Raw genomic sequence first — 57,671 nt, 5'->3', positions numbered from 1 at the left:
CGAAGTGGCAAAAGGTAACTTGTTAGTTAAAGCAGAAGAGTATGGCGACAACGAAATCTCACGCCTAGCGCAAGACGTAAACCAGTCAGTTGAACAGCTGCGTGACACGGTAAGCTCGCTGTCTCGAATCAGTATCGAAGTGGCTTCTGCGTCGACAGAGTTGGCGGCTGTGATGACTCAATCAAGTGCTAACTCAGACCAAGAGAAGCAAGAAGTAGAACAAGTTGCTTCTGCTGTAAACCAATTAGAAAGCACGGCAGCACACGTTAATGAGAACGCAGTACAAGCCGACTCAGCGTCTAAGCAAGCTGACGAAATGGCGACACACAGCATGAGCTTGTTTAATGAAAGCAACAAAGCTAACGAACAGATGGCGATTCAGCTAAGCGAAGCTGCAAATGTTGTGGGCACGCTAAAAGAGCACTCTGAACAGATTGGTAAAGTGATTGAGGTGATTCAAAGTATCTCTGAACAAACTAACCTGCTTGCGCTTAACGCAGCAATCGAAGCCGCTCGTGCAGGTGAAAGCGGTCGTGGTTTTGCAGTGGTTGCTGATGAAGTTCGAATGCTAGCGGCACGTACACAAGATTCAACCAAAGAGATCCAAATCATCATTGAAGGTTTGCAGGTTCAATCCGGTAACGCGAATGAAAGCATGAGTAGCTCACTGACTATGCTGGAACACAACCAAACTCTTGCTGGTGAAGTAAGCGCGGCGCTTTCAGGCATTGCTAACTCGGTAACGGACATGACTGAGATTAACACTCAGGTTGCCTCTGCCGCCGAAGAGCAAAGCCAAGTAACCTCAGACATCAACCGTAATATCTCAAATATCTACAGCCTAGTAAGCCAAAACGTAACCGGCATTACTCAAGCTGCAGCAGCAAGCCACGAGCTATCTAACTTAGCCGAGCAGCAAAAGCAGCAGTTGGATTACTTTAAGGTGTAGAGCTCAAGGTATAAAAACTTAAGATGTAAGTGCTTACTTAGCTGTATAAATTGCAGTAACTATCCTAAATGTTATGAAGCCAACTATTGAGCCATCAGTAGTTGGCCTTTTGTATTCACCAGACTCTATTCACCGAGCTCAGCAGCTCTGATCCTTTCAATCGCTTCTACCCTTCTAAGCTGTTCTGGTAGGAAATGTTCAGTCCGAAGTTGCGCAATCGCCTCTTGTTGCTCGGTTTCTGATAGGAATGAATCTTTCAAAACATCATTTCGTTCTGCGAAGTAGACCTCTAAAGAGTCTTCAAAGGCCGCTCTTTGTTTATCAAGAGCTTCGAGTCTTTGGGTTGCTTCTTCACCAACAAGTTCGCTTCTCTTTAAATATTTATCCTGCTCATCAAGACCTTCAGAGCTAGAGAGCTGTTGAAGTAACACCTGATTCTGGTGACTCGACTGAACATAATCAGGTTGCTCAGATAGATAGGATTCGAGTCTTTGTTGGTATTCTTCATCCTCTAATCCCTCCTGTTTCAGAAGTAACTTTTCTAAGGCAATTGCTCTCATTCTATTGTCGTGCGTAAACAGAATACTTATCTCGCTCTCACTGAAAAACTGAGCTTGAAGGTCAAGGAGCGCTTGATTGAGCAAACGCAAATCTTCTGCTGAGATCGTATCGAATTGAACATCTATAGATGTCAACGCTGATTTGTATTCAAGATATTTGGTAAACAGTGCCTCATCGACAATGACTGTTGGTGATTGTTCGTGGTGCCTTGCGACATTGTCACGAATATCTTCAAGGGTTAATTCTGTATTGCCTGACACGAAATATTCCATCATGTCTTTGGCTGATGCGTTATCGATGTCGGTATCTTGTTGAGAGGCGACCTTTAATGAAGAAGCGCTTCGTTTTTCGTCATTATGTAAATCTGGGTCTTCCTTTTTTAGATATAAAAAGACCGCCGCTGTGCTCATCAGGGCTATCGTGGTTATCGACAAAATGGCGGTCTTTTTCATTATGTGTTCCTTAAGGTCTTAATAAATGGGTAGGCAACCTAAAGGCCAGCCAGCTTCAATCGATTGGCGTGTTGACGATAGAGCGTGACAGGGTCGGTCTCAAAGAGATGGTGAATCCCCAGCAAACCATTAATTTCGTCTAGGTGATTCATTTTATAATCGTCGCCAATCACTTTGCCTAAGTGCGCGCTGCATGCCCCCACTAGTCCGTCATTCGGTTCATTGAAGGCTAAGCCAAGGATTGTCATCGCTCCGTCGGTAGGATCAAGAAGGTTGGTAAAAGTGGATGACCCTGTCCATGAATAGTAATAAACACCGTTATTGGCTTGCCATTCACCATCACCGCACTCAGACGTCGGAACGCCTTCAGGGTAAAACTGATTGAATGCAAGTGAGCCTTCCGTCGTTAAAGCTTCAAGAGATGCGAGACCGTCTTGGTCAAGATCCGTTCCACCAGATAACAGGTTAATGAGCGTAGTTAATCCACCAGCCAACTTAACCGCGATACCTTCTGCGGGAGAACCTTCTGACACGCTTCCACGCACGAGATCGGCAACTTTAGATCCTTTATGGACGCCACCAATACTTGTCACAGAGGCAACCAGATCAGGACGAACTGATGCGACATAACGCGCTGTCGGTCCCCCGTGGCTGTGACCGACAAGGTTCACCTTACTTGCCCCTGTCGCGGCTAACAGTGTCTCAACTTGAGCCAACAACTGCTCGCCACGGACTTCAGAGCTGTTGGTCGCTGATACTTGCGCTACATAGACGCTCGCACCATCTTTGGTTAGAGATTCAGGTACGCCATAGAAGTAATCCACACCCGCTAATGTATCGAAGCCAAACAGACCATGTACCAACATAATGGGATATTTCGTTTCTGTGTATCCACTGGCTTCTAATGCCGATGCGCTTGTGCCTGCGTAGGCTCCAAAACTGGATAGACAGGCGATCGTCCAAATTAATATCTTTTTCAATGCTCTTTCCTTAAACAGATTAGACCTCTGATGAGTAAAAGAACCGTAGTTGATGATTTTATAAAACAGAAAGTAACGACTTGATATTTGTGATGGCGAACTTGAATTAAACAGGTGCGATGAACATCAGACGACCAGAATCGTGATAAAACTAAAACCATAAGCAATTGATTAAATTAATATTTAGTTAATCTTAATGAGATTGCTCATTCAATATCCCGACTCAAATATCAATTCCAAATTCTCAATAAACCAAAGTTTTTTCAACAAATAACCGTTTGGAAACAGGTATTTTTCAACCATAAACTCGTTGAAAACTTGATACTTATGCCATTAACGACACACCATAACCCTGAATGTATTGACGTTAATTATTGATTTTAGATATAGGTCGTACCAGTTATTTACTTATCCAGTTATCAGCAAGAAACAAACAACAACGTTTTTGTTTGGCTCATCTAAATATAAAAGAGAATACAGTGATGAAAAATACGGCTTTAATACTCACGTTAGCCCTGCCTTTTGGCGCTTATGCCGCTGAAGACTCAATACCAACACCAGAATCGATTACATCTGCACAAGTACTCAGTACACAAGGCTCAGAGACCTATTCATATGTAAGATGTTGGTATCGAACCGATGCCTCTCATGACTCCCCAGCCACCGACTGGAAGTGGGCAAAGAAAGAGAATGGTGATTACTACACGATAAACGGATATTGGTGGTCTTCTGTTTCTTTCAAAAACATGTTTTACAGTGATGCGCCTCAATCTGAAATCAAACAGCGTTGCGAACAGACGCTCGACATCCAACATGACGCCGCTGACATCACCTACTTTGCCGCAGATAATCGCTTCTCTTACAATCACTCGATCTGGACCAACGATAACGCTGTTCAAGCCAATGCCATCAATCGCATTGTCACCTTTGGTGATAGCCTCTCTGATACTGGGAACCTATTTAATGGATCTCAATGGGTTTTTCCGAACGCTGATTCGTGGTTTTTAGGGCACTTTTCGAATGGTTTAGTTTGGACGGAGTACTTAGCAAAAGCGAAAGATGTCCCTCTGTATAACTGGGCAGTGGGCGGCGCAGCAGGTACCAACCAATACGTGGCATTGATTGGTGTTTATGATCAAGTCACCTCTTATCTAACCTACATGAAAGTTGCCAAAAACTATCGCCCGGAAAACTCACTATTTACTTTAGAGTTTGGCCTCAATGACTTTATGAATTACGACCGAGAAGTCGCCGATGTCAAAGCCGATTTCAGTAGCGCTCTGATTCGATTAACGGAATCTGGTGCGAATAATATACTGCTGTTCACATTGCCCGATGCGACTAAGGCGCCGCAGTTCAAATACTCCACCGAACAAGAGATCATTAAAGTTCGCGGAAAGATCTTAGAGTTTAACCAGTTCATCAAAGCACAGGCCGAGTATTACCAAGGCTTGGGGAAAAACGTGGTACTTTTTGATGCGAGTGCACTGTTTGCTAGCATTACCGAGAATCCAGAGCAACATGGCTTTAGAAACGCGAGTGACGCCTGTCTTGATATCAATAGAAGCTCAGCTTCAGACTATTTGCGAAGCCACAGCTTGACTAATGATTGCGCGACCTATGGCTCAGACAGTTATGTATTCTGGGGCGTGACACACCCAACTACGGCTACTCACAAATACATCGCAGATCATATCTTGGCGTACTCGTTCTCGACGTTTAATTTCTAGCTAGGAAGAACCCAGCGAGTATCATGAGTTACCGCCTGTAAGTACCGCAAGCTAAGGCTTACACAAAGTACAGATACAAAAAAACCGCCATCCTCGGCGGTTTTTGTTTGCATCAACCTTTCAAAGCTAAGCTTTTAGGTCACGCGAGTTGATTACTCGTCGTCCACTTTTGGTGCGACTTTCTTCTTAGGGATAAACACGGTATCACCCACAGCCACATTTTGGTGGAAGCTCTTATCACGCTTAACTGGTTTCTTCGGCGTTTTCTTAACTTGAGTGTTGGTCTTCTTCTTCGCAGGCCCGCCTTTAGCAAACGTAGGTTTACGAGGCTTAATGCCTTTGAATTTACCTTTCAAGCCTTCAAGCACAGAGAAAGTAAGATCTTGCTGGAGGTAAAGCTCAACACGCTTAAAGCTGTCCCAGTCTTTTGGACCAACCAAAGAGATTGCATCACCTTTGTTACCTGCACGACCAGTACGACCAACGCGGTGCACGTACTCTTCTGTATGCTTAGGCATATCAAAGTTGATAACGTGGCTTACGTTTGGAATATCGATACCACGAGAAGCGACATCGGTTGTTACCAAAATCTTGTAAACCGCACGCTCAAACTGACTCATGATCGCATTACGCTGCGTCTGGTTTAAGTTACCGCTCAGTGCAACGGCTTTAAGCTTCTTCTCATTCAGCTTATCCGTTAGGCGATCAGTATCAGCACGAGTTGCTGTGAAGATCATAACCTGACGGTATTCAGCTTCTTCTAGTACACGGTCTAGAATCGCTTCTTTGTGATCTAGGTGATCACATAGGTAGAATTTCTGAGTGATATCAAGGTGCTGCTCGTTAGAAACACCCACCGAGATGCGCTTAGGTGCGTCTAGCATTTCATTGGCAATACCGTTCACTTCAGCGTGGTCTAGCGTTGCAGAGAACATTAGCGTCTGACGACGACGGTGCTTAGCCGCATTCGCAATGCGACGCAGTTCTGGAGCAAAACCAAGATCAAGCATACGGTCTGCTTCATCAAGGATTAGCGTTTCAACACCATCAAGGAACAATGAGCGGTGCTCTAGGTGGTCAGCAAGACGACCAGGCGTCGCTACGATAAAGCGAGGGTACTTACGCAGTGCTTTAACTTGGTCGTTAAAGTTCTCACCACCTAAGATAAGCGCCGCTTCATAAGACAGACCACCAAGCATACTGCGCAGTTCGCCGTAAACTTGCTTCGCTAGCTCACGAGTAGGAGCCAAAATTACACCACGAGGATCTTTAGCAGAAAACGCTTTTGTTTTTAATGCTTTATGTATCATTGGCAACACAAACGCCAATGTTTTTCCTGATCCCGTTTTTGATGAAGCCAATAGATCCTTACCAGCAATAGCAACAGGGATCGCTTTTGATTGGATCTCTGTCGCCTTCTTGAAGTCGTAATGTTTTAAGTTCTTCAGTAAGCGGTTATCTAAGCCTAAATCTTTAAAGTGCAAAGGACTCTCCAGTCATGATGGTATTGAATAAAATTAATTTAACGTGACATGATACCGCGAAAGTACTTTATAAGGATAGAGATCACAGTAAATTTATCCCTTAATCTATCTTTAGCTAGAACATTGTATGCATTGCTAGCAAAGGGATAGCCCTCCAAAAACACCTTTTAGTCGCCTCTCAATCCTTCATCTCATAAGTGAGACAGAACGTGATGCTTAGCTAATTACCTCAAAAATTTAGCAATTTCTTTAGTTATTGTTTTTGCAGTTAAAAAATTAGTCGCTACAATCATTAATGAAGCGACTATATGATAAAGAATGTATAGCGCATCTTTTGATGATAAATAAGCAAGGAGTTCTTATGAATAAGACGTTAATCGCAGCTGCAGCATCAGTTTTCATTCTAGCCGGTTGTTCTTCAGAGCCAGAAGAAGCTGCAGTGTCAGAAATGGATCAACTAACTAACCAAGTGGCTCAACTTACAAGCGAAGTTGAAGCACTTAAGAGTGACAAAGCAGCCGCAGAAATGAAGGCTCAAGAAGCAGAAGCAGCCGCTATGGCAGCGAAAGAAGAAGCGGATCGTGCTAACGAACGCATCGATAACATCGCTGAGTCTTACACTAAGTAGTTTGAGATCTAATCGCGATTAAGCTGTAAATTAAATAAGTCGCAAAAAGCAGTATATAGACAGCACCACTTCTTATCGGATGTGGTGCTTTTTTTTGGGCGATACCAATTCGAGTAGAAGGTATTGATTCGAGTAGAGAAAAGATAAAACGCCCCTTGTTACAGAAGAGGCAGTCGAATTAAAACTCAATCACAGGTGGTGCTATCTCTACAGGTACGCCGTTTTGAGCAAAGATAACCGCTTTCGCCTTTGAATTTGGCAGTTCTGCGTCTTCAAGCCACCATTTTAGTTCCACAGGGATCTGTAATGATTTCTTTGAACCATCACTTCGAGTTAATGGCTCGTGCGCTTCAACAAACACACTTCTATCAGGCTCTAATGACACCTTAATCGGCTCATTGATAATGGTGACCTGTTCACCACGGTTCACTTGCTCAAATAGCCACTCAATATCTTTAGGTTCCATTCGGATACAACCAGAGCTAACTCGTAAACCTATTCCGAAGTCTTTGTTAGTACCATGGATCAAATAGTCGCCAGCGCCATAAGCAAGTCTCAAAGCATACTCACCCAATGGGTTTTCTGGCCCGGCGGGAACTACTCTCGGTAATTCAATGCCCTTTTCAAGATACTCTTTGCGGATTGAATTGGGTGGAGTCCATGTTGGATTCGGTCTTTTTTGACTTATCTTGGTGATCATCTCGGGGGTATCGCGCCCCACTCGACCGATACCTACAGGGAATACATGCACCCGATTTTTATCGGGCTCAAAGTAGTACAATCTCAACTCAGCAAGGTTGATGACAATCCCCTTTCTTGGGGTATCAGGCAGAATCAGACGACTTGGAATGCTCAACACATAACCTTCCGCGGGAAGAAAAGGATCCACTCCTTTGTTGGCTGCCATTAAAGAGAGGAAACCAATATCGTATTGCTTGGCAATGATGGCCAAGGTTTCGCCCGCCACCACTTCATGCTGCTGTATTCTGCCAACAATACGGCTTTCTGTTGGTGGCAATTCAAAGGTTGCAGCAGACACCCACGATGAAGCTATTCCACTGGCAAGCAAAGTAGTTCTTACAACAAGCGATGCTGCCCTGTGTAGTCGGGTTTTCATTGACTGCAAAGGCGTCGAGTTAGCGCAATACGACATACAAATCCTTGGTTTGTCTTTTATCAAAGTTTAGATTATCGCTGATCAAACGTCTCTACAACGTATTGTTGTCTCGAAACTGATAGGCAACAAGTTTATATGTGGGCCTTTTCCTCTCATTGGCTTGCAATTTACCCATACAAAATCGATTGCCTTTACGCTTTCAACATATTTGGTTATCAATATTAATAAAACTATAATGACAGACCTATTTTGTGACTAAAGTCTCATGGAGCCACGTTCTAACTCGCTAATATTGCCTCAACAAAACGAATTCAATTCAACAGAATCGGTAATTGATTAAATCCTGTTCCTATAATTACCGTTTAAACTTTGGAGAACGACCATGGCTACACCTCATATTAATGCTCAAGCTGGTGATTTCGCAGAAACAGTACTTATGCCGGGCGACCCGCTTCGCGCAAAATACATTGCAGAAACATTCCTTGATGACGTGAAGCAAGTTTGTGACGTTCGCAACATGTTTGGCTACACAGGCACTTACAAAGGTAAGAAAGTTTCTGTAATGGGCCACGGTATGGGTATCCCATCATGCTGCATCTACGTACACGAGCTAATCGCTGAGTTCGGCGTGAAAAACGTTATTCGTGTAGGTAGCTGTGGCGCAGTACGTGACGACGTTAAACTAATGGACGTTGTTATCGGTATGGGCGCATCTACTGACTCAAAAGTAAACCGTATTCGTTTCAACAACCACGACTTCGCTGCTATCGCTGATTTCGGTCTTCTAGAAGAAGCAGTAAACCAAGCTCGTGCACAAGAAGTTCCAGTTAAAGTTGGTAACGTATTCTCTGCAGACCTTTTCTACACTCCAGAAGCTGACCTTTTCGAAAAAATGGAAAAGCTAGGCATCCTAGGTGTTGATATGGAAGCGGCTGGTATCTACGGCGTTGCTGCAGACCTTGGTGCTAAAGCACTAACTATCCTAACAGTATCTGACCACATCATCCGTGGTGAAAAACTAAGTTCTGAAGAGCGTCAAAAATCTTTCAACGACATGATGAAAGTTGCTCTAGAGACAGCAATCAACATCTAACGATTTGATCAAAGATACATTGAAAAGCGTTACCCCGCAGCCAGGCTCGCTTGGCTGCTCAAATAATCCCGAGGGGGAGATCGTGTCTAACGACAAGCTGCCAAAAGATGCGGATGGTTTGCAACTCAACTTTTGTAAAACATTGGCGTGTGACAACTTTGGCTTGAGCGATGCAAAACGGTATGTTTTGCAACACGCGAACCCTAAGCGTCCAGCGATGGTTTGTCGTGAATGTGGAGCTTTCCCCCCCTTACTTAACAACCGTGAAGTGTTAAGCGAACTTCATCGCCTAAGACAACTTCACAGCGATGGGCTCCCTGCTTGTCGTAATGATGATTGCGATAATTTCGGCTTATCGGTTCATACCCATAAACATCTTTATCATGCCTTCGGCTACAGTGGTGACAGGCAGCGTTATCGATGCAAAGACTGCCAATCAACCTTCGTTGATAAATGGTCTGGATCCAACAAAAAACTCCAATTTCAAGAGAACCTCATGGGCTTACTGTTCATGGGCTATTCCGTACGTGAAATCTGCCGAAAATTAGAGATCAACCCAAAGACTTTCTATGATCATGTTGACCATATCGCGAGCCGTTGTCGTCGTAAATTAGCGATGATCGATGCACGATGGGTTAACCATGCGAAAGATTACGAATTCGCCTCTCACTACCAGCGTCTGCAACCACAAAGTAACAACGGTGTGGTGTGGATAGCGACGGGCGAGGCGCATTCTGGCTATATCCTTTGCCAACACGTTAACTACTCTCAAAATGAAGAACCATCGGGGAACGTCGACCACAACCCTTATGATGATGTTGCGCGCTTTGTATCCAAGGAGCACTCTTCAGAAGCGAACCTCGAACTGCCTCAGCCCTCTAACAAACTAAAAGAGCGCATTGAACAGCAGTACCAAGTGATTCTTGCGAGAGGTAACGTTGAGGACCCTATGGGTAACCTCACCACATTTAGCTACCCTTCAAAGGGTGCACTCATTCGACCGCCTTATACCTCTTATGCTCACTTCTTACATGTGTTGGATATGTGCAACGAAGATAAGCATGTCGCCATCTATATGCCACAAGATCCATTACTAAGATCTGCCGCTTTAAGCGTATGTCTGCCGCGCATTCAGAGTCAAAATATTGACCTTATGTATGTAGAGGAAGATTCAGGCTGGCAAGACGATCAAAGTTTTGAAAAGATCGACATCGTTCATATGAGTTGGTGGCGAGATCGCTGGGCTATTGCGAATCAAGGTGAAAACCAGAAAGGTATCTGCTACCTAACCGGTAACAATCCAGAACCAAAACAGTGGTTTAACACGGCCTCAATTCAACAAACTAAGTTCTATCAACAACGCTTTCAGCTGTTATTTGATAGCTTTATTAATGAGCCCAGACGTAAGCTTCGTCCTGGGGGCATTCTTCCATTGCTCGACATATTTAGAGCTTGGCACAATCTGTGCTACCAAGATAAACAAGGGCTCACGGCAGCACAACGCTTAGGCGTAGCAGAGCTGCCATTAACTCTAAAGCAACTACTTTCATAGCAACAAAGCCTATAGGTAATTATTCGGGAACTCATTGATTTTAAAGCGACAACATGAGGTAACACCCATAATTAGAAAAGATCGATGTTCCTTTGACGCTCTACGAAAGATAATTGGTGCTTATCTCAAATTACACTCTTATAATGATTGTGTTATCAATATGTTCGATAATCATGGATGTAAGTCTTGGACAAAAATCAGTACCTTCTTGAAACAGAATTAGAAAAACTCAAAACTCGTGTCGACTCTGAGCCATCGGTGATCCTAGAGATTGCCCAACAGTGCCTAGTCCGATCAGAGCAAGTTCTGTTTGAAGAGGGTGCCATCCAGTCATTAATGTTAATGGCAAGATGTAGCTGGAACCTGATGGATTACCAAAAAGGTTTAAAATACATCAAGGAAGCCTACAAGCGCCAAAGCCGATTAGATACCGACCTTTTTCTCCCTGAAATCCTCCATTTACATGCGCTCCAGTTCTGGGGACAAGCCAAGTATTACTCCGCCCAACAGTTTTGGATCAATGCCTTAGAGCAGTCCGCATTGGTTGATGAAGTCGAAATTCAAATTGAATGCCTCATTGGCCTTGGCAATATTTGGCGAATGACCCACGAATATAAACTTGCACGTTCTACCCACCAGCTTGCCGTTAAAGTGGCTAACAACAGCCGCATTGGTTGGTTAGAGGGTAAAGCCAGAATACTGCTTGCGTGGGATTACTACCTGCTCAACAACTATGTTGAAATGCTGTCGGTATTGGACGGTGCAGAAGAAGCATTAAAAGACCATAAAGATAACACTTGGCATGCAGAGGTGTGGGACTTTCGAGGCCTTGCCCTACTTGGTCTTGAACGCTTAGATGACGCGGAGCGCGCCACGGCCAAAGCGCACAATCTGGCAGTTGAACACAACCTAGTTTGGATGAAGGCGCACTCATACATCAGCCGAGCTAGATTGGAGCTCCTGAGAAAAAGACCAGAACAAGCGGCGGAATTACTGAGGCTCGCAGAACAATCCGCAAACGAGTTCGATAATGGCGAGTTGCTGAGCCAAATCTGTTACCAACAATCCTTGGTGGCGGAAGAAAACCAAGACTTCCAAGCCGCGCTCGTCGCCTTTAAAAAGTACCGTCAATATTCTATCGGCATGCTCAAAGAGCAAACGACACGTGTTGGGTTAGATAAAGCACGCAGTTCAAAACGCCAGCTAGAGCAGAGAGCGCGAAAACTGATTAACCGTATTCGCGGTCAGCACGAGTACGATCCTGAAAAGCACCTCTCTTACGTTGTCTCTGAAACCTTTTGGTGGGAAAAGTTAGTTCTGTTCAAGACAGAGCTTAAACGTTCAAACCACAGCATCATTATGTTCCATCATGTCGATACTGATTACTTAGATGTCTGTACCGAGATTGCTCATGCTTTATGTAACCAGAATGACTTCATCGCAAGGCTAAGTTCTGAACGTGTGGCTCTTATGCTTTCCGAGAAAGGAGAAGCCGCAGAACAAACCTTCCAAACTCTCAGCACCATGCTCGATATCTATCCATGGCATAGAAAAGGATTAAAAGGTTCGAAACCAAGCGTCAGCCTCAATGATATTTTGACGTTCCCGTTCACGCTTGAACAACTCGAAGAAGACGATGCTGAGGTAATAGAATAATGGAAACTCTATTAAGCAAGATCACAGACGCCGGTTTAGACCCTTCATCAGTGTCAGGTGAAGAAGCGATCATCTTCTGGAACCACATTCGTCAGCACGTTTCGACAACGCAAACAGAGCAAGCGCACTGCTATATCATTAGCTCTGAATACCGTGCCGAGTTACAACAAAATCAAACCAGTATCGAAGAGTTGAGACGAGCACTCGATCTGCTCCACCTTCCTGCCGATATCGAAGATCTTCTGACAGTCAAAACTAGCTTAAGTGACCGCTTAGTTGAAATTGGTGATTACACCTCAGCACTCAATGAATTCGTCAGTTCATCGACAATCGCGGTTGAACACGGCCATATCGATGAATATGTACTAGCAATTTTAGGCATGGGCAACCTGTGCGATTCCTATGGCGATCACAACAGAGCTCTGCGTTACTACCAAAAAATCAGCAGCATAGACCATGCGATAAGCAGTCGCTCACTTCGCCTCAAATTCAAGCTGCATATGGTAGCAAGCCTACTTCTACTCAATCGCATTACAGCAGCCAGCGATTTACTGAATGAGTGCGAAGAACTGAGTATTTTGGTGAGTGACAAGTTGCTCACAGCTCAAATATTGCTTTACCAAGCAAAGGTGCTGCGCGCTAAGAAAAAATACCATGAAGCGCTACGCTGCCTGTCTAAGGTTCAATACCCAGCCAACAGCACTCAAGCAAGCTGGCTTGCGACCATGACTCGTCTAGAGCTAGCACATTGCCTAAGCGCAACCCGCAAGCAAGACTACGCGAGCATGATTTTGTCGAGCACAGACAAACGCGTGAAAGCCTACTCGTCCCCAGTACTTGCAAAGCGATTCTACGATTCGCTAAGTGATGTGTGTATGAATCAAGGGCGTTTTCAAGAAGCGCTAAGCTATGAGAAAAAAGGCTACCGAATTGAAACCGATCTGATGAAGCAGATCCCGATCAGTGAACTCGGTGCAAGCCAGCTACGCAGACTGTCTCGTTTTGAGTTACAACTCAAACTCATTCTCTCTGAACAAGAGAACAAAGAGCTCAAAGAGACAACTGAGCAACACAAGAATGCGGTGGCTCAGCTTCAACAAGACGTGTTCACCGATCCATTAACAGGTTTACACAACCGTCGTTGGCTAGACGTAAAACTCAAAGACCTGCTCCTACACGAGACACCTTTCGCATTGATGGTTGTCGATATTGACCACTTTAAATCAATCAATGACGAACTCAGTCACTTAGTGGGTGATAAAGCGATTGTTAGCGTTTCTCAAGAGCTGCGTTCTTACTTTAAATTTAGAGGAGCTTCATGTGTTAGGTTTGGTGGAGAAGAATTCTTAGTTATCCTTGAAAACACTAACCTTGATAAAGCGGAAATGCACTCTGAAAATTATCGAGAGCGCATTTTCCAATTCGGTTGGCATGAGATACTTGGGGAGCGAGGTTTGACCGTGAGTATTGGTATTACTTTGCATCGTGACGGAGAGAATACTCAACGTACCTTCTACCGTGCCGATAAAGCGCTATACCGAGCTAAAGCCAACGGCCGTAATCAAGTGTGTACAGAGTAATGGCATGACACTCTGTAGCTCAGGCCAGCAGCTTATTGATAAAAGAACAGAGAAATACCAGCAAGGGCGGCAAGTGTGCCTATGATACTTTGCTTTGACACCTTCTCCCCTTTCAGCGCATAAATCACCAAAATAAAGACCGGGCTGGTCGCTATCAACGTTTGTGCAATCGCAGGGTTAGCATTCTTCAACGCCACTTGTTGAAGCCATAGAGCGAGAAACGTCCCGACAAAGATTGCTCCTAATAACCACAGTTTATCGAGCTTGGTCATTTCCCATAAATCTCTTTTTATCGATGAATACGGCTTCTTTTCAACAAAAGGGATAATCAGCATCACGGCAAATACGCCAATCGTCAGGCGAATCAGTGCACCTAACAGTGGTGGAATGTCACCCGCCACTAGAGCGTAGTGAGAGATAACCACACCAGATGCCTGACAGACACTCGCCACAAGCCCATAACCAATGCCACCCCACTGCGCTTTGTCATTCGATTCACCGCTCGCAGATTTTGATGGCTGGAAGACAACGAAGGTCACCGCCAGTGTTGTAATCACGACACCGAGCCAACTTTGCACTGTCAATACAGCGCCAAGGAACATTAATGCCAGCACACCAGAAAGAGGCGGTGCTAAAGACTCCAGTAACAGCGTCTTATTGGCACCGATTCTTTTCAACGCCGCAAAATAGGCGCTATCTCCAATCGCAATGCCAATCACACCTGAAATTGCCAATATCAGAAAATGGTTGGTACTCAGTTCAAACTCCGGCATCGGGATAAGAGGCATCACCAGCAACATCATCCCTGACGCCACCACACCCTTAACAATGTTCAATTGCATCGCAGAGAAGCGATGTCCAAATTGCCCATAGATCCATGTCGCACATGCCCACACAATTGCAGCGCCAATGGCCGCCAATTCACCTATATACACCCGTATTTGTCCTTTATTTTTTGTTGTTATGGTTATGGCTATGCCCGTCATTTAGAATCTTAACTGTCATCATTTCAGCTTAAATACCAACCAGAAAGCCGAAATAGCCTCTTCAAACGCGATGAGATTTTATAAGATTCATCAATGCTTTTATTCGCATTAGAAGCGACAACACATTATTTTCAACTCGGTAAATCATTTTTATAACAATTACTTGGATGATAGCGTAGTATATTTATAACTAATATCTAACATTACAAGGATCTGTTATGTTTTTAGACTACTTTGCACTCGGTCTACTGATTTTCGTAGCATTGGTTATCTTTTACGGCATCATCGTTATTCACGATATTCCCTATGAAATTGCGAAAGAACGCAACCACCCTCATCAAGATGCTATTCATGTCTCAGGCTGGGTTAGCCTATTCACCTTACACGCTATTTGGCCCTTCCTTTGGATCTGGGCAACGCTGTGGCGTAAAGATCGTGGTTGGGGCTTCGCTAAATTAGAAGAAGAACAGCACGATATTCATCATCGCGTCGATATTCTCATCGATCAAGTGAGTACCCTTCAGGAAGAAATCGTACAGCTCAAGCAAGCTAGTGCTGAACAAAACACTCCAGAGAAAGAGACAAACAACGTTCAAGATCAGGAGGCTAAGTAATGGATTTACTGCTGATAATGACCTATGCGGCACTTTGTATCACCATCTTCAAAGTATTTAATATCCCGCTCAATAAATGGACAGTACCTACCGCCGTTCTTGGTGGTGTCGTCATCATAGGTACTTTGATCCTACTGATGAACTATAACCACCCTTTCACACAAATTGGTAATCAAGTTTACTCAACAACGCCAGTCGTTTCAGGCGTTAGGGGTAAAGTTATCGAAGTGCCTGTAGAGGCAAACAAACCTCTGAAGAAAGGGGATATTCTTTTCAAAATAGACCCAGTTCCATTCGAAGCTGAAGTGGCAAGATTAGAAGCGAAGGTAAAGGAAGCAAGCCAAGGTGCGCTTGGAATGGAATCTGAAGTGGCTGAAGCTGAGGCTGCAAAAATCAAAGCCATCGCAGAGAGAGATAAAGCCCAACGTGAATTCTCTCGTTACAAGCGCGGCTATGACAGCGGAGCCTTTACTGAGCAACAATTAGATACTCGCAGACAAGCTTACAAGGCATCAGAAGCCGCCGTGAAAGTGGCAGATGCTAATCTAGAACAAGCACAAATTGCCCTAGAGTCTGAAATTGGTGGCGAGAATACAGCCGTTTTAAGCTTATTGGCCGAATTGCGTAAAGCTCAGTTTGATTTAGAACAAACCGTGGTTCGAGCTCCCACTGACGGATACGTTACGCAACTAGCATTGCGCCCAGGCGTTATGGCAGTACCGCTTCCTTTAGCTCCTGTGATGACCTTTGTTCACACAGAAGAACAATTCTATACCGCTGCGTTCAGACAAAACTCCTTACAACGCCTGCAACCGGGTTACGAAGCTGAGTTCTTGTTTAGAGCATTGCCAGGGAAGATATTCAAAGGACGTATTGATGAAGTGATTCCAGCTATTGGTGAGAGCCAATTCCAAGCTAGAGGCGCGCTTCTAGGTACTGATGCGTTGCGTACCAGTGGTCGTGTGTTCGTTAAATTGAGCATCACTGATGATCTGTCTGACTACCATTTACCGATGGGTACTGCGGTTGAAGTTGCCGTTTATTCTGACAGTTTCACTCACGTGTCTATCATGCGTAAGGTCCTTATTCGCATGAAGAGTTGGCAAAACTATCTATACCTAGACCACTAAACGGTCGTAGATATGTGACGAACCCGCTTAACACATTGTTAAGGCGAATGAAAAAGCCAGACCCGCTCTGGCTTTTTTGTTGCTTGATTAACCGTAAAATTGCGTTTTTTACACGATATTTAGGTGTTCAGATGGAATTTTAGACATCTAGACACTTACCTTCCCTTATGGAAGGGTTCTACTGTATAATGCGCGCCTTATTTTTTATATTTGCCCAAAAAACGTTCTCATTGAGACGCATATTAATAATGGCGAATATTCGTTCTTTATTAAGCTTTATCTTTCAGTATTCGAGGTTATCTATGAACTTTTCAGCTAAAACAGTAGTCGTTATTGCCATTGGTGCGGCACTGTACGGCATTGGTGGTTTACCTATGTTTGGTGTCCCAGTGTTTGCGAACACGACATTGAAACCAGCGATGGCAGTTCTAGCACTGTTTTCTGTTTTGTTCGGCCCTATCGTTGGCTTCTTGGTTGGCTTTATTGGTCACTGGGTAACGGATTTATTTGCTGGTTGGGGCGTATGGTTAACTTGGGTATTAGGCTCAGGCATCGTAGGCATGGTTATCGGCTTGTTCCCGATGATGACTAAGAACCGTCTTCAACAAGGCGAACTGCCAATGAAAGATTTTGTATTGTTCGTGGTACTTGCCCTTGCAGGTAACGTTGTAGGCTACGGCTGTTCCGCGTTCCTAGACACTATCCTATACGCAGAACCGTTTACTAAAGTCTTAACTCAACTGTCTATCATCGCAGCGGGTAACACCGTTCTGATCGCTGTTGTGGGCTTCCTGATCCTAAAATCAGTCGCTAAACGCAACAAACAAAGCCGCAACCTGACTGAGGCATAAGCGCCAATGACTATAGCATTTTCGAACTTCTCTTTTAGATATGAGTCGCTGGATAAACCGACGCTAAAAAATATCAATCTAAGGATAGAGAAAGGAGAGAAAATCGTCATTATTGGACCAAGCGGAAGCGGTAAATCTACCCTAGGTCAATGCCTCAATGGCCTAATACCTCATGCAATTAAAGGTGAGGTAACTGGCTCTTTAGAGATCAACGGCAAGAATATCTCTGAATTTTCGATGCACGACTATACCGAGCAGGTAGGCACAGTATTGCAAGATACTGACAGCCAATTTGTGGGTTTAAGCATCGGCGAAGATATCGCTTTCGCACTCGAAAACCAGTTGATGTCGAACATTGACATGTACCCGTTAGTTAAGTCGACGGCAAAAATGGTCGACCTAGCGGACATGCTTGAGCGTTCACCTCATGACCTTTCTGGTGGTCAAAAACAGCGAGTATCGTTAGCGGGCATCTTAGTTGATGACGTTGATATCTTGCTATTTGATGAGCCTCTAGCAAGCCTTGACCCGAAAACGGGTAAAGCAACGATTGAGATCATCGATCAGCTGCATAAAGAAACCAACAAGACCATCGTGATTATCGAGCACCGCCTCGAGGATGTCCTACATCGCGATATCGACCGCGTGATCTTAATGGAACGTGGTGAAATCGTTGCTGATACGACACCCGATGAAATCTTGGCTTCTGAATTACTTGATACACACGGTATTCGTGAACCGCTTTACTTGTCGGCGCTTAAGGCGGCGAAAGCCCCACTAAGCAGCGAAGACAAGCTGTCAAACCTCAAGGCTTTAGACTACAAAAGGTTCCGCCCTGCTGTTCAAGCATGGTTTGCTGAGCGCCCTGCCCCGATAGCAGAGAAGCAGTACCCACCTTTACTTGAAGTTCATGGTCTAACTTATTCTTACGACGGCGAGAAGAACGCACTCGAAGATGTCAGCTTCAAGATTGGCAAAGGTGAGTTTGTTTCGATTCTAGGCAAAAACGGTTCAGGCAAATCTACCATCACTAAACTCATCATGGGTGTGATCGATGCCGATTCAGGCTCTTCCTATCTAAATGGTGAAGACCTATCTGAGCTTTCTATCTTTGAAAGAAGCCAGAAAGTCGGCGTCGTGATGCAGAACCCAAATCATATGATCTCACATCATATGATTTTTGACGAGATTGCTTTTGGTCTTCGTAACCGCAACATTGCAGAAGAGCTGATCACAGAAAAAGTAGAGCATGTTCTTGAGCTATGTGGGCTGAGCAAGTTCCGCCACTGGCCGATCGAAGCCCTGAGCTACGGCCAGAAAAAACGTGTAACCATTGCATCTATCTTGGTACTGGAGCCTGAGCTTCTTATCTTGGATGAACCAACCGCAGGTCAAGACTACCGTAACTACACATCCATGCTGGCATTCATCCAAAAGCTTAATCGTGATTTGGGTATTACCGTTGTGATCATCTCACACGACATGCACCTCGTTCTCGAGTACACCACACGTTCAATCGTAATCGCAGACAGCAAGTTGATTGCCAATGCCGCGATGACGGAAGTATTTAGCCAACCATCACTTCTAGAACGTGCAAATCTTTGTACCACCAGCATTTATGAACTCGCGACTATGATGAAAATCGACGACACCAATGCGTTTATGCAGTACTTCATCGACTACGAGAGAAGCGCTCAATGAACGCATCAAAAGTAAAATTCGGCATCAATTACATTGATACAAAATCACCGCTTCATGCTCTCAACGGCATCACCAAATTTGCGATCTTCTTAGCTTGGGTGACCGTAGTATTGACTACGTTCGACCTAAGATTGATTGCACTGCTTATTGTGACTGGTTTATACCTGCTAAAGCTGACCAATGTGCCTGTACGCGTGTACAAGCCTTTGTTATTAGGAACGGCGAGTGTATTAAGCCTAAATGCTCTGTTCATGTATCTACTGGCTCCACAGCAAGGTACTGAGCTCATCGGCAGCGAAACCTTATTGCTGACATTGCCGGGTAACTACTCGTTGAGCCAAGAGGCGCTGTTTTACTTAGTCACTGTCACGCTCAAATACATGAGCATGTTCCCGATAGCGTTGATTTTTGTCTTCACAACGCATCCGACTGAGTTTGCCGCGAGCCTCAACCGTATCGGTGTTCCCTACAAGATCGCCTATGCGGTCAGCTTAACACTGCGTTACTTGCCAGAAGTTAAGAAAGACTTCATCAATATCATGCATGCTCAACAGGCTCGTGGTGTAGAGCTCTCAAAGAAAGCGCCTCTAATTACTCGAATCAAAAATGTAGCTAAGGTTCTAGGCCCGCTCATTTTCTCGAGTTTGGACCGCGCAGACGAGATCTCTAACGCAATGACATTAAGAGGTTTTGGTCGACACAAAGCACGCACTTGGTATAGCTATGCACCTTTGAAACGTATCGATTTTGTTTGTTTAGGTGTCATCGCTTTTATCGTGGTGTTAGCCATTGCGAAACGCATTCTAGAGCCGCAGTTATTTTGGTATCCATTCTAGCTGTCTGAATTAGCATAGATAAACAAAGGCTTTAAATAACACACCGCTCAATAGGGCGGTGTTTTTGTTTATGCCAAAATCTGATTGATAATTGAACCAATGACACAATACTGACCATATTTAACGATAAATTGACCAGTTATTTACCCTTGGAGTTTGAGATTTAATTCAGAAGCTCTTAATATACTCGCTTACAGAATGTTACACTCAATAGAGATTTGTAATGGCTCGAATTACTCAAGTACAGAAACTAGAAAATCAAAAAAACTACGATGAGATCGTACTAAACCTTTTTCTGGCTGAAGGACATGAAGCACTAACTTATGCAAGGATTGCTCAAGAGATTGGCATTAGTTTAACGACGCTTCAGGGCTATTATCCGTCGACCCGCGCTATTCGTTCAGTACTTCACGAACATATGCTATCGATCGTTATAGACAGTCTAGACTTTTCATCGGAAGCGCTTTTTATCCAATCTTGGCAAACCGCTCTAGATAATGAGCAGTTTCGATACGTGATTAAATTGATGTTTTTCCATGCTTCGCAAATCAAGAATCCTGAGCAATTTAACCTCAGCTCGAACGGCGAATTTCGTGAAAAGATGTTGGATAGTTTCGGCAACGACTCAGTTCGAATCCTTGAAATGGTAGTCGGACGCTCAATGTTCTATCTCACCAATTTCAAGTAACACTCACCAGCTTACTGAAATAGAAAAAGGGAACCCTAGGGTTCCCTTTTTAGACTTTCAGAAAAGTGAGCAGCGATGGCTTGCTCAACTTATAGACCTAATTTAGCTTGTAAAAAACGGTCGATAACGGCGGTAAGCGTAGCTCAATCGAAGTGTCTAATCCTTCGCTTTCTACTGATTCAATCTCAGCTGTCTGCTTCACTTCAAAACCGCTGCCTGCATAGTCCACAGAGTCTGTATTCAACAGCAGTGAGTACTCACCTTTTGCAGGAACACCTAAACGGAAATGCTCATGAGGCACAGGTGTAAAGTTAGAGACAATTAATACACGCTCACCAGACTCACTGATGCGTTCGTGCGCTAAGATACTCGCTTCAGCAGAGTCCTGTAGACGCCATTCAAAGCCTTTCGGGTCAAAATCAAGATCGTGCATTGCAGCTTCAGAGCGGTACAGGTTATTCAAGTCTTTCGTTAAACGCTGAACACCTTGATGACGTTCGTAATCCAGCAAGAACCATTGCAGTTGGTCATCATGGTTCCATTCAGCCGTCTGACCAAATTCTGCGCCCATGAAGTTCAGCTTCTTACCCGGCTGCGCATACATGTAACCCATATAAGCACGTAGATTGGCCGTTTGCTGCCATTCATCACCCGGCATCTTGTTATGGATAGAGCCTTTACCGTAAACCACCTCATCGTGAGACAGAGACAATACATAATTCTCACTGTGTGCGTAAACCAGTGGGAAGGTAATCGTATCGTGGTGATATTTACGGTTGATTGGGTCTTCTTGAATGTAAGACAAGCTGTCGTGCATCCAACCCATGTTCCACTTAAAGCCAAAGCCTAAGCCGCCCATAAAAGTCGGTGCTGAAACACCAGGGAACGCTGTCGACTCTTCGGCAATCGTCATCGCATTCGGGAAGTGCTTGTACACTTCTTCGTTCATCCACTTAAGGGTTGCGATGGCGTCATAGTTTTCGTTGCCACCGTCTGCGTTCGGAATCCATTGATCATGGCTGCGCGAGTAATCGAGGTACAGCATCGAAGCTACTGCATCAACACGAATACCATCAATGTGGAATTGCTCGAACCAGTACAGTGCGTTAGAAACTAAGAAACGACGAACATGCTCTTTGCCTAAATCGTAAATGTACGAGTTCCAATCTTGATGCCAACCACGACGAGGATCTGGATCATGGAACAATGGCGTACCATCGAAGTTTGCTAGGCCGTGGTCATCACTTGGGAAATGAGCAGGAACCCAATCAAGTACTACACCAAGGCCCGCTTGGTGACATTGATCGACGAAGTATTTGAAATCATCTGGAGAACCAAAACGGCTAGTCGGTGCAAATAGACCTACTGGCTGATAGCCCCAAGAACCGTAGAATGGGTGCTCTGAAACTGGCATTAGCTCAACGTGCGTGTAGCCAAGACCCGTTAAGTATGGGATCAGTTCTGCCGCAAGCTCGCGATAATTTAAGAATTCACCTTCAGCGTTACGTTTCCAAGAACCTGCATGCAGTTCATAGAACGAAAGCGCTTCTTTACGCTTTTGCGTTACAGGGCGGTTCTGCCATTGAGTGTCTTGCCACTCGTAACGAGCGTGATCGTAAGTCACAGATGAGAATGATGGGTATTGCTCAGAGTAGAAACCCCATGGGTCAGCTTTGTGTGGTAAGCCTTCGCCATTTGGCCCTTTTAATTCAAACTTGTATTGAGCGCCCTCTTCAAGTTCAGGGATGAATAGGCCCCACATACCGTAATCTAAACGTTGCATCGGGTGGCGACGACCATCCCAAGCGTTGAAGTTACCCACTAAGCTTGCCGCAGTTGCATGCGGTGCATACACTAAGAAACGCGTACCTGAAATCGTCTGTCCATCACGCTCTAGCGTAATAAACTGAGCCCCCATGTGATGATACATATCTTTAGGTGTGTGAAGATCTTCATAGCTCGCATATAGATCGTGGTACTGGTATGGATCATCAATGATCTGCTCTACGCCAGCCCAATCAACCGCAAGCTTGTAGTGAGTGAAACGTAAGTCTCTCTCTTGCTTAAGAATGAAACCACTTTCACCCTCTCGCGCTAACTCAATACGAGGTTCCTTTCCAACAATCAACTCGACTTTATCTGCCCCAGGAATCCACACACGTAATGCACCTTGCTCAGAAGGTAGGTATGGCCCTAAAAACGCAAATGGGTCTGTGAAACAAGCCTGTGATAGTTGGGTATATATTTGTTTTTGCTTTGAAATCGAACTTAGTTCCAAAACGTTTCTCCCTAACCAAACATCCAAAAAACATAATACAAAAATGCCCGCTATTAGTGCGGGCAATATAACGACGGTTTATTCTACCAGATGAGCATTCATTATTGAGTGACCGAGGTTGTAGTTTCGTACGGCGTAAGCAAAAAACAGCCTAATTTCAAGTCACTCAACGTCATTACTTACCTGCTTTTTCTCGAACATCAGTCAGCTTAGACGCGATACGATTTACCCCTTCGTGAGCAAAAATTTCGTCCAAGTTCATTGACAGTTTACGACGCCAGTTAGGGTACTCATCGACCGTGCCAGGAATGTTTACTGGCTTGTCCATCTCTAGCCAATCTTCCAACTGCACACTAAGTAATGTTGAACCACCAGCCGCTACGTGCAGTTGAAGAGCTTCAGCAAGATAAGAGTCCATAGGCACTTGGCTCGCATCACGACCCACACCTTCTGGAAGGAAACCATGCCATGCTACTGAATCTAAGATACCTTGCTTACACTCTAGACGGTCATCGAACAAGGTTTCTAGTTGTTCTGAATCTGGGTATAAGCCAATCTCTTGGCCCATCTTTAAGTCATCACAGTGCCAGAAGCCGCGAAGTGTTGGCATATCGTGAGTACACAGTGCCGCCATCGATTGTGACGCGTAGTGTTTTGGTGAGATGAAACCACCATCTTCTTCTGACGTTTCAAAGAAGAACACTTTGTAAGAATGCACGCCAGCATCTGCAAGGATGTCGACAATCTCATCCGGTACCGTTCCTAAGTCTTCACCGATAACGCTACATTGGTAACGGTGAGATTCAAGTGCCAAAATAGAAAGCATATCTTGTACTGGGTAGTAGATGTACGCGCCCTTAGTAGCATTCTCACCCTTTGGAATCCACCACAAACGCAGTAGGCCTAAAACGTGGTCAATACGCAGTGCACCACAGTGCTTCATGTTCGCACGAAGTAGTTTGATGTAAGCGTCGTAGCTTGTTTCTTGAAGCACTTCAGGGTTTAGCGGAGGTAGACCCCAGTTCTGCCCCAAAGGACCAAGAATATCAGGTGGAGCACCAATGCTCGCATCCATAACTAGGTTACCTTCGTCAGCCCAAGTTTCGCTCCCTGAATCCGCAACGCCTACCGCTAAATCACGGTACAGGCCAACAGCCATGCCTTTCTCTTCAGCAAGAGACTGTGCATCGTTGATCTGGCAATCTGCAAGCCATTGTAGATACATGTACAGATGAACGTTTTCTAGGTTCTCTTTGATGTATTTCTGTGTCGCTGGGCTGTCAAATGTACGGTACTTCTCAGGGAATACCGGCCATCCCCACATTCCAGAATCTTCAGCGTGCAGTTCACCGTGCAGAGCATCAAATGCGGCTTGATGCATTAGGCTATCGCCACCCTCTTCTACGAAGGCTAAAAATGCTTGTGCACGGTCGCTGTTTTTGTCTAGATGGCGAGTCTTAAATTCTGCGAATAGCAGAGGCAAGATGCTCATCTTAAGCTCAGACACTTCGGTGTAGTTTACCCAGTGTGCTTCACGCGCTTTTTGTAGACGCTGTTGGAACTCTGCGCTGCCTACCGTTTGTTGTGCTTCTGCACTTAATGCGAATTCAGGTACTGAACTCACATCAATGTATAGGATGTTCAACCAACGACGTGACGACGGGCTGTATGGGCTCGCGCCTTCTGGGTTCGCAGGGAACAATGAGTGAATTGGGTTTAGACCAACGAAGTCACCGCCACGAGAAGCGATATCCGCAACAAGCTGTTTTAGGTCACCAAAATCACCAATACCCCAGTTGTGCTGAGTTCTTAGTGTGTAAAGTTGAACACTTGGCCCCCAAAGCTTTTTGCCTTGCTCGATTGGTGACTGCTTGAAACACGCTTTTGGCGTAATAATCAGTGTCATCTCGTAAGGCTTCTTACGGCGCTTACGGCTCACAATAAGCTTGTGATAACCCCATGCCAAATCACTTGGCAATGCAAACACTAAAGGGCCACCCTCGGCACGCTCGTCACGAACGACTTGAGATTGAAGATAGCCTTCAAGTACCTCTCCTTGCTCGGTTTCTAAGCGCCAGCTGAACTCACTTTCACGAGCACTTACACCTAGATTAAGCGCCACTTCTACTGGCTCACCGTCACGCAAGACAAGAACTGGGTCTAGTACATCTTTTTTGTGTTTTCTTTCTGCTGACTTAAGCAGTGCATCATCGCTGCTTGTATCGTAGCCCAACGAAGCCAATAGAGACGTGATCGTCTCGTCTGATACTTGTGCTTCATCGCCCCACGCACTAACGTAACTGTCGGCAATGTTTGCCATTTCTGCGACTTGTTTTAATACGGTTTGTTCTTTCATCGCTCTCTCCGAAAACGTTCTGACGCTTTCTATTTTGTAGGGTTGTTAATTTAATTTTTACTAATCAATTAGCTTGTGACAATCGGTTTGTAAGCAGCTTGTTGATAAACGACAAACCTTTAAGCCTTTCGTTTGCTCACAAGCTAATTGAGCCAAGGCAGAAACTGCCTTGGCTACTTTGGAAGTATTAACGGTTAACCGCTTCAAGTTTCCAGATGTTGTTCACGTAGTCGCGGATAGAGCGGTCTGATGTGAACTTACCAACCAATGCTGTATTAAGAATTGCTTTCTTAGCCCAACCTGCTTGGTCTTTGTATTGCGTGCCCATGTCTTCGTGCGCTTTCACGTAAGAGGCGAAGTCAGCAAGACATAGGTAAGGGTCACCACCGTCTAGCAGGCTATCAAACGTTGCACGTAGAAGGCCTGGTTGACCTGGAGTGAACTCATCGCCAGTCAGTAGGTCTAGGGATGCTTTCAGTAGTGGGTCTGCATTGTAGTAGTCGTAAGGGTTGTAGCCCTGAGCTTTCAGTGCTTGAACACCATCAACGTCTAGGCCGAAGATGTAGATGTTTTCATCACCCACTTCTTCACGAATCTCAACGTTTGCACCATCCATCGTACCGATAGTTAGCGCGCCGTTTAGAGCCATCTTCATGTTGCCCGTACCAGATGCTTCTTTACCAGCTAATGAGATTTGCTGAGAAACGTCTGCTGCAGGGATGATGATTTCAGCCATGCTTACACGGTAGTCAGGAATGAATACCACTTTAAGCTTGTTACCGATGCGCGGGTCGTTGTTGATCTTCTCTGCAATCTTGTTAACCGCGAAGATGATCTCTTTCGCTAGGTGGTAACCCGGTGCTGCTTTCGCTGCGAAGAAACATACGCGTGGCTCACACTCGAAACCAGGTTCGTTAAGAATGCGGTGGTACAAAGATAGAATGTGTAGCAAATCTAGGTGCTGACGCTTGTACTCGTGCAGACGTTTGATTTGAACGTCAAAGATAGCGTTAGTATCTAGCTCGATACCCATGTTCTCTTGAACCCAATCAGCAAGGCGCTGTTTGTTTTCTTTCTTAACCGCCATGAATTCTTTTTGGAATTTCGCGTCTGTTGCAAACTTAGCGATGCCTTCTAGCTGCTCAAGTTTTGCTGGCCATTCAGTACCGATCTTACCTGTGATTAGCGTAGATAGGCCTGGGTTACAGAACTTCAACCAACGACGGGGCGTGATGCCGTTCGTTACGTTAGTCAGTTTGCCAGGGAAGATTTCGTTGAACTCAGGGAACAAGTCTTTCTTAACCAGTTGAGAGTGAAGCGCAGCTACACCGTTCACTTTGTAAGAACCAATCACACATAGGTTTGCCATGCGAACCATGCGGTGGAAACCTTCTTGGATGATAGAAAGCTTCGCTTGCTTCTCACCGTCACCAGGCCACATTTTACGAACTTCTTGCATGAAGCGGTGGTTGATTTCAAAGATGATTTCCATGTGACGTGGAAGAAGACGGTTGATCAGTGATTCAGACCAAGTCTCTAGTGCTTCAGGAAGTAGTGTGTGGTTCGTGTAAGCGAACGTATGAGCACTGATTTCCCATGCTTGGTCCCAAGATAGACCTTTCTCGTCAATCAAGATGCGCATTAGCTCAGGAATCGCAATCGTTGGGTGCGTATCGTTAAGCTGAATCGTTTCTTGCTTAGGCAGATCTTCTAGAGAGAAACCAGCGGCTTCGTGACGACGTAGAATATCGCGAACAGACGCTGCTGAGTGGAAGTACTGCTGCATTAGGCGCAGAGTCTTACCTTTCTCGTGGTTGTCGTTCGGGTAAAGAACTTTCGTGATGTTACCTGCATCGATTAGCGAGTGTTGCGCTTCGAAGTAATCACCGTTGTTAAAGCTAGCTAGTGAGAATGGTGCGATTGCCTGACATTCCCAAAGACGCAGCGGGTAAACCGTGTTTGACTCGTAACCTACGATAGGTAGATCCCAAGGCATTGCTTTTACTTCCATACCTGGAACCCAAGTACGAACTTCTTTACCGTCGATGAATTCAACGTCTACATGACCGTAAAAACCAATGTGTTGTGCTAGTTCTGGACGAGCTACTTCCCATGGGTAACCTTCAACACCACGCCATGCGTCAGGTGCTTCTTGTTGACGACCGTCTTGGAAAGATTGTTTGAATAGACCGTACTCGTAGTGAAGACCGTAACCTACTGTTGGGTATTCTTGAGCGGCACAAGAATCCATGAAACAAGCAGCTAGACGACCAAGACCACCATTACCTAGTGATGGGTCGCGTTCTTCTTCTAAAAGGTCAGTTAGGTTTTGACCTAGCTCTTCCATTGCATGAGTGATCTGTTCGTAAAGACCCATGCTGATCAGGTTGTTACCTGTTAGACGGCCAATCAAAAACTCAAGTGATAGGTAGTTAACGCTCTTCGCGTTCTTAATTTTTTCATCATTTTCAGTTTCTAGCAGGTCAAAAGTCGTTAGCTCTGCAAGAGCACGACCCATTGCTAGATACCATGAACGGCTGTCTGCTGTTTCAACGGTTGTTGCGTAGGTTGCAGATAAATGTTTCTTAACACTCTCTTGGAATGACACTTTATCGAAAGTTTTTTGCTGAGTTGGTTTCATTTCAGAAATCTCGCTTTTAATAGTTCTAATTCATCTGTGACATATCGTGCATGGTCACCACAAACTAAACATCCTCCCGCTAATGCAACTGACTAGGAGTAGATGGGAGGGCGTAGGGGGCGTACCGACTTAGGGTTAGTGATCTGACTCTCATGTTCTGACTGCGAACAAAAACTTGGAGTGACTAAGATCACAAGCTCCCGTTCGATAACTTAACTTCAATTGATGTGACTTTTATTTAACCAGATTAAAGTCATTGTTAAATCTGATATTCAGATCACGAAAATAATTTCCAACTCTCATCTTTTGCATAGATTCCCGTGTAGGGATGAACGAAGTCACATTCACAAATCAACCCGCAACGTGAGCAAAGTCTCAAATAAAGGGCGTAGACACCCAAAAACATGCAGGAGTGCAAGGTTTCTGAGGAGGATCGTAGTCGGTAACGTTTGGCTTCACGTAATATGAGTAAAGACTTAAGTAATTAGGCTCATGTCATTGGAGTACACTCAACGATAGATTGGGATATTTCAGAACATAGCCACGGAATAGGTGTAAAACTTCGATATGTGGATCCCTTCGAAACTGACTCGTCCCGGCCGCTTACATAATGCAATCCTACGACCTAGGGTTCTCGATCTGCTTCACAATGCAGATTGCTATAAGCTTGTGTTGTTCCGCTCTCCAGCGGGCTACGGCAAAACCACCATGGCTGCACAATGGTTGGTAGATAAACCTAATGTGGGTTGGTACAGCATTGATGATAGCGACAATGATGCCTTCCGCTTTATCAACTACCTACTTCAATCACTTAATAAAGCGACTCAAAATGCCTGTCCGAATGCCCAAAAACTGGCAGAAAAGCGACAGTTTTCATCGCTGCATTCTTTATTAAGTGAAGTATTTGCCGAGATGTCGGAATTCCATCACGAGTGCTTTCTGGTGTTGGATGACTATCACTTGGTCAACAATGACGACATCCACGAAGCCATGCGCTTCTTCCTCAAACACATGCCCGATAACCTAACGTTGGTTGTCACCAGTCGTGGTACGCCACCACTTGGTACAGCAAACCTGCGCGTTCGTGACTTAATGATCGAATTAGGTAATGACTCGTTGGCGTTTGATACCGAAGAAACCACACGCTTTTTCAACCAACGCGTAGCCGACGGCATTGATGACACCACGGCAGACAGCATTTGTAGTTATGTAGAAGGTTGGCCTTCTGCACTACAACTTATCGCGCTACAAGCACAACACCAAAAACGCACTCTTGCACAGTCCGCAGAGTCATTCTCTCACTTTAACCACGCCCATCTTTGGGACTACTTGGTTGAAGAAGTATTCGACCTGCTAGACAAAGAAACCCGACAGTTCTTGATGCAATGTTCTGTGCTTGATCACTTCAACGATGAGCTTGTGTGTGCACTTACACAGCGTGAAGATGCGTTAGGTATGATCGAATCACTCAACCGTTTTGGTTTGTTCATCTACCCGCTTGAAGGTGAAAAGAACTGGTATCGCTTCCATAACTTGTTTGGTGAATTCCTCGCACATGAGCGCCAAGCTCGAATTCCTCAGCAAGAAGCTGAACTGCATCGAAGTGCTGCAAAAGCGTGGATCAAGCAAAACACACCACACCAAGCACTACGTCACGCACAGCGCGCTGAAGATCCAGAACTGATCATTCAAATCCTGACTGAGCACGGTTGGCCGATGTTCAACCAAGGTGAGCTTTCGTCATTAGAAATGGCGATCAAACAGCTAACCACAGATCAACTATACAGTGAGCCAAAGCTTTCGATGCTACGCGCTTGGCTTGCACAAAGTCAGCACCGTTATGACCAAGTGGGTACTTTGCTGGAAGAAGCTGAGACTCAATATCAAGCGCGAAACATTGAACTCGATACTCAGCAGCAAGGGCAATACAACGCCTTGCGCGCCCAAGTTGCCATCAACAGCAATGAACCTGAAAAAGCGTTAGAACTGGCTGAGCTTTCGTTAAGCCAACTGAACACCACTGTTTATCGTAGCCGTATTGTCGCAACCTCGGTTGTTGGCGAAGTGAATCACGTAATGGGTAACCTCAGTCGTGCGCTACCGATGATGCAACAAACAGAAAAACTGGCACGTCAGTATCAGGTTTATCATCAGGCTCTGTGGGCGATTCTGCAACAAAGCGAAATCTTGATTGCTCAAGGTTATGTTCAAGCTGCATTTGAGCTACAAGACAGTGCATTCAAATTGATTGAAGAGCATCAGCTTCAATACGTGCCTCTGCATGAATTTTTGCTACGTGTTCGCGCTCAGATCTTCTGGTGTTGGAACCGACTAGATGAAGCGGAAGAATGTTGCTACAAAGGCTTAGATATCCTTGGTCACCACTCACCAAGTAAACACCTGCACAGTTACTCAATGCTGGCTCGAATTTCATTGAGCCGTGGCGAGATTGATAAAGCGTCGAAGTTTATCGACCAAATTCAACACCTGCTACGTCAATCAACTTACCACGTAGATTGGACCGCAAATGCTTCTCTTTCTTTGATTCTATTCTGGCAAGTAAAAGGCAATAAAGAGGCAATCCGTGATTGGCTAAGCGTGGCGGTTCGACCTGAATCGGCAAGTAACCACTTCTGCCAGCTTCAATGGCGAAACATCGTACGTTCTCACATCATCCTTGAGCAGTATGAAGATGCGGAAGAAGCGCTGATTTTTCTTAAGAGTGAAGCGCAGCGTTCACATCTGATTACAGACACCAACCGAAACTTGATCGTTGAAGCGGTGTTGCGTACACAAATTAACGATGAAGACAGCGCACGCGTGCTACTTGAAGAAGCGCTTCATATGACCAACCAAACCGGTATGGTTGGTAACTTCTTAGTCGACGGTGGAACTATCGGGCATATCTTGGATAAATTGAGCAACAAGCCAGGCTTAGGTGACTTAGAACGCCATCGCGCTCAACAGATCATGAAAGATATCTCAACCACCCAACGCAGCCGCTCGGTTCACTTCGATGAAGACTTTGTTGAGAACTTGGTTAATCACCCGAATATTCCTGAGCTTGTGCGCACTAGCCCACTCACCCAGCGTGAATGGCAAGTACTTGGTCTGATCTATTCTGGGTTCAGTAATGAGCAAATCGCTCAAGAGCTCGATGTAGCGGGGACCACGATCAAAACTCACATCCGTAACCTTTATCAAAAGCTCAACATTGCTAACCGTAAAGAAGCAATCAGCACGGCGGAGAACTTGCTGCAGTTGATGGGGTACTAAAACGGAATCGAGATTGATTCGAGAAAAGCTTAAGCTAGTCACCAATGGTGGCTGGCTTTTTTTTCATCTGAAGTTTAGAGCTTAAAAATGTAGGAGCTGGAAAAGAAAAAAGACAATCACCAAACGACAGGCAAAAAATAGCCAACCGCAATAATCGCGATTGGCTCTATATATTTGTGAACAAATCAATAGGTTCACTAACAACGTCAGTTGGCTAGGTGACCCTCGGCTTAAGAAGGGTCAATGTACATAATGCAGTTAGCGTGCCAACTTTTATTCGACGTTTTATAAGCCCTGCATCGCATAAAAACCATGAATTTGTCATGCGAATTGCAAAGTGCATTTGCATAATGCAACCAAGATGCAATATCGATAAGAGATCAGTTTCATCTCTGCTCTTAATGACAAATTACTAAGTGGTTGTATTTTAAATGTTAGGCAAATGTTCAGTTCAACTTATTGCCTTACAATTAAGAGAGTAATAAAAGCCCTTCCCCAATGGCATATTCATACTTTTTTTACACTAAAGTTTGTATACTGCACAAAATCACACTCAACTCTATGAAGCAATGAACTACTTAAGTACTTTTTTCAAAGGCATGGCAATGGGCGCAGCCGACGTTGTCCCTGGCGTGTCAGGCGGGACCATCGCATTCATTACTGGTATCTACGATACGCTGCTAGAAAGCATTCGAAGAATTAACCCTAACGTACTTGGCTTATGGAAACGTGAAGGCTTCAAGGCCGCGTTTAGCCACATCAATGGTTTTTTCCTAATCTCATTGTTCGCGGGCGTTTTCACCAGCATCGCGACATTTGCGAAACTCATCTCTTGGCTATTGGTCACGCACCCTGTTCCTTTATGGTCGTTCTTCTTTGGCCTTATCTTGGTGTCGGTTTTCCATATTCTTAAGCAAGTAGAAAAGCGCGATGTGATTCGATTCGTGTTTTTGCTGCTTGGTGTTGCCTTCGCATACAGCATCACCGTGCTTAAGCCGCTGCAAATGGAACCAACCAGCATCAATGTTCTCATTGCGGGTGCGATTGCGATCTGTGCGATGATTTTGCCGGGTATCTCGGGTAGCTTCATTCTGCTATTGATTGGTATGTATGGTCCGGTTCTTGGTGCGGTTAAAGAGTTCCAAATCGATGTGCTTGCGCTATTCCTTAGTGGCTGTGTGATTGGCCTACTGACTTTCTCGCACGTACTTTCTTGGTTACTGCGCTCATTCCGCGATTTCACATTAGTGTTCTTAACTGGTTTGATGATCGGTACGCTGCCTAAGATTTGGCCGTGGAAAGAAACCATCAGCTGGCGTACAAATTCAAAGGGTGAGCAAGTTCCTCTACTTCAAGAAAATCTGTCACCGTTTGATTTTGAAGCCGTAACCTCTCAGCCTTCTCAGCTGGTAATGGCGATTGTGATGATGTTGGCTGCTATTGCCTTGGTTCTAGGACTAGAGAAATTTGCAGAGCGCAACGCTGACTAATCATTCAACCAACTTCTGGAAAGCGTTTAGAACGGATAATGCTTAGAAATACTAAGCTCACCTCTCGATGAAATAGACAAAAGCGAAGCCAATGGCTTCGCTTTTTTAGTTCTACCATACGCACAAAATTGCTTTTTGATACAAGCACGTATTGAGGGGTATGATAACATCGCCGCTCTTATAAAATTAGATGAGAACACGACATGCACCCAGCATTAAAGGTGGTGGCTCTTGGCATTGCTCTCGTGGCAGGTTTTTATGGGCCGCAAGCAATTCAACAGTTTAAATCAGCGATGGAGCACTCAACTGCCGAAGTCAACTTGGATGACTACTGCATGCTTTCAACCATATCGTGTGAGCAGGAATCCATTTCAATGTCGCTTGATCGCGAAACCGCGCAACCTCTTCTACCCACAAAGATAAAGGTCGTTTGGGAAGGTGCTGCATCTGAGACACTGATGTTATCGCTCACAGGTTTAGAAATGGAAATGGGATCAGCGCGTTTTCAATTGAAGAGCATTGGCAATAATACCTATGAAGGTGAAGTGATTTTACCTGTATGTACTTTAGATAAAATGACATGGATCGGTGAACTCACTGATGGTGTCGATACTGTAAACCCTGCAATAAGGATGACAAGATGAGTAGAAATTGGTCGTTAGCATTGGTTGTCGCTTTTGTACTTGGCTTTGGTGTCAAAAGCTATCTTGATGGGCAAAACGAAGTTCAAGAACAACACGCTGCAAAACAAAAGTTCTCCGCAACGACTCTTTTCGGCAAAGACAACCAACCAACGGAAATCTTTGACCAAACCGATGACAGAATTCGTATCGTTTACTTCGGTTTCACACGTTGCCCAGATGTATGCCCTACTTCTTTGGCTATGTTGGCCGGAGCACTTAACCAAGTTTCTGATGAAGCAAAAGCCAAGATTCGCCCGATGTTTGTCTCTCTCGACCCTGAGCGTGATGCAGCAGAAGCCTCGTATGAATACGCGCAATACTTCCACCCGATGATGGAAGGATTAAGTGGTCCATTGGATGTCACCACTACTCTGGCCCATAACTACGGTGTTATTTTCAGAAAAACTAAGCTTGAAGGTTCAGAGTTGGGATACACCTTAGACCACAGCTCATATTTCTATTTTTTAAAGCCCGACGGTACTTTGATTACTAAAGTACCGCACACGTTGACGCCAGCGCCAATTGTTGAGGCCATCAACACGTTAACACGCTAGCGTACCAAGTCATCAACGACTAGGAACAACGTATAGAAAAATAAAGAACTTAACTAATAAAGTTCGAACAAAAAGTCAGGTCCCAGACCAAAAACATAAAAATTAAGGACAACAACATGAAGTTAAAAGCACTTGCTCTAGCAGGCTTATTGCTCACCCCTTTTGCTCAGGCTAGTAGCGACATTATGGTTCATGACGCGTACGCTCGTGCAACCCCGCCTTCAGCAGTGAACAGCGCGGTGTTCACGACTCTGATGAACCACAGCGATAAAGATCGCGCTATTGTTTCTGCAACAACACCTGCAGCAGGTAAAGTAGAACTTCATGATGTAATCATGGATGGCGATGTTATGAAAATGCGCCAAGTTCAAGAGATCACCATCCCTGCGAACGGTGAAGCAGTACTTAAACCAGGTAGCCTACACATCATGTTGTTCGACCTAGCAAGCAGCCTAAAAGAAGGTGAGAAAATCCAGATGACACTGACTTTCGCTAATGGTGAAACGCAGACCTTCGATGCGCCGGTTAAGAAAGTAATGAGCGGCATGAAAAAGATGAATCACGATCATCATTAATCGTATTCACAATTGATAAAATAATTTAAGCCACGATGACTTCTCGCCATCGTGGCTTTTTGTTAAACTGAGTTCGCTTTTTATTCAAAGCCTGAACACATAAATAACCAAGGAGAATAGAAGATGATTGTAATGAAAACACTAAAACTGGCAGTAAAAGTAGCGCGTTAATTTGTTTGGTTAATCAAACTTAAATACCGAGCGACCAACACCTCGTCACCCGTGACGACCGCACACTTTTACCCGGTTTACTATTGATCGTAAGTGATCAATACCTGCATGCCCAATAGCGCATGACTAAATCCGGGGTCCTATCTATTTGAATTCGACCCAAGCTCAAAACATTTTTGACGTCTCGACGCTTTTTAATCTCAGCAACTCTTTTTGATCTCATTAACTCTTTTGATCTCATCAACAATAAGAGATCTCACAAGAAGTTAATGCTCTCATAAGACTTTAATGCAGTGATAAGACTTTAATGCTCTAACAAGAAAAGAAAGCTCGCACGTCTGGGTAAATAGACATGAATTCACAAAACGCATTTTCTCATCCAATGTCACTTCAACAACTTGGATGGCAACCTGTATTCCAACAACAACTGACACTCGAAGACTATGACCATTCCGTCATTGCTCGTATTACCGCGCACCATCGCAGCGGCTATACGCTTGCGTCAGAACAAGGCGAAATCGTTCTACCCGTTCATCAAAACCAACCGGCAATGACGGTTGGCGACTGGGTGATGTTGAACTCTGATCTGCAATTCGACCGTTTACTAGACCGTCAATCGCTCTTTCGCCGTAAAGCGGCAGGCAGTCGCGTAGCTGAACAATATATTTCATCCAATATCGACACCGTTTTTATCGTGGTTTCGTTAAATAACGACTTTAATCTAAGCCGCATCGAACGCTATCTAGCACTCGCCAATGAAGCACAGGTTGAAGCGGTTATCGTACTTACCAAGAAAGACTTGTGTGACGACTACCAAGACAAAGTACAACAAGTTCAAAGCTTAGATTCTATGCTGATGATCGAAGCAGTGAACAGCCTAGACCAAGAATCAACTCAAGTATTGTCACCTTGGTGTAAAACAGGCAAAACGGTGGCTTTGATGGGTTCGTCTGGTGTCGGTAAATCGACACTCGTGAACTCGCTACTTGGCGAAACTCAGCAAGAAACGGGCGGTATTCGTGAAGACGACAGCAAAGGCCGTCATACAACCACGTCACGATCGCTCCACTTGCTAACATCGGGTGGTTTACTGCTCGATACTCCTGGTATGCGAGAGTTACAACTCGCCGATTGTGCTGAAGGAGTAAGTGAAACCTTTTCGGATGTGGAAGAGTTAGCGATGCATTGTCGCTTTTCTGATTGCAGTCATGAGTCAGAACCAGGATGCACAATACGCAAAGCCATTGAAAGCGGTAAGCTTTCTGAAAGACGATTCTCTAACTATGAGAAGCTACTCAGAGAGCAAGCAAGAAATGGAGCCTCATTGGCAGAACAGAGAGCGAACAGTAAACAGCTTTCTAAAATGTACAAAACCGTGCAATCAGAAAGTCGAAATCTTAAAAAAGCTTCTGACTAAACCTTTAAGTTAACGACTATAAGTTGTATTTGAGACAAGCTTAGCCCCATAGTGTTAAACACGTGGGGCTTTTTGTTTCAATTTGGTCTTAGTGTGACTATTTATGCACACAATGTTCTTACCAATAGTCGTTTACATTTCCAAATTTACAGTATATTGAGTCTATTAAATGTCATTTTGTAGATTTATAGCTCAATCAAAATACATTAATTTAACATTTAGCTCTAAAAACACCACGTAGCGCAAACAATTACCCTAAAAGTAAACTATTCCTAGACACCCTCTTAGATCTCGCTAATATGACCGCCCATTCCACTAGTGTATAGTCGGATTTGGTACAACTTTATAAAAAGATACATCACTATAATAAATTAACAATTGCAGGTATTTTATGCAAAATCACAACATGCTCGCCCGCATCGCTCGTGGAAATCTCGTTCTACAGATCCTTGCTGGTATTGTTTTCGGTGTCGTTCTCGCCATGGTGTCTCCTTCAGCAGCTCAAGATGCAGGCCTACTAGGTAGTCTGTTTGTTGGCGCTCTGAAAGCTGTTGCCCCAATTTTAGTATTCATTCTTGTTGCAGCTTCTATCGCAAACCAAAAGAAAGGTCAGCATACTCATATGCGTCCGATCATTGTGCTTTACCTGATTGGTACGTTCTCTGCTGCACTGACTGCTGTAGTACTGAGCTTCATGTTCCCAACCACTTTGACACTGGTTGCTGGCGCTGAAGGTGCTAACCCTCCTCAAGGTATTGCTGAAGTTCTTCATACTCTTCTATTCAAGCTTGTAGACAACCCAGTTAGCGCGCTAATGAACGCGAACTACATCGGCATTCTTGCTTGGGCAATCGGTCTTGGCCTTGCACTGCACCACGCATCGGCGACAACCAAAGCGGTTTTCGAAGACCTAAGCCACAGTGTTTCGCATATTGTTCGCTTCATTATCCGTCTTGCGCCATTTGGTATCTTTGGCCTTGTTTCGACAACATTTGCGACAACGGGCTTCGATGCTCTAGCAAGCTACGGTCAACTATTAGCGGTTCTGCTAAGTTCAATGCTGATCATCGCACTTGTTGTTAACCCACTGCTTGTATTTGTAAAAACAAAACAGAACCCATACCCACTTGTACTGCAATGTATTCGTGAGTCTGGCGTAACTGCATTCTTCACTCGTTCAAGCGCTGCAAACATCCCAGTGAACATGAACCTTTGTAAGAAGCTAAACCTAGACGAAGATACTTACTCTGTATCTATCCCACTAGGCGCAACGATCAACATGGCGGGCGCTGCAATCACCATCACTGTGTTAACGCTTGCTGCTGTACACACTATGGGTATTGAGATTGATATCTTCACAGCAATTCTACTCAGCCTTGTAGCTGCCGTATCAGCATGTGGCGCATCGGGGGTTGCTGGCGGTTCTCTGCTACTTATTCCTCTAGCATGTGGCCTATTCGGTATTTCAAACGATGTAGCGATGCAGGTTGTAGCGGTAGGTTTCATTATCGGTGTGATTCAAGATTCTGCTGAAACAGCGCTTAACAGCTCAACTGACGTCGTATTCACTGCGGCTGTATGTAAAGCTGAACAAAACAAAGCTTAATGAACTTTTAGCTCTAAGCTCTAAAAGCAAATAGCACACAAATAAAAAGGGAAGCATCAGCTTCCCTTTTTGTTGTCTTGAGTTTCTCTATTAGAGCTATAACTGCCTATCAACAGCACACAACCAGTAAGTGCAATCTACTAGCTTCTGTTCCAGTCAGACCCCACAGCGGACTGACTGAAGTCTAGCGGGTCACTATTCTGATTTGCGCGCTTCTCTGTTGTCGCATGCTCGGTAGTAGGTTGTTGGCTGTAATCGACATTCGTATCTTGAGCATTCACCGTTTGAGTCTCTAAGTGGCTCGCATCTACATTCAACTCATTACCTTCTTCATCGAGCGCTTCTTTCACCTTCTTAGGAATTGGTATGTTGCGTTTATAGAGCTTGTTGAGCGCTTTAATGATTGAGTGTTTAGTGATCGCTTCTTGGGTCAGCTTAGTCATTATCGGCTTAGTCAGAGCTTGTAAGCCCACGACGGCATCTACGCCAAGCTCCCCACCTACTTTATCTCTCAAGTGCTTAGCTTCTGAATAACCAAAATGAGCTGAGAGAAATAACCAGATGTAGGCAATAGCGTTGCCGTGCTCACCATGGTCTATCCAAGCTTCACCGGCTCTAAACATCGCTTCTGCACTGTTCTTTTCTGCGGCCGTCTCAAACCAGTAAACTGCCTCACCATGGTTAGGTTCAACACCAATACCGTTCAAATAACTCATGCCGAGTTTGATCTTGCCGTCTAGGTTATTTTTCTCAGCGGCCATCTGGTACCACTCGACAGAGCTTTCAGCCGAATAATCAGGATTTTCTTTATCCAAACACCAATCACCAATAAACAGCATCGCTTCAGTATTACCACCAGTCGCAGACTCTTCGATATAGGTATAACCTTTAGGGATGTTCTTATCAGTTCCACGACCAAAGACGAGCGCTTTACCCATCTCGAATTTCGCAGACATATCATTATCTAGAGCAGATATTGCTAGCTGCCAAAAGTTGGCCTTCTCTCTTAAAATCAGGTCTTCTTTACGCTTCATACTCAGACGTACAATGCCATACATACCATTGACATTATCGAGTTGCGCCGCTTTATCGTACCAATACAGAGCTTCCTTAATATTGTTCCGTTCAGCTTCTTTCGCCAAATACAGAATCGACGGTACATGTCCGGTCTCGGCTTTGAAGTGACGCTCTTTTTGCTCTTGGATGCGCGCTTTTTCAATCGCTTTTCGGTACGCGACAGCACGAGCCTTACGCTCTTGTTCTAAGCGCTGCTTCCTTAGCGATAAAGAGATCAGCCACACAGCAACAAGTATTAACGAAAGAGCCGTCGCACCAATTGCGATTCCCATTGTACTCATAAAATATTTTAACCTAACTCGGCTGATATCATCCCCGATATCGAGGTGCGATCAACCTATAGTGAATGTTTCGAATGACAGGGAAAAGCGCCGTTATTAAAACGTTCCGCCCTAAAATGAACTGAGTTCAGTATCTCAGGAATACATAGCGATAAAAAGTCTACTAACACCTATCTTTATGCACTCCATAAACGGTGTGATCTTGCTTCAATATCGATTATTTATGAAGACTACCTTTCATCAGAAAACCAGTGGTCAAGGTAATGATTTTTCACCTTCAACTTCTTATCTTTATGGTTAGGTAAGCTGCCCATAAATGTATGCCAACTCAGCGACCGTTTTCGCAGAAAACTTCTTCATCAAACTCGCTCGGTGTACTTCTACGGTTCTCATTGCGATGCACAATTCGTCGGCAATTTTTTGGTTACGCTTACCGTCGATAATTTGTTTAAGAATGTCTATTTCACGCTCAGTTAACGATGCATAGGCTTGGCGATACACGTTCATGTGTCGATGCCTTTCAGAGGCTTCTAACCCTTGCTTGATCGCCTCTGCCAATTCACCACCTTTAACTGGCTTTTGGAAAAAATTCACCGCCCCCGCTTGCAGGGCTTCAACAGCCATTGGCACGTCACCGTGACCCGTCAAGTAAATCACCGAAAGCGGGCTCTGCGCTTTCAACATCAGTTCATGCACTTGCTGCCCTCTCATCTCAGGCATTCTGCTATCGAGCACCACACATCCAGCCGCACTTAAATCAACGGCATCGAGAAAACTCGGACCGTCTTGATAGGCAGACACCGTAAAATCATGCTCTTCCAGCAAGAACACCAATGAATCGCGCATTGATTCATCGTCATCAACCACATAGACCGGTAACGTTTGATGAAGTTCAGACATAACAAGATTCCTCATGAATCATTTGAAAGAGAGAAAGGCAACGTCACCGCGACGTGACAACCATGTGGCGTGAGAGACGTAATGCTCATTTGACCGCTGTGGTCTTCAATTACGTCTTGGCATATCGCAAGCCCTAGACCCAAACCGTTTTCTTTGCTGCTCACAAAAGCTTGAGTCACTTGATGCTCGGTAAAATCTAATCCGGTGCCATTGTCGATAACCGACAACATCATTTTATCGGCTTGATACTCGGTAATCACTTTAATTGTCGCTGGCTCGGCGTTTTTGTTATCAATATCAGACATCGCGCGCTGCTGCTGGGCATTACACGCATCGGTCGCATTGTTGATAAGGTTGACTATCACTTGTTGGAGGCCCACAGGGTCAATATAGACCTCAATAGGTCGACCAACGACGTAACGCTCAATGATAATTTGGTGCTGTTCAAGGCGGAATTGCAGCAACTCGATAGTGTCCGTTAGCAACTGCTCTATATCCGCCTTTGACTTCTCTGCTGAGCGTTTTTTTATCATGTTTCTTAAGCGTTGAATGATCGCGTCTGCCCTATCCACTTGAGACTGAATTTTCTCAAAAACAGGTTCAATATCGGTCAATGGTTTGTTCTTCGAAATCCGCAATAAACCGCCTTCGCTGTAGTTACGAATCGCTGCCAAGGGCTGATTGATCTCATGCGCCAAACTGCTTCCTAACTCACCAACTACCGCGATTCGCTGAGAATGCTCTAGCTGCTCGCTCTTACTTTTTAGCTTGTGTAATGTAGATTCTAACTGTTTCTTACTGCGGCTGAATTTGTACTCCAACCAGAAGTGGTAAGCATTCAGTAACACCACCAGAATGAAGAACGCCCAAGCCCATTGCTGATTGTACTTAAGCCAGATTAACGCTTCTTTCCACCATGGCTGTTGCAGTGGGTGCATGTCGAGTTGCTGATACAGCTTATCGATGGAAAGTAGGCTAGTTGGTGACGTCCAACCCGAAGCATTGGCTGCAATAGCTGGTGCACTGCTCTTTGGCATCGAAAACAGCACCTGACTCATTTGTTTAGCCAGTGCTGAAGAGGCTCGCTCTGTCTTAGCAAACGACCAATTGGAATACAGAGGTGTAGACACTTGGCACCGGAAGCCATCAGGCGCTTGGTTACCGATAACACGATATTGCCCAGCCACCAGCAAACCTTCGCTAATCATGTTTTCAACCAAACAAGCTGGGACGACTGCCGCCTCAATGTGTCCTTCTCGCAATTGGTACAAACTGACATCAATAGGGAAACCCAAGAACTGAGCATTAGAGAAAAAGTGATTAGGGTTCAGCCCTTCTTGCATTACTCGATAGCGCATAGTCAGGTAGCCGCCAAACGCATTTTCAGAGACAGCCGCGATTGGCTTTCCACTCAGCTGCTCAAACGAGATATACGGTGACATTCTTCTGACCACCAATGCAGAACCAATACTGCGCGTGCTGCTCACTCCTTGATCGTCATAATTGTGACTGGTCATGGTCGCCATCCAAGAGAGCGCGTATTGACGCCCTAAGCGAACCGCCTGACCGGGATTAGTGACAACAAAATCGACCGTGACATCTTTCACCGCTTCCGCCATCTCTTCCAAATTAAAAGGCTTGAGAACAAAGTGCTTTCCCGGAATGTGTTCAGACAACCAATCCATTGTTGGTTGCCAACGTTGCTGCGCCGAAAGCTTGCCTCGAGTCGCCAACACACCAACCTCGATAATCTGGTCGGGTTCATCTGTGTTTTCGTTTGGGCTTGTGCTTGGAACTACTATCGCTTGTTCAGATTGAGCAGCGACACACACACCTGCAGTTAGGCTCAACCAACAAAGGCTGACAACGGTCATTAGTTTTCGAACGGTCACTGAAATCTCTTTCTCCAAACGGACTGTTTATCCAATTTATTCTGGCTTCATTTTAGGTTAGCGACATGCTCCACGCTTAACTCATGCTTTAAGTCGCCTTAAATAATCCTCTGAAACAAAGCATAACAGCTAGATTGCTAAAACCGCATTTGTTCTAGATCAACTTTAATCTGGGTATGTGGAAATCCACAATACCCCGTGTACGGTCAAAATCTGACAATGAGCCCAACAGAACGAATACCCATTTATAGGTACCAATATGGACTCATTGAAAAGACGGTTTCTCAGTCAATTCGGCAAAGTTTCCGCCGGTGCTGCGCTCATTCCTATCACCGGAATCAACACCGCAGTCGCGAGCACAGCCATTCGCAATAACAACCAACCTGACCGCAAAGGCGAAGTAGGCAAACGCTACGCCATGGCGATTGATTTGCGTAAATGCGTGGGCTGTCAGGCATGTACTGTTGGCTGTAGCGTTGAAAACCAAGCACCAATTGGCCAGTTCAGAACCACAGTAAAACAGTATGAAGTCTCCCTTGATGATGGTTCGACGGCTCAACAAGAAGTGAAATCATTCATGCTGCCTCGCCTGTGTAACCACTGCGACAACGCACCTTGCATCAAGGTTTGTCCTGTTCAAGCGACCTTCCAACGTGAAGACGGGATTGTGATGGTCGATAACGAACGCTGCGTAGCCTGTGCTTACTGTGTGCAAGCCTGCCCGTACGATGCTCGTTTCATTAACCACGACACATTGACCGCCGACAAATGTACCTTCTGTGCACACCGCCTTGAGGATGGCTTGCTACCCGCTTGTGTAGAAACTTGTGTCGGTGGCGCACGTGTCATTGGCGACCTTAAAGATCCAAACAGCGAGATCAACCGTCTGCTCAATGAAAACCAAAATGACATCAAGGTGCTTAAGCCAGAGCAGAATACCAACCCACATGTTTTCTATATTGGCATGAATGAGCGATTCGTTAGCCATATCGAAGGTCAACCTGCGATTTATGATCCAGCCGCCATTGATAGCTCATCCTCTAGCAAACAAGGAGAGACAGCATGAATATCACCGAGGTGTTAGTTCCCGCTCAAGAGATCGCTTGGCTACCGTGGGCGGTTCAATATTTTTTCTACATTGGTTCTGCCTACGCGGCGGCTATTCTGTTTTTGATTGCACTTATCTTCAAAAACTCAACCAGTCATCAATTCCGCTCAGCCCTTGTGCTTGTGATGGCCATTGGCGCAATTGTTGGACCATTAGCACTAACCGGAGATTTACACCAACCTGGACGTGCGTGGCACTTCTACGCTCACATCACGCCTTGGTCATGGATGTCATTGGGTTCTCTGTTTCTTCCTCTGTTTTCTGGTCTGGCTGTCGCGACGGCTTGGGTTTACCTACGTGATGACATCGCACAACTTAAAGAGAGTGAAAACCCACTTCTAAAACGCCTGTCTTGGCTAACCCTAGGCCAATGGCAGATTTCAACAAAACTGATGATTGCACTCTCTGCTGCGACGGCTATTTCTGGCTTAAGCATTGCGCTTTACACAGGTGCCGAGATTGCAATTTTGGCGAGCAGACCGCTTTGGCATCAACCGGCTTCTCCATTGCTTTGGTTCACGACCGCATTCTTTGCTGCAACGGGTTTAACGCTGTTAGTTTGGGCTCTGCTGCCTTCAAGCAAACCAAGCTTAAAACCAACAGACCTCGCACTGGTACAAAGAACCATTACCTTAACGGGCGGTCTTGCCATCATTCTTACGTCGATTTGGGCATCTAACCATGGTCACTTCAACTTGTATGAGAACGACGCTTGGGGCATCAATTTAGGCATCATGACCACCAGCATTTTGCTGTGCATGATCTTGGTTCTTCCGCTGCAACGTCTATCGCAAAGCAAGTTTGGAGTCACCCTTGTGGCACTTGCGACCATAGTTTCAGCATGGGCGGTACGTTGGGTCACCATGATGGAAGTTCAAACCATTCCACGTTTTGATGTGGGTGCATTCCCTTATGAATTACCAATGGGTAGCGCAGGTTTACTTGGCATTGTTGGTATGTGTGGCCTTTGGTTAGCACTTGCGTTGTTCGCCTCTGAAATCGTGTCTACTGGTTCTGGAACAAAAACGATATCAGCTCAAAAAACATCATCACCACTTAACCGCTCACATAGCTTGTAGTCTGAGGAGTCATCATGGATAACAAACGTCGTCAATTTTTGAAAACAGGCCTTGCTGCCGGTGGTGTTGGAGCTTTTGCTGCAGGTTATGCGACAACCACAAAACACATGGTTCACGGTGCTATCGATGGCACAGCTGGCAAGAAAACCAACCACATCCACCACGGTAATTCGTTAGAGACGGAGTACAGTGTCGATGAGCAAGGTAAGATCACGCCAAATCCAAACCAACGCGTGGCACCATCAATGTGTTTTGGTTGCTGGACACTGTGTGGCTTACGTGTACGTATCGATAATCGCAACGACGAGATCTTACGTATCTCAGGCAACCCATATCACCCGCTATCAAGTGACCAGCAGATCCCGTTCAAAACGCCGGTAAAAGACGCCTACATTGGCTTGTCTGGTGAATCCGGCATCAATAACCGCTCGACAGCCTGCGCCCGTGGTAATGGCATGCTAGAGATTCAAAACAGCCCATACCGAATCACTCAACCGCTCAAACGTGTTGGTAAGCGTGGCGAGGGCAAGTGGGAACCAATCAGCTACGAGCAGCTTATCTCTGAGATCACCGAAGGTGGTGACTTGTTTGGTGAAGGCGAAGTTGAAGGCTTACGTTCGATTCGTGACATCGAAACACCACTCGATACAAACAACCCTGAATACGGACCAAAAGCCAACCAACTGCTTGTAACTAATGCCGGTAATGAAGGCCGTGATGATATCTTGAAGCGCTTTGCATTCAACAGTTACGGCACACGAAACTTCGGTCACCACGGATCTTATTGTGGCTACGCATTCCGCGCGGGTTCTGGCGCGATCATGAATGACTTAGACAAGTTCTCGCACTTAAAGCCTGACTTCAACAACGCAGAATTCATTCTTTTCATCGGTATGTCTCCAGCTCAAGCGGGTAACCCGTTTAAGCGTCAAGCACGACAACTTGCTGAGGCGCGTACTAATGGAAAACTGGGCTACACCATAGTGACACCAAGCCTTCCTGCAGGATCATCAAGTCTTGCGGCGGGAGATCGCAACAACTGGCTTCCGATCAAACCGGGCACCGATTCAGCATTAGTTCTAGGCATGATCCAATGGATCATTGAAAACCAGCGCTACAATCACGACTTCTTATCTCGCCCAAGCGCACAAGCAATGCAAAAAGCAGGCACCACACACTGGTGTAATGCATCTCACCTCGTGATCAGCGATGAAACACACCCTCAGAACGGGCGTATGCTTCGCGCTTCGGATATTGGCTTACTAGAAGCGGGCGAACCGATGTCTGACGATGATGCAGTTGTCGCACTCAATGTGACAACGTCACTATTGACATCAAATGTTCAAGTAGATGAAGCGGCTCTGTTCGTAGATCAAGACGTAGAAATCGATGGTCAAACCGTTCGTGTTAAGTCTTCTCTACAAAGATTGAAGGAAGAAGCCTTCAAATATGACCTTGCTTACTACAGTGAGCAGTGTGAAATTCCACAAGACCAAATTATTGCACTAGCGAAACGCTTCACCAGTTACGGAACGAAAGCCGTTGTTGATACTCACGGTGGCAACATGCACACCAACGGCTTCTACAACTCGTTCTCTATCCTAATGCTGAACGCGCTGATCGGTAACATCAATGCAAAAGGCGGTGCGATGGCGAAAGCGGGCGGCTACCCAACTTCGGTTGCAGGCCCACGTTACGACTTTACTAAGTTCAAGGGTAAGACTAAGCCTCAAGGTGTATTCTTGTCCCGCAGCAAGTTCCCGTACCAAAAAACCAGCGAATACAAACGTCGCGTTGCCGCAGGCGAGTCACCTTACCCGACACGCGCGCCGTGGTACCCAATCTCAGCACCGCTTTTAACTGAGCACCTATCAGCTGCGATTGATGGCTACCCTTACCGAGCAAAGGCATGGATCAACCACATGGCGAACCCACTTTATGGTGTTCCGGGTTTAGACAACTTGCTGGGTGAAAAGCTTAAGGATCCAAAACAGCTTGGCTTGATCGTGTCTATCGATGCCTTCATCAATGAGACCACAGCATTATCGGATTACCTAGTGCCAGACACAGTGACCTACGAAAGCTGGGGCATGGCAACACCTTGGCATGGCGTCGCGACTAAAGCGATCACCGCTCGTTGGCCGATTGTTGAGCCTAAAACCTCACGCACTCAAGACGGACGCGCGATCAACCTAGAGAACTTCTTTATTGATCTAGCGAAAACGCTTGGCTTAGGTGGCTTCGGCGACAATGTAATCAAAGACAGCCAAGGCAACTGGCACGGTATTCATAGCGCTGAAGATTTCTACCTGCGATCTGCAGCAAACTTAGCATTTGTAAAAGGCGGCGTGCCGAATGTCGATGCGGAAGATATTGTTTGGTCTGGTCTAGAACGCCTAGTTCCTGTGATGAACAAAACGCTCAAGCCTGAAGAGATGCTCAAAGTAGCGTATATCTTTGCGCGTGGCGGTCGTTTCGAAGACGCAACCAATGCCTACACCAATGAAACCATGAAGTACAAATGGATCAAACCACTCGCTATTTGGAATGAAAAGCTTGGTACCTCTCGCAACACCATCAGTGGCGAGCAGTACATGGGTTGCCCGACTTGGTATCCACAAAAGTTGGCAGATGGCACGCCATTGGCTGAGCAGTTCCCAGTAAAAGAGTGGCCATTTACTCTGACTAACTTTAAGTCCAACATTCACAGTGCAGTGTCTAACTTGTCACCACGCTTGGAATCGATTAAAGGCGTGAACCCAGTTTACATTCACCCGCAAGACGCCTCTTCAACGGGCATCAAAACCGGTGACGTATTTGCTATCGAAACACCGAGTTCAACCACACATGCGTTGGCAATGGTGATTGACGGCATCAAGCCGGGAACATTAGGCTTTGAACACGGCTTTGGTCATAAAGAACTCGGTGAGCGTGCACACTGGATTGGTGACACACAACAACCGGTGAAAATGAAATCAAACGATGGCGTTAACATCAATGATATAGGCTTGATTGACCCGACGAGAGAAGGCAAAGGCGTGATGTTGGATTGGGTTGTGGGCGCAGCAGCAAGACAAGTGCTTCCGGCTAAGATCCACAAACTCTAAGCATTACCACAACAACCAAGGCTACTATGGCAAAGAAATTAACAGCCACGTGCTGGGTACAAAAGCTTATCCGAGTAGTAAGGAAGTGATCCACAATTATTAGTCTCGAATATATAGCCACTCTTGTCCTAGAAAAGAATAGCTAACGCCTGCTATGGCTAAACTTTACATTGTAAATCAGCTATAGCCGGAACAATAAAAAGAAGCCAGATCGTTCGACGATCAGGCTCCTTTTTTTATGTTTGAACGATTAGAAATCCAGCTAACCTTGCTGCATCTTCTCCCAAATCGTTGGCGACCCAATATAATCTTGAACCGTAGTGATGAATTCTTTCACTAGCTTGGTCTGCTTACGATGCGGGTAAACGGCATAAATAGCGGTATCAGCAGTAGAGATTGGATACTCTGGAAGTAAAGTGAGCAAGCCGAGTTCTTTCATTGATGCGTATAGATTTGACTGGTCGAGGAAGCCGTACCCTAGGCCATCTCTTACGCAAGAGACCATGGTACGAACATCACTCACCTTATAGTTGCCACGAATCGTCAGGCTTTGGAAAGTATTGCCATGCGGCTCTTCACTGATACGCAAATGATCAACCGTCATATCGCCATTGGTATAAATCACCGCAGGCAAAGCTAGCAAATCTTGTGGTGTCTTAGGTTCACCGTGCTGCTTAACAAAATCATTAGAGGCGACCAGCATAAAGTTACTGTCAGCAATCTTCTTCGCAATCAAATTCGATTCAACAAGCTTGCTGAAGCGAAAGGCGATATCGAATTGCCCTGCGATAATATTGGCGATCTTATCGTCCAGTGAAAGTACGATCTGAACATCAGGGTACTTTCTCATGAACTGAGTGATGATAGGTTGCAGATATTGCTGACCAAAATAGATAGGCGACGTAATTCGTAGTACACCTTTGGGTTCAGACTGGTATGAATCAGCAATGCCTTGGATCTGGTTAATAGTATCTTTCAGCACATAGGTTTGCGCTAAAATATCTTCCCCTGCCGACGTCAACGAGAACGAACGCGTAGAACGGTTGAGCAGCTGAACACCTAAGTCTTGCTCGAGTTTTTTTATCTGTTTAGAGAGTGAGGAATTGTCCATATCATGCAAGGTTGCCGCTTTGGTAAACGACCCTTGTTGAACCACATCTAAGAACAATAACAACTGATTGGTATTGGGCACTGTGCCGCTCCTAATATTAAGCTCGATTAACGTTCATCTTTTGGGGTATCCATCACCACCATGGTTGTGATGGATTGAACCTGAGCACACTCCCCTAGCACATCGGCATGAAACTTCTTATAGCTCGGTAAGTCTTTAGTCTCGACTCGCAACAAGTACTCATTGGCACCGGTGATGTTGTGACACTCGACCACCTCTTTCTCCATAGCGACGTGCTCTTCAAACTCCAATTGAGCAGATTTTTTGTGGCTTGATAAACCGATCGATACGTAGGCGATAAAACCCACGCCCATTAAGCTGTTATCTAGAACCGCACGATAACCTTGAATGATGCCTTTGCGTTCAAGATCTTGTACACGCCTTAACGTCGCTGAAGCCGATAAACCAATTCGCTCTGAGAGCTCAATGTTGGAGATTCTGCCGTCCAACTTAAGTTCTTGCAATATCCTTTCGTCAAATCTATCCATAAGTACTTATTATTGTGCATTTAGTGATAATAGAGGAAATAAAAGCACATAATTGCCTCACTTTCCACCTACTATGTTTCTCAACACGTGAAAGTCATGACCGGTCAGTCACTTCGTTCATTTTATTGCTGGAGAACCATTATGCCTTTAGAACAACTTAGCGCACTTGCCTTGTTTGCGTTTGTCTCGACCTTCACGCCGGGTCCAAATAACATCATGCTCATGACATCAGGTGCGAATGTTGGCTTTACCCGTACCATTCCGCACATGCTTGGCATTGCTCTAGGGTTTGCAGCCATGTTGCTGTTGGTTGGCTTCGGCTTGATGGGGATTTTCAACGCGTACCCAGTGACGCACCAAGTCTTGAAATACCTGAGCCTTGCTTACCTCGTATATCTTGCGATTAAGATAGCTTTGAGCGGCAAAGCCAAGAGTACCGAAGCGTATAAGCCGATGACTTTTCTCGGCGCGGCAAGTTTTCAATGGGTGAACCCGAAAGGTTGGTCGATGGCATTGACGGCGATTTCCGTTTATAGCAGCGGCAGCTCATGGTGGGAACTTGCGATCATCGCAGCCATTTTTACGCTAGCTAACTTGCCATCAGTGACCTTCTGGACGGCAGCAGGCAAACAACTGCAACACTGGCTAACAACACCAGTACGCATCAAAAGCTTCAACTATGGCATGGCGGGCTTGCTGTTGGCATCAACGATTCCAATGCTCTAGTTGACTCACTATAGCTACTGATGGTTAGTACACAGTTACTAGCCATCATTATCGTTAAAGAAACCCAATAATTTCACTAACCCAACGACCAAATATCGCCTGCCCACTTAGTGTTAGCGTCCATATAAACACTGCTATATTTATTGCCACCGTCAGCCAATAAATCGCTCGGAACGGCTGCTTTTGCGTTTTATGACGCAGCTTGTCTTGTGCGATCAAAGCTCCTAACCAACCACCAACAGCAGAAAAGATGTGTAGGGTTTTCTCTGGCACACGCCAATTACCATTGATCGCTGCTCGCTTGTCTTTCGCGTACACAAAAAACGTCACCAATCCGATAACCAAATACCACATTAATACCGCTTTCGAGCTTTCTGCAAACAACACAGATATCGCAACCAACACCAGATAGGTGATCGCAATTTGAATAGATGAAGACAACATCAACTCCTTTTGGGTAACAGCTCACATACTGTGGCGATTACGCCCTGTAGATTTTGATAAAGATGGATAACTGGTGGTTTCGCTCACAAGAAACCTACCTTCTCCTTAAATGCACAGTGGAATTTATAGGAATTGCAAATATCTGCAAATGAAACTGACGTAATCTACCTACTTTTTTGCTTCTCCTTGAGTGCAGCTATCGTCCCTAATACATAAAAATTACTAATATTGATATTAAGAACAAATAGAACATGAAAACTTTATTACTCTTGAAAAATAAGAACATTACAAAGTGATATTAATCTCACATTAATAAGGATGAGCTCTCATCCTTATTAACTACGCCTAGCTTCTACGCCCTATATTATTGATATTAAACAAATGAGTGATTGATCCAATAAATTTAACTTAAACCAAATACAAAGCGTGATATTGACACTAGGTTTCCTATTTTTACGCATTAAAAATAACTTTATACATAGCCATCACAAATAGTTGACCATCGTTAAGACTAGGATATTCATCTTCATAAAAAGTGAAATATGGATATTAAAACGTGAACAACATAAATATTAATAAAATTATCTCTCTACGAAATACCTTCAACAACACCAAAAAGAAGAGCTTCAAACGCTCTACATTGGCCAAAGCAATTTTACCGCTCTTCACCGCTAGTTTGATCGCGGGTTGTGGTAGTGATAATGATAGCGACAACGGTACAGACCCTGGCAACAGTGGTTTATACCCTGCAGCTGAAAACGAAGTCGTTATTTACTACAAACGCGATGTTGCCGCTGCAAGCTCATCTGGCTCAACTTACGACGGTTGGGGGCTGCACCTTTGGAATGGTGAAGGCTGTACCAGCACAGATTTAGTCGGCATGGGATTAAGTGAAACCGGAACCGACTGGAACAGCCCTTACGAATACGATGGTATCAGCGATACTTACGGTGCCTATTATGTGTTGAAAGTTGACCCAGATGCCTCTGACCCACACAAGTGCATGAACTTCATCTTGCACAATGGTGATGAGAAAGCATTTGGCAGTGCGAACTCAAAAGTCGAGTTAACTAAGCTTGGCGATTCACAAGGCGTATTTGGTTTCCATGGCAGCAGCGAGTTGTACTACGACCCTATTTCAGAGCGACCAGTCAATATTGATGGTCAAAAAGCACACTGGCTAGATGCAACCACAATTGGTTGGGAAGCGGCTAGCAATGCAGACTCTGTGAAGCTTTTCTATGCACTAGACAACAGCATCACAATGAACGATAACAAAGAGATTGTCGGCGGAACTGCAATTGAACTAAGCAAAGACGGAGAACTATCTTCTGAATTGAAAGAGCGTTTCCGACACCTAGCAAGCTTACCAGCAGTGGCAATTGATGTTGATGACACAACACTGCGCACCATTTTGAAGTCTCAGATAATTCTTGTTGCCTACAACTCAAATGGCGACGTTACCTCTTCAACTGAGGTTCAAAAGCCTGGTGTACTTGATGCGGTATTTGCTAGTGAAGATGCTGGTAATGCGATGAGTGAAGAATTAGGCGCGATTATTGAAGGCAGTGCAGCGACCTTCAAGCTTTGGGCACCAACCGCGCAAGATGTAGAACTCGTCCTATACAGCGAAGATTTGCAAAGTTCACAAGTGATCCCAATGACGGAAAGTGCTGAAACGGGTATTTGGGCGACTGACGCGGTGTCTAATGCAGTCAACAGTTACTATCGTTACCAAGTGAAGGTCTACCATCCAACCACAGGCAACATCGAAACTCGCCTTGTGACAGACCCATACTCTCTCAGTTTGTCAAAGAACTCAGCATACTCTCAAGTGATTGACCTAAATGATTCAACCTTGAAACCTGCGAACTGGGACAACTACCAACGACCAACCGTAGAGAAAGACGAAGACCATGTACTTTACGAATCTCACCTACGTGACTTTAGTTTTAGCGATAAGCTAGGTACAGCGAACCTAAATGGAAAATACCTCGCTCTCACAGAAGCCGATCGTGAGTCAGTCAAACACCTAAAAGAATTGAAAGATGCGGGCTTGACGACGCTGCATATCTTACCAGCATTTGATATCGCTACCGTTGATGAAGATGCTGCGAGCCGTGTTGATATAACCGACACCGTAGGCAAACTGTGTGATGTAAAACCGACTGCTGCCTTATGTGGAAGCGAAGACGAAAACAAAGTCATCGAAGACGTACTCGATGGTTATGACCCTTCAACGGGTGACGCACAAGCATTAATGAATGACCTTCGTATGCTTGATAGCTTCAACTGGGGCTACGACCCATTCCATTACACGGTGCCAGAGGGAAGTTACGCGACCGATCCTAATGGTTCACAGCGTATTCTCGAATTCCGTCAGATGGTGAAAGCCACGCACGACATGGATCTCAAGCTGATCATGGACGTGGTATACAACCACACCAACGCGTCTGGTGTGAACGATAAGTCGGTACTGGATAAGATTGTCCCTGGGTACTACCACCGTCTTAACGTCAACACTGGTGGCGTCGAAAACTCGACTTGTTGTGACAACACTGCGACCGAAAACCTAATGATGGGTAAATTGATGGTCGACTCACTTAAGGTGTGGGCTGACGACTATAAAGTGGACGGCTTCCGTTTTGACTTAATGGGCCACCAGCCGAAAGACGTGATGGTCGAAGCTCTTGCTGAAGTACGTAAAATCGATGAAAACACCCTGTTCTACGGCGAAGGTTGGGATTTTGGCGAAGTAGCCGATAACGCCCGCTTCGATCAAGCGAACCAAGTAAACATGGCGGGTACAGAGATCGGCACATTCTCAGACCGTTTGCGTGATGCAGTTCGTGGCGGTAGCCCATTTGATGGTGGCGTCGATTCAGAAGGCAACCACCCACTTCGCTTTAACCAAGGCTTTGGTAATGCAGCGATTGCCAACGAAGAAACCAAAGTTGATCAAGATTCGATCAATGGTCGTTTACATAACCAAGACCTTGTTCGTTTGGGTATGGCAGGTAACCTCGCAGAATACGTACTGATTGATTACAAAGGCGATACAAAACTGGGTAAAAACGTTGATTACAACGGTGCTCCAGCTGGTTACACCAAGATGCCTTCAGAGAACATCTCTTACGTTTCAAAACACGATAACCAAACGCTTTGGGATAACAACGCATACAAAATCGCCACTGGTACTAGCTCTGCAGAGCGTGCTCGCATGCAGTCTGTATCGCTCTCTACAGTGATGTTAGGCCAAGGCATACCATTCATCCATATGGGTTCTGAACTGCTACGTTCAAAGTCTATGCAGCGTGATTCTTACGATTCTGGTGACTGGTACAACCGCGTAATGTTTGATGGTACTAACAACAACTGGAATGTTGGCTTACCACGTGAAGACAAAGATGGTGCGAACTGGGATCTGATCAAAACAATCATTGCTGACCCAACGGCTAAACCAGACGAAGAAGACATTAATCTGACTAAGCAGCAATTCCTAGAGCTATTAAAAATCCGTAGCTCAAGCGAACTGTTCCGCTTAGACACAGCAGACGAAGTTATGAAGCGAGTCGACTTCCGCAATGTTGGCGAAGACCAAGTTGAAGGCCTGATTGTAATGTCTATCGATGATGGTGTGTCTGCGGGCGACGATCTTGACCCTGCAAATGATGCGATTGTGGCAGTTGTAAACTCAACTAATGAATCTCAATCGTTCAAAATCACGGGAGCAACCGGCTTTACACTTCACACCGTTCAACAGAGCTCTGAAGATGACATTGTAAAAGGTGCAAGCTTCGCCGCTGAAACCTTCACAGTCCCAGAACTAACCACCGCTGTATTTGTACAAGCTCAAGGCGATGCACAAGGTGCTGGTTTGCCGGTTGATAACTCAGGCAAGGATGTTTCTAGTATTCCACCGTATGGCCAAACAACAGTTTACGTTCGTGGCGACATGAATGGATGGAACCCTGTTGATGATTGGGCAATGAGCTTTGTCGCTAATGGTGTTTATTCTGTAACAGGCAGCTTGGAAGCCGGCGATTATGGCTTCAAGTTCGCAGATGCAGATTGGAATACACCTAACTTTGGTTGTGATTCAGTCGAACTTGCCGATGAGTCAATCGACCTAGGTATTGATGGTAACTGCCAACTAAGCGTAACAGAAGCTGGCACCTACACATTCACTCTGAATGCGATTCACGAGCTAGATGGCAATGTAGAAAAAGCGGTCGTTTCAGGAACCAAGAATTAAGCCTTAAAGCTTATGATTCTAATAAACAGATAATAAAACCAGCGCAAGCTAGCCTTTTGGGAGACGTCAGTCTCCCTTTTTTGTCCTTAATAAACTCCAACCCAGATGCACCACATCACTCCCTTACCCTCATTAACCAAACCATCAATGTAAAGAGGTAACGAACTCCCTGAATTCTTAGCTCTTAGTAGAAAGCATAACAACTCCGCGTGAGCGTCTAATTTAAGTGTATGTAAAATTTAGGAAGCGAGCTTAGGTTGGTAAATGAAATGGCGATTCGTCAATAGAGCTCGTATTCAGCTTTTTGAGAAGAGTAAAATAGACGAGAGTGTTTTTTAGTAGTTAGTAAATCAAAACTATAAATAACGAATCACGCCCATTTATATTAGCTATTGGTTATTGGTTATTGGTTATTGGTTATTGGTTATTGGTTATTATGTGCAAGTCTGAGGTTATTAACATTCAAGTATTCGGTGAATATCAGTATTACTTTTAATTTATTACAAGCAATAAAAAAGGCCCCTAACTAGGAGCCCTTCTTTTCATATCATTCAGTATTTTGATTACTTTTTATTGACTGCTTTTACAAAAACTTCTTGTGCACCTTCAATACCAAGGGCTTTTGCTTCATCTAGTAGGCTCAGAGCTTTGGGAATATTATCTGCGTCTACTGCTGCTTGAATGGCATTATGGTAGTAAGTTTGTGTTTCTGGTTGAATTGTCTCAACCTTAGCTGCTGCCGCTGGTTTAGCGTTAGATTCACTGCTAGAGCCAAATGAGAAGAAGCCCACTCTATCAATAGTCACTTCTATCTTACCGACATTCGCATTTGGAACGGGAATATCTTCTACTTCTGGCAAATAGTTACCACGGCCTTCAGCATCTAAACGTGCAGGGTGAATAACATCAGTAAAACCACCAAGATCTTCTTGCTCTGTATAGATAACTAAGTAAACAGACTCAGCAGTTGTCGGTGGGTAAAAATCATTTTCTGCAACAAGACGGTTGCCCAAATGCAACCTAGGCTTCGCATATTCGAAGCTTTCTTTGCCATAACGCTCTAACTCACGACCATTCTTGTCATAAATAACCGCATTAGGCACAAATGCAGTCTCACCGATCATGCTCGTGATCTTAATAGAGTATTCGCCGCGATCCGCTGGTAGCTCGATCGCTACTACAGGGCTGTTTATACCCTGATAGTTTAAAATTTGACTGTCTGGTGTTACATCGAAAATTGCCGAGCTTGGAAGCTTCATCGGGGCAAATTGAAGACCAGCAATAGAGTTAACTTGTTCAGCCTGTGCCACTTGCACTTGCTCAACCACTTGTGCAGATTGACAACCGGCCAACGCAACACAACCACTCAACATTAGAGCTTTAAAATACATAACCCTTCCTTCTTGTTATTTTTTTAAGAAATTTACTAACTTTAATTACCACAAAGAGAACTATTCACCTAGGGAACGATCAACTTAATCGTACATTCCTTAAAAAAATAGCCGACGCGAGCCGGCTATGAATTAGGACAGTTTAGGATTTGTTAAGCTAAGTGTTTACCACCAAGCTTCAGCTTGGATACCGAACACATATTCAGTATCGTCGCCGTTGAATGCATTTTTGTTTTCAGTATCTAGCAAGTAAGAACCGTAAACACGGATTTCAGGACGAGCCCAGAAGCTGTCACCCATAGCCCAAGCTTGAGCTACTGTGAACTTAGCGTTACCGAAATCTTCTTTAGCTAAACCGCTGTCTGAAATTTTCTCACCAGCATTGTAGCCTGCTTCGAAGATAGTACGCATAGTGTCGTTCCACTTGAACATTGGACGAGCCACTACAGAGTACTGGTCGATATCAAAGTTTTTGTTTGTGTAAACGCCTGCAGCTTGACCACCGATGTCGCTACCAGATAGGTATGCTAGTTGGTGACCCATTTCCCAAGATTCGCCTAGGTTCATTACACCCCAGTTGATCAAACGGAAACCAGATGCATCGTTGAATGCTTCAGTACCACGAGCGTAGTATGTACCTGAACCCCAGAAGTTAGCCGCCTGAACACCGTAACCGTTAGTACCGTATTGAAGGATAGTTTGGTGGAAACCGTTATCCATACCTTGGTGAATGATCGCAGAAGCTAGTAGGCCATCATCCGCTTCTTCACTCTTATCATCAGAGTCAGTTGCAAAGTTGTACGCTAATGCTAGCTCTAGAGATGCATCTTGCCATAGGCCAATGTTCGCTAGACGAGCATCAAAAATGTAACCTGTAGACTCGTCGTGATCACCGTCTTGAATCAGTGCAACAGATAGCTTCTGGTCGCCGATTGATAGGTTCTCGATACCACCACCAGTACCAGATGTATTTAGGTAGTAGAAGTCAGTAATGTGGATGTCTTTACGTTGGTAATATGTTTTACCAGCCCAAAGCGTTGCTTCGTTGTCGAAAGATAGAACACCTTTAGCTTTAACAGCGAACTGAGCAACGTTGAAATCGCCGTCTTCCCAACCATTAGAACCGTCGTTGCCTTGAGCAATCATAGATTCTACGCGCCACGTTTGCTCGCCAGTTTTTAGTTCTTCAGCTAGACCAAACTCGTAGTAGTTGTCATTTTCGTTACCTAGACGACCAATACCGTTTTTATTTACTGATACGTCGCCGTTACCGTTACCGCTAATACCAGTACCAGCACGCATGTAACCATTAAAATCTACAGCGAACGCAGAGCCAGCAGCTAGCGTAGTCGCCACTGCAGCAGCAATCAAACTTACTTTTTTCATTCTTAACTCCATTAAGGACGATTTATTTTAGGTTTTTATATTTTTGCTCTCTTGCGGCAACCAAAGGCAGTAATGGTAGTCGTAAGATAGAGAGGTTTAGGGTTTCCCCTGATTCGTTTCAACGGGGTCAATATTAAGAGGGGATGACAAGTTTGACTTCCTCCACCCCTAACTAAATTAAGGGGGACTAGAGGGGAGTAGAAAATATACGGAACGGTGTTTTAAAGAGGTAGATCACTTAATCTAGGAGGAGTAGACAGCACTCAGATCTAATTATTCACCTTAAGTGAGATCTACTTCAAATATATAATTTGAACCTAATCGGTAAATTATTTTTTTAACCGTAATTATTCTGTGAAGTTGCTTGACCTTACTGTGACAAAGCTTTTTACTTATAGTTCACTGATGTTGATAAACGAACAAGAAATCAAGCAATGACTAGAACGCTCGCTCGCCCTTATCCACTAGGCGCAACGCTAGGTAACACTGGCTGTAACTTTTCAATTTATTCTCCTGACTGTAAATCACTCTCTCTCGCTCTTTTTGACGAGAACGACGAATTCACCACTTATAAATTAGAAAATGAATACGCTGATATCAGATATGTCTTTATTGATGGTATTAAAGCGGGACAAAAATACGGCTTCATTGCAGAAACGGACAATGGCCCTATCCTGCTTTCAGACCCGTACGCCAAAGCAATAAGCGAACCGCTCAATTACGTCACGCCA

42 protein-coding genes (2 of these 42 only partly in view) are annotated in these 57,671 nt (G+C 44.9%); 26 read left to right on the top strand and 16 right to left on the bottom strand.

The genetic code is table 11. The annotated features are described in order from the left end of the window. Positions 1-949, top strand: partial view of a methyl-accepting chemotaxis protein gene (locus AC3CH3_RS20025; RefSeq protein ID WP_488538220.1) — the 3' portion only. The gene continues 695 nt to the left of window position 1, outside the view; only the last 949 of its 1,644 coding nucleotides appear in the window; its start codon lies beyond the left edge, outside the window; its stop codon occupies positions 947-949. Positions 950-1,074: 125 nt separating this feature from the next. Here the strand turns inward: AC3CH3_RS20025 and AC3CH3_RS20020 are convergent, their stop codons facing one another. Further along, positions 1,075-1,962 carry a lipase secretion chaperone gene (locus AC3CH3_RS20020; protein WP_488538219.1) on the bottom strand — a complete coding sequence of 296 codons (888 nt, stop codon included), beginning with the start codon at positions 1,960-1,962 and terminating at the stop codon, positions 1,075-1,077. 38 nt (positions 1,963-2,000) lie between these two features. Further along, the gene (locus tag AC3CH3_RS20015; RefSeq protein ID WP_010431550.1) at positions 2,001-2,942 is read right to left on the bottom strand and encodes a lipase family alpha/beta hydrolase; all 942 of its coding nucleotides are present in this window, start codon (positions 2,940-2,942) and stop codon (positions 2,001-2,003) included. A gap of 482 nt (positions 2,943-3,424) precedes the next feature. Here AC3CH3_RS20015 and AC3CH3_RS20010 point away from each other — a divergent pair, with 482 nt between their 5' ends. Next, positions 3,425-4,672, top strand: coding sequence for an SGNH/GDSL hydrolase family protein (locus AC3CH3_RS20010; protein ID WP_488539078.1), 1,248 nt, complete (start codon positions 3,425-3,427; stop codon positions 4,670-4,672). 152 nt (positions 4,673-4,824) lie between these two features. Here AC3CH3_RS20010 and AC3CH3_RS20005 read toward each other — a convergent pair whose 3' ends face one another. Then, positions 4,825-6,156, bottom strand: a complete 1,332-nt coding sequence (locus AC3CH3_RS20005; RefSeq protein ID WP_488538218.1) for a DEAD/DEAH box helicase — start codon at positions 6,154-6,156, stop codon at positions 4,825-4,827. 361 nt (positions 6,157-6,517) lie between these two features. Between AC3CH3_RS20005 and AC3CH3_RS20000 the strand changes: the two genes are divergently transcribed. Next, the gene (locus tag AC3CH3_RS20000) at positions 6,518-6,784 is read left to right on the top strand and encodes an Lpp/OprI family alanine-zipper lipoprotein (protein WP_017061882.1); all 267 of its coding nucleotides are present in this window, start codon (positions 6,518-6,520) and stop codon (positions 6,782-6,784) included. A 178-nt stretch (positions 6,785-6,962) separates the two neighbouring features. On the opposite strand, the gene AC3CH3_RS19995 is transcribed toward AC3CH3_RS20000, so the two are convergent. Then, on the bottom strand, positions 6,963-7,937 hold the full coding sequence (locus tag AC3CH3_RS19995; RefSeq protein ID WP_488538217.1) for a L,D-transpeptidase family protein: 975 nt from the start codon (positions 7,935-7,937) through the stop codon (positions 6,963-6,965). A gap of 346 nt (positions 7,938-8,283) precedes the next feature. Here AC3CH3_RS19995 and deoD point away from each other — a divergent pair, with 346 nt between their 5' ends. The 4 genes from deoD to AC3CH3_RS19975 all read left to right on the top strand — a co-directional run bounded on the left by deoD (position 8,284) and on the right by AC3CH3_RS19975 (position 13,782). Then, positions 8,284-8,994 carry a purine-nucleoside phosphorylase gene (gene deoD / locus AC3CH3_RS19990; protein WP_017061880.1) on the top strand — a complete coding sequence of 237 codons (711 nt, stop codon included), beginning with the start codon at positions 8,284-8,286 and terminating at the stop codon, positions 8,992-8,994. A gap of 82 nt (positions 8,995-9,076) precedes the next feature. Then, the gene (locus tag AC3CH3_RS19985; RefSeq protein ID WP_488538216.1) at positions 9,077-10,546 is read left to right on the top strand and encodes a transposase; all 1,470 of its coding nucleotides are present in this window, start codon (positions 9,077-9,079) and stop codon (positions 10,544-10,546) included. A 186-nt stretch (positions 10,547-10,732) separates the two neighbouring features. After that, positions 10,733-12,202 carry a hypothetical protein gene (locus AC3CH3_RS19980; protein WP_019821666.1) on the top strand — a complete coding sequence of 490 codons (1,470 nt, stop codon included), beginning with the start codon at positions 10,733-10,735 and terminating at the stop codon, positions 12,200-12,202. Beyond that, positions 12,202-13,782: a GGDEF domain-containing protein gene (locus tag AC3CH3_RS19975; protein ID WP_488538215.1), complete on the top strand. Its 1,581-nt coding sequence runs from the start codon at positions 12,202-12,204 to the stop codon at positions 13,780-13,782. Before AC3CH3_RS19980 ends, AC3CH3_RS19975 begins: the two co-directional genes overlap by 1 nt. A 32-nt stretch (positions 13,783-13,814) precedes the next feature. Here the strand turns inward: AC3CH3_RS19975 and AC3CH3_RS19970 are convergent, their stop codons facing one another. Next, positions 13,815-14,717 carry a DMT family transporter gene (locus tag AC3CH3_RS19970; RefSeq protein ID WP_050643367.1) on the bottom strand — a complete coding sequence of 301 codons (903 nt, stop codon included), beginning with the start codon at positions 14,715-14,717 and terminating at the stop codon, positions 13,815-13,817. Between the two features lie 269 nt (positions 14,718-14,986). Here AC3CH3_RS19970 and AC3CH3_RS19965 point away from each other — a divergent pair, with 269 nt between their 5' ends. From AC3CH3_RS19965 to AC3CH3_RS19940, 6 genes are all read left to right on the top strand, one after another. Continuing rightward, entirely contained in the window at positions 14,987-15,382 is a 396-nt protein-coding gene (locus AC3CH3_RS19965) for a DUF3302 domain-containing protein (RefSeq protein WP_019821663.1), read from the top strand. Next, a complete protein-coding gene (locus AC3CH3_RS19960) occupies positions 15,382-16,512 on the top strand; it encodes an HlyD family secretion protein (protein WP_019821662.1) in 1,131 nt (376 codons plus the stop codon). The genes AC3CH3_RS19965 and AC3CH3_RS19960 overlap by 1 nt, the downstream gene beginning before the upstream one ends. Before the next feature lie 302 nt (positions 16,513-16,814). After that, entirely contained in the window at positions 16,815-17,363 is a 549-nt protein-coding gene (locus AC3CH3_RS19955; protein WP_488538214.1) for an ECF-type riboflavin transporter substrate-binding protein, read from the top strand. A 6-nt stretch (positions 17,364-17,369) separates the two neighbouring features. Beyond that, the gene (locus tag AC3CH3_RS19950; protein WP_019821660.1) at positions 17,370-19,064 is read left to right on the top strand and encodes an ABC transporter ATP-binding protein; all 1,695 of its coding nucleotides are present in this window, start codon (positions 17,370-17,372) and stop codon (positions 19,062-19,064) included. Continuing rightward, positions 19,061-19,900, top strand: coding sequence for an energy-coupling factor transporter transmembrane component T family protein (locus AC3CH3_RS19945; RefSeq protein ID WP_488538213.1), 840 nt, complete (start codon positions 19,061-19,063; stop codon positions 19,898-19,900). The genes AC3CH3_RS19950 and AC3CH3_RS19945 overlap by 4 nt, the downstream gene beginning before the upstream one ends. A gap of 223 nt (positions 19,901-20,123) precedes the next feature. Continuing rightward, entirely contained in the window at positions 20,124-20,588 is a 465-nt protein-coding gene (locus AC3CH3_RS19940) for a TetR/AcrR family transcriptional regulator (RefSeq protein ID WP_488538212.1), read from the top strand. 97 nt (positions 20,589-20,685) lie between these two features. On the opposite strand, the gene glgB is transcribed toward AC3CH3_RS19940, so the two are convergent. From glgB to AC3CH3_RS19925, 3 genes are all read right to left on the bottom strand, one after another. Then, positions 20,686-22,866 carry a 1,4-alpha-glucan branching protein GlgB gene (gene glgB / locus AC3CH3_RS19935; protein ID WP_488538211.1) on the bottom strand — a complete coding sequence of 727 codons (2,181 nt, stop codon included), beginning with the start codon at positions 22,864-22,866 and terminating at the stop codon, positions 20,686-20,688. A gap of 175 nt (positions 22,867-23,041) precedes the next feature. Further along, entirely contained in the window at positions 23,042-25,222 is a 2,181-nt protein-coding gene (gene malQ / locus AC3CH3_RS19930; RefSeq protein ID WP_488538210.1) for a 4-alpha-glucanotransferase, read from the bottom strand. Positions 25,223-25,409: 187 nt separating this feature from the next. After that, positions 25,410-27,863, bottom strand: a complete 2,454-nt coding sequence (locus AC3CH3_RS19925; RefSeq protein WP_048610351.1) for a glycogen/starch/alpha-glucan phosphorylase — start codon at positions 27,861-27,863, stop codon at positions 25,410-25,412. 567 nt (positions 27,864-28,430) lie between these two features. Here AC3CH3_RS19925 and malT point away from each other — a divergent pair. From malT to sstT, 7 genes are all read left to right on the top strand, one after another. Continuing rightward, positions 28,431-31,139: an HTH-type transcriptional regulator MalT gene (gene malT / locus AC3CH3_RS19920; RefSeq protein WP_488538209.1), complete on the top strand. Its 2,709-nt coding sequence runs from the start codon at positions 28,431-28,433 to the stop codon at positions 31,137-31,139. Positions 31,140-31,708: 569 nt separating this feature from the next. Next, positions 31,709-32,629, top strand: coding sequence for a polyprenyl-phosphate transporter (locus AC3CH3_RS19915; protein WP_488538208.1), 921 nt, complete (start codon positions 31,709-31,711; stop codon positions 32,627-32,629). Between the two features lie 203 nt (positions 32,630-32,832). Continuing rightward, positions 32,833-33,273: a hypothetical protein gene (locus AC3CH3_RS19910; protein ID WP_488538207.1), complete on the top strand. Its 441-nt coding sequence runs from the start codon at positions 32,833-32,835 to the stop codon at positions 33,271-33,273. After that, entirely contained in the window at positions 33,270-33,866 is a 597-nt protein-coding gene (locus AC3CH3_RS19905; protein WP_488538206.1) for an SCO family protein, read from the top strand. The genes AC3CH3_RS19910 and AC3CH3_RS19905 overlap by 4 nt, the downstream gene beginning before the upstream one ends. A gap of 116 nt (positions 33,867-33,982) precedes the next feature. Next, complete coding sequence (locus tag AC3CH3_RS19900; protein ID WP_488538205.1) at positions 33,983-34,441, top strand: copper chaperone PCu(A)C; 459 nt, start codon at positions 33,983-33,985, stop codon at positions 34,439-34,441. Between the two features lie 523 nt (positions 34,442-34,964). Continuing rightward, positions 34,965-36,029: a ribosome small subunit-dependent GTPase A gene (gene rsgA / locus AC3CH3_RS19895; protein ID WP_488538204.1), complete on the top strand. Its 1,065-nt coding sequence runs from the start codon at positions 34,965-34,967 to the stop codon at positions 36,027-36,029. 391 nt (positions 36,030-36,420) lie between these two features. Next, positions 36,421-37,635 carry a serine/threonine transporter SstT gene (gene sstT / locus AC3CH3_RS19890; protein WP_132942507.1) on the top strand — a complete coding sequence of 405 codons (1,215 nt, stop codon included), beginning with the start codon at positions 36,421-36,423 and terminating at the stop codon, positions 37,633-37,635. A gap of 140 nt (positions 37,636-37,775) precedes the next feature. Here the strand turns inward: sstT and AC3CH3_RS19885 are convergent, their stop codons facing one another. The 3 genes from AC3CH3_RS19885 to AC3CH3_RS19875 all read right to left on the bottom strand — a co-directional run bounded on the left by AC3CH3_RS19885 (position 37,776) and on the right by AC3CH3_RS19875 (position 41,785). Beyond that, positions 37,776-38,993 carry a tetratricopeptide repeat protein gene (locus AC3CH3_RS19885; protein ID WP_488538203.1) on the bottom strand — a complete coding sequence of 406 codons (1,218 nt, stop codon included), beginning with the start codon at positions 38,991-38,993 and terminating at the stop codon, positions 37,776-37,778. Positions 38,994-39,290: 297 nt separating this feature from the next. Then, positions 39,291-39,893, bottom strand: coding sequence for a response regulator transcription factor (locus AC3CH3_RS19880; RefSeq protein ID WP_488538202.1), 603 nt, complete (start codon positions 39,891-39,893; stop codon positions 39,291-39,293). 11 nt (positions 39,894-39,904) lie between these two features. Continuing rightward, positions 39,905-41,785, bottom strand: coding sequence for a sensor histidine kinase (locus AC3CH3_RS19875; RefSeq protein ID WP_488538201.1), 1,881 nt, complete (start codon positions 41,783-41,785; stop codon positions 39,905-39,907). 259 nt (positions 41,786-42,044) lie between these two features. On the opposite strand from AC3CH3_RS19875, the gene dsrO reads away from it, so the two are divergent. The 3 genes from dsrO to AC3CH3_RS19860 are packed head-to-tail and all read left to right on the top strand — an operon-like array spanning position 42,045 to position 47,079. Further along, the gene (gene dsrO, locus AC3CH3_RS19870) at positions 42,045-42,851 is read left to right on the top strand and encodes a sulfate reduction electron transfer complex DsrMKJOP subunit DsrO (RefSeq protein WP_488538200.1); all 807 of its coding nucleotides are present in this window, start codon (positions 42,045-42,047) and stop codon (positions 42,849-42,851) included. Next, positions 42,848-43,972, top strand: coding sequence for an NrfD/PsrC family molybdoenzyme membrane anchor subunit (nrfD, locus tag AC3CH3_RS19865; protein ID WP_488538199.1), 1,125 nt, complete (start codon positions 42,848-42,850; stop codon positions 43,970-43,972). Before dsrO ends, nrfD begins: the two co-directional genes overlap by 4 nt. Before the next feature lie 14 nt (positions 43,973-43,986). Beyond that, a complete protein-coding gene (locus AC3CH3_RS19860) occupies positions 43,987-47,079 on the top strand; it encodes a molybdopterin-dependent oxidoreductase (protein WP_488538198.1) in 3,093 nt (1,030 codons plus the stop codon). Between the two features lie 262 nt (positions 47,080-47,341). On the opposite strand, the gene AC3CH3_RS19855 is transcribed toward AC3CH3_RS19860, so the two are convergent. Both AC3CH3_RS19855 and AC3CH3_RS19850 read right to left on the bottom strand, forming a co-directional pair. Continuing rightward, entirely contained in the window at positions 47,342-48,271 is a 930-nt protein-coding gene (locus AC3CH3_RS19855) for a LysR family transcriptional regulator (RefSeq protein ID WP_488538197.1), read from the bottom strand. Positions 48,272-48,297: 26 nt separating this feature from the next. Continuing rightward, the gene (locus AC3CH3_RS19850; RefSeq protein ID WP_060980634.1) at positions 48,298-48,738 is read right to left on the bottom strand and encodes an Lrp/AsnC family transcriptional regulator; all 441 of its coding nucleotides are present in this window, start codon (positions 48,736-48,738) and stop codon (positions 48,298-48,300) included. Between the two features lie 141 nt (positions 48,739-48,879). On the opposite strand from AC3CH3_RS19850, the gene AC3CH3_RS19845 reads away from it, so the two are divergent. Beyond that, on the top strand, positions 48,880-49,464 hold the full coding sequence (locus tag AC3CH3_RS19845; protein WP_029405616.1) for a LysE family translocator: 585 nt from the start codon (positions 48,880-48,882) through the stop codon (positions 49,462-49,464). A gap of 54 nt (positions 49,465-49,518) precedes the next feature. Here AC3CH3_RS19845 and AC3CH3_RS19840 read toward each other — a convergent pair whose 3' ends face one another. After that, the gene (locus AC3CH3_RS19840; protein WP_019824749.1) at positions 49,519-49,908 is read right to left on the bottom strand and encodes a DUF1294 domain-containing protein; all 390 of its coding nucleotides are present in this window, start codon (positions 49,906-49,908) and stop codon (positions 49,519-49,521) included. Positions 49,909-50,464: 556 nt separating this feature from the next. Between AC3CH3_RS19840 and pulA the strand changes: the two genes are divergently transcribed. Next, positions 50,465-54,163 (top strand): pullulanase-type alpha-1,6-glucosidase, encoded by a 3,699-nt coding sequence (pulA, locus tag AC3CH3_RS19835; protein WP_488538196.1) that lies wholly within the window; start codon positions 50,465-50,467, stop codon positions 54,161-54,163. A 563-nt stretch (positions 54,164-54,726) separates the two neighbouring features. Here pulA and AC3CH3_RS19830 read toward each other — a convergent pair. Continuing rightward, positions 54,727-55,554 (bottom strand): MalM family protein, encoded by an 828-nt coding sequence (locus tag AC3CH3_RS19830; RefSeq protein WP_488538195.1) that lies wholly within the window; start codon positions 55,552-55,554, stop codon positions 54,727-54,729. Positions 55,555-55,719: 165 nt separating this feature from the next. Beyond that, a complete protein-coding gene (gene lamB / locus AC3CH3_RS19825) occupies positions 55,720-56,940 on the bottom strand; it encodes a maltoporin LamB (protein ID WP_488538194.1) in 1,221 nt (406 codons plus the stop codon). A gap of 434 nt (positions 56,941-57,374) precedes the next feature. Here lamB and glgX point away from each other — a divergent pair, with 434 nt between their 5' ends. Beyond that, positions 57,375-57,671, top strand: the 5' portion of a protein-coding gene (glgX, locus tag AC3CH3_RS19820; protein ID WP_488538193.1) for a glycogen debranching protein GlgX. It continues 1,677 nt past the right edge of the window; 297 of the gene's 1,974 nt are visible here — the first part of the coding sequence; its start codon is at positions 57,375-57,377; the stop codon falls past the right edge of the window.

The sequence above is a fragment of the Vibrio sp. QJM3NY_35 genome (assembly GCF_057785915.1).
This window is presented reverse-complemented; position numbering and strand designations above follow the sequence as displayed.

What these genes read in the sequence shown, in the direction of transcription:
- AC3CH3_RS20020 (WP_488538219.1), bottom strand. Translation starts at nt 1,962, where the DNA reads ATGAAAAAGACCGCCATTTTGTCGATAACCACGATAGCCCTGATGAGC.
- AC3CH3_RS20010 (WP_488539078.1), top strand. Translation starts at nt 3,425, where the DNA reads ATGAAAAATACGGCTTTAATACTCACGTTAGCCCTGCCTTTTGGCGCT.
- AC3CH3_RS20000 (WP_017061882.1), top strand. Translation starts at nt 6,518, where the DNA reads ATGAATAAGACGTTAATCGCAGCTGCAGCATCAGTTTTCATTCTAGCC.
- AC3CH3_RS19995 (WP_488538217.1), bottom strand. Translation starts at nt 7,937, where the DNA reads ATGTCGTATTGCGCTAACTCGACGCCTTTGCAGTCAATGAAAACCCGA.
- deoD (WP_017061880.1), top strand. Translation starts at nt 8,284, where the DNA reads ATGGCTACACCTCATATTAATGCTCAAGCTGGTGATTTCGCAGAAACA.
- AC3CH3_RS19975 (WP_488538215.1), top strand. Translation starts at nt 12,202, where the DNA reads ATGGAAACTCTATTAAGCAAGATCACAGACGCCGGTTTAGACCCTTCA.
- AC3CH3_RS19965 (WP_019821663.1), top strand. Translation starts at nt 14,987, where the DNA reads ATGTTTTTAGACTACTTTGCACTCGGTCTACTGATTTTCGTAGCATTG.
- AC3CH3_RS19960 (WP_019821662.1), top strand. Translation starts at nt 15,382, where the DNA reads ATGGATTTACTGCTGATAATGACCTATGCGGCACTTTGTATCACCATC.
- AC3CH3_RS19955 (WP_488538214.1), top strand. Translation starts at nt 16,815, where the DNA reads ATGAACTTTTCAGCTAAAACAGTAGTCGTTATTGCCATTGGTGCGGCA.
- AC3CH3_RS19950 (WP_019821660.1), top strand. Translation starts at nt 17,370, where the DNA reads ATGACTATAGCATTTTCGAACTTCTCTTTTAGATATGAGTCGCTGGAT.
- AC3CH3_RS19945 (WP_488538213.1), top strand. Translation starts at nt 19,061, where the DNA reads ATGAACGCATCAAAAGTAAAATTCGGCATCAATTACATTGATACAAAA.
- AC3CH3_RS19940 (WP_488538212.1), top strand. Translation starts at nt 20,124, where the DNA reads ATGGCTCGAATTACTCAAGTACAGAAACTAGAAAATCAAAAAAACTAC.
- malQ (WP_488538210.1), bottom strand. Translation starts at nt 25,222, where the DNA reads ATGAAAGAACAAACCGTATTAAAACAAGTCGCAGAAATGGCAAACATT.
- AC3CH3_RS19925 (WP_048610351.1), bottom strand. Translation starts at nt 27,863, where the DNA reads ATGAAACCAACTCAGCAAAAAACTTTCGATAAAGTGTCATTCCAAGAG.
- malT (WP_488538209.1), top strand. Translation starts at nt 28,431, where the DNA reads ATGTGGATCCCTTCGAAACTGACTCGTCCCGGCCGCTTACATAATGCA.
- AC3CH3_RS19915 (WP_488538208.1), top strand. Translation starts at nt 31,709, where the DNA reads ATGAACTACTTAAGTACTTTTTTCAAAGGCATGGCAATGGGCGCAGCC.
- AC3CH3_RS19910 (WP_488538207.1), top strand. Translation starts at nt 32,833, where the DNA reads ATGCACCCAGCATTAAAGGTGGTGGCTCTTGGCATTGCTCTCGTGGCA.
- AC3CH3_RS19905 (WP_488538206.1), top strand. Translation starts at nt 33,270, where the DNA reads ATGAGTAGAAATTGGTCGTTAGCATTGGTTGTCGCTTTTGTACTTGGC.
- AC3CH3_RS19900 (WP_488538205.1), top strand. Translation starts at nt 33,983, where the DNA reads ATGAAGTTAAAAGCACTTGCTCTAGCAGGCTTATTGCTCACCCCTTTT.
- rsgA (WP_488538204.1), top strand. Translation starts at nt 34,965, where the DNA reads ATGAATTCACAAAACGCATTTTCTCATCCAATGTCACTTCAACAACTT.
- sstT (WP_132942507.1), top strand. Translation starts at nt 36,421, where the DNA reads ATGCAAAATCACAACATGCTCGCCCGCATCGCTCGTGGAAATCTCGTT.
- AC3CH3_RS19885 (WP_488538203.1), bottom strand. Translation starts at nt 38,993, where the DNA reads ATGAGTACAATGGGAATCGCAATTGGTGCGACGGCTCTTTCGTTAATA.
- AC3CH3_RS19880 (WP_488538202.1), bottom strand. Translation starts at nt 39,893, where the DNA reads ATGTCTGAACTTCATCAAACGTTACCGGTCTATGTGGTTGATGACGAT.
- dsrO (WP_488538200.1), top strand. Translation starts at nt 42,045, where the DNA reads ATGGACTCATTGAAAAGACGGTTTCTCAGTCAATTCGGCAAAGTTTCC.
- nrfD (WP_488538199.1), top strand. Translation starts at nt 42,848, where the DNA reads ATGAATATCACCGAGGTGTTAGTTCCCGCTCAAGAGATCGCTTGGCTA.
- AC3CH3_RS19860 (WP_488538198.1), top strand. Translation starts at nt 43,987, where the DNA reads ATGGATAACAAACGTCGTCAATTTTTGAAAACAGGCCTTGCTGCCGGT.
- AC3CH3_RS19850 (WP_060980634.1), bottom strand. Translation starts at nt 48,738, where the DNA reads ATGGATAGATTTGACGAAAGGATATTGCAAGAACTTAAGTTGGACGGC.
- AC3CH3_RS19845 (WP_029405616.1), top strand. Translation starts at nt 48,880, where the DNA reads ATGCCTTTAGAACAACTTAGCGCACTTGCCTTGTTTGCGTTTGTCTCG.
- AC3CH3_RS19840 (WP_019824749.1), bottom strand. Translation starts at nt 49,908, where the DNA reads ATGTTGTCTTCATCTATTCAAATTGCGATCACCTATCTGGTGTTGGTT.
- AC3CH3_RS19830 (WP_488538195.1), bottom strand. Translation starts at nt 55,554, where the DNA reads ATGTATTTTAAAGCTCTAATGTTGAGTGGTTGTGTTGCGTTGGCCGGT.
- lamB (WP_488538194.1), bottom strand. Translation starts at nt 56,940, where the DNA reads ATGAAAAAAGTAAGTTTGATTGCTGCTGCAGTGGCGACTACGCTAGCT.